This is a genomic window from Kitasatospora sp. NPDC038210, assembly GCF_055600605.1.
Genome location: NZ_JBVJYK010000005.1, coordinates 1 through 55,476, shown reverse-complemented (window position 1 = coordinate 55,476; position 55,476 = coordinate 1). Strand labels below are relative to the sequence as shown.

The following is a 55,476-nucleotide window of genomic DNA, read 5'->3' as shown; positions in this document are numbered from 1 at the left end:
AGGGGGCTGACAGCCGGGGCGGACAACCTGGTGGCATGACACGAATCGCCACCGCCCCGAACGACCGGGGAGCCGCCGTCGGCAACGCCGTCGAGGTCCGCGGCATCGTCAAGCACTACGGCACCACCAAGGCCCTCGACGGGGTCGACCTCACCGTGAAGGAGGGCACCGTCCTCGGCGTGCTCGGCCCCAACGGCGCGGGCAAGACCACCCTGGTGCGGGTCCTCTCCACGCTGATCAAGCCGGACGCCGGCACCGCCGTCGTCGGCGGCTACGACGTCCTGCGCCAGCCCAAGCAGTTGCGCCGCACGATCGGCCTCACCGGCCAGTACGCCTCCGTCGACGAACTCCTGTCCGGGTACGAGAACCTCTACCTGATCGGCCGGCTGCTCGACCTCCCCCGCCGCGAGGCCAAGGCCCGCGCGACCGAGCTGCTGGAGCGCTTCTCGCTCACCGAGGCCGCCAAGCGAACCGCCAAGACCTACTCCGGCGGCATGCGCCGCCGCCTCGACCTCGCCGCCAGCATGATCGGCCGGCCCCGGGTGCTCTACCTGGACGAGCCCACCACCGGCCTGGACCCGCGCACCCGCAACGAGGTCTGGGACGAGGTGCAGCGGATGGTCTCCGAGGGCACCACCGTGCTGCTGACCACCCAGTACATGGAGGAGGCGGAGCAGCTCGCGAACGAGCTGACCGTCATCGACCGCGGCAAGGTCATCGCCAACGGCCTGGTGGCCGATCTCAAGGCCAAGGTCGGCGGCCAGACCCTGCAGGTCCGCCCGGTCCGCCCGGCCGACCTGCCCGAGATGGCCCGCTGCCTGCGCGAGAGCGGCATCACCAGCGCCACATTCTCCGCCGACACCGGCCTGCTCGCGGTGCCGATCACCGACGAGGAGCAGCTGACCGCGGTGATAGGCGTGCTCGGCGGCCGCGGCTTCGCGATCGCCGGCATCGACACCAAGGTGCCCAGCCTCGACGAGGTCTTCCTCGCCATCACCGGCAAGCCCGCCGCCGACGCGGAGCCCGCCCCCAGCCTCGCCAAGGAGCCCGTCGCATGACCACCGCCGCACTCGCCCCCGCCCGGGTGGAGGACTCCCGGATCGGCCTGTCCGGGACACTGCGCCACGTCGGCGCGCTGACCCGGCGCAACCTGATGCGGATCAAGGCCGACCCGGAGTCGATGTTCGACGCCGTGCTGATGCCGATCATCTTCACCGTGCTGTTCGTCTACGTCTTCGGCGGTGCGATGGCCGGCGACCAGGACACCTACAAGCAGTACCTGGTCCCCGGCCTGCTCGGGCAGACCGGCCTCACCCTCGCGATGGCCGTCGGCACCGGCCTCAACAGCGACTTCCAGACCGGTGTGATGGACCGCTTCCGGACCCTGCCGATCGGCCGGGCCTCCGTGCTGCTCTCCAAGATCGCCGCCGAGACCCTCCGCGGGCTGCTCTCCTTCGCGATCCTGATCGGCTTCGCGATGTGCATCGGCTTCGAGGTGAAGACCGGCCCGCTGGAGGTACTGGCCACGGTCGGCCTGGGCCTGGTGTTCGGCATGTCGATCGTCTGGATCTCGATGCTGCTGGGCATGGCGCTGCGCAGCGCCCAGGCCGTCCAGGGCGTGGCCATGCTGGTCCTGATGCCGATGCAGTTCGGCAGCTCGATCTTCGCCCCGACCAACACCATGCCGGGCTGGCTGCAGTCCTTCACCAAGATCAACCCGCTGTCCGCACTGGCCGACGCCTCCCGTGCGCTGCTCAACGGCGAGGGCGCGGTGGCCCACCCGGTGATGATCGTGCTGGTCTGGTCCGCCGCAGTGACCGCGGTCTTCGCCCCGCTGGCGGTCGCCCGCTTCCGCAAGCGGACCTGAGCCCCACGGAGAAGAGCCACCGTCGGCCCCCGTGGGGGAGGGCCGCCGGACGGGACGGCCGGCCGCCCGGGACAGGCACCGGCCGTCGCGAGGGCCCGGCGGGCCGGTGACCAGGGGACGGGCACCGGCCGTCGCGAGGGCCCGATGGGCCGGTGACCAGGGGACGGGCACCGGCCCATCGGGCCTCAGCCCTCGCCGATCAACTCGTCCATCAGCTCGTGGGTCTGGGCCTGGGTCATCCCGGTGCCACGGGTGCGGGCCGCTTCGAAGGCGGCGTCGCCGAGCAGCTCCCGCAGGGCGCCGGCGGAGCGCTCCCGCTCGACCCGGTCCAGGTAGCCGCCCTTCGGGCCGTTCAGTCCGGTGTGCGCGCCCAGCAGCACGGCGGCGGCCTCGGCCCGCTCCAGGTCCCCGTCCCGCTGGGCGAAGCTCACCAGCACCGCGGCCACCGCGGGCACCACCATGACCGCCACGTGCTCGGCGAACCCGCTGGTGGCCGACATGGCGCGCAGCAGCCGCCGGCCCTCCTGCAGCAGGGCGAAGCCCTGGTCCGGGTCCCCGGCCCGGGCGACGATCCAGCCCCGGGCGCTCAGCAGCATCCCGTCCACGATGCCCGGTGCGAAGCCGCCCACCCTGACCACGTCGAGGGTGTCCAGCTCGGCCAGGGCCGCCTCGTGCTCGTCGCGGACGGCGTGGATGCCGCACAGCGTCAGGTGGCCGAACATCAGGGCGCCGGTGGTGGACTGGTTGGTGCCCGGGGCGTCGACGGAGGCCAGCGCCTCGCGGACGATCCGCTCGCCGCGCTCCATGTCGTGCTCCAGCATGGCGGTGCCCAGGTGCACCCGCAGGATCGGGACCTCCTGCGGCGCGCCCAGTTCCTCGGCCAGCTCGATCGCCCGCGCGTACGCGGCGGCGGCGGCCTGCGACTCGCCCTGGCCCGCCAGGCTCTCCCCGTGCGCGGCCAGCGCCTGGGAGACCCCCCAGAGGTCGCCGGCCCGTTCGTACAGCTCCAGAGAGCGCTCGCCGTCGCGCAGGCTCTGCTCGGCGCCGCTCGGCCAGTCGTTCATCATCCGTGCCCGGACCTGCAGGATGAAGGCCAGGTCACCCGGCCCGCCGTACTGCTCGCAGCCGAGGACGGCGTCGTCCAGCAGGTCCTTCATCAGCTCCAGCCGGCCGGCCAGGAAGGCACCGAACACCCGCATCAGCGCCGGGAAGCGGTAGGACTGCGGCAGTTCCGGGCCGTAGGCGTCAAGCAGCTGCCGGGAGACCTCGACCGCCTCCGGGTCGCCGAGCACGTCCAGGTTCCCCTCGAACAGGCCGATCAGCCGGTACATCGCGAGCAGCCGGCGGGACTCCTCCAGCACGCCCTCGGGCATCGGCACGCCGTACGCGAGCACGTCGCGCTCCAGCGGCAGCGGCGGCGGGACGTCGGGACCGAACGGGTCCGGCCCCAGGGCGGCGACCGCGTCGTACCAGCCGCGGGCCTCCATGCTGTACGCGCGCAGCGACCAGTACCAGCTCATGCCGAGGCAGAGGACCAGCGCCTGTTCCTCGTCCCGGAGGTCGATCGCGCGGCGCAGCACGGCCCGGATGTTGTCCTGCTCGCGCTCCAGCACCGCCAGCCAGTGCAGCTGCCGGGGGCCGTGGATCTGCTGCTCGGCCTCGGCGACCAGCGCGCGGAAGTGCGCCAGGTGACGGGCCTCGGCGGCGACGCGCTCGGCGGCGGACTCGGCGAGGCGCTCGGTGGCGTACTCGTGGATGGTCTCCAGCATCCGGTAGCGCGGCAGGCTGGCGCCGTCCAGGTCGGCGACCAGCAGGGACTTGTCGACCAGCGACAGCAGCAGGTCGGCGACCTCCCCGGGGGCCACGTCGAGGCCGTCGGCGCAGACCGCCTCGGCGTCCTCCAGCTGCCAGCCGCCCACGAACACCGAGAGCCGGCGCAGCACCGCCCGCTCCCGCTTGCCCAGCAGGTCCCAGCTCCAGTCGACCACCGCGCGCAGGGTCTGCTGGCGGGGCAGCAGGGTGCGGCTGCCGGCGGTGAGCAGCGCGAACCGGCCGTCCAGCCGGTCGGCTATCTGGCGGGCCGTCATCACCCGCAGCCGGGCGGCGGCCAGTTCGATGGCCAGCGGCAGCCCGTCCAGCCGGCGGCAGATCTCGGCGCAGGCCTCCGGGTCGCCCTGCGGGTCGAAGCCGGGACGGGCGGTGGCGGCGCGCTCGGCGAACAGCCGCAGCGCGACCGGGTCGGGCAGCGGCTCGACCGGCAGCACCGTCTCGCCGGGCACGCCGAGCGGCTCGCGGCTGGTGGCGAGCACGGTCAGCCCCGGGCACTCGGCGAGCAGCACGTCGGCGAGGTCGGCGGCGGCCTGGATCAGGTGCTCGCAGTTGTCCAGGACGAGCAGCATCCGACGGTGGCCGCAGTGCTCGACGAGCCGGCGCAGCGGGTCCTCGGCGCGCTTCTCGATCACTTCGGCGACCATGTTGGTGCTGTGCAGCACGATCTCGCGCAGGCCCAGTGCGGAGACCACGGCGGCGGGCACCGCCTCCGGGCTCTCCAGCGGGGCGAGTTCGGCCACCCAGACGCCGTCCGGCCAGGCGCCCGCGCCCTGTTCGGCCCGGCCGGCCTCGACCGAGAGGCTGGTCTTGCCGGAGCCGCCGGGGCCGGTGAGGGTCACCAGCCGACGTCCCGTCAACATCCCGCGCAGCGCGGTGAGATCGGCCTCACGGCCGACGAAGCTGGTCAGCCGGCCGCGCAGGTTGCCACCGGCGCGCGGGAGCCGGGGCGCCGGGGCATCCTCGGCCGGCGCCGGCAGCGGGACCGGGTCCGGTTCCACCTCCGCCACGGGGGCGAGCAACTCGGCGTAGAGGGACTGCAGTTGGCGGCCCGGGTCGACGCCCAGCTCGTCGGCCAGCGCCCGCCTGGTCCGCTCGTAGTGGCGCAGCGCCTCCGCCGTGCGGCCGCTCGCCTGCAGCGCCCGGATCATCAGCAGCTGCAGCGGTTCGTCCAGCGGCTGCCGCTCGCACAGCTCGGCGAGTTCGGCGACCAGCTCCGCGGCGCGGCCGAGCCCGAGGTCCGCGGTGATCCGGTGGCGGCGGGCCTCCTCACGCTGGACCTCCAGCCGGGCGGCCGGGCCGGTGCGGTCCGGCAGGTCGGCGAGGGCGGGGCCGCGCCACAGCGCCAGGGCGGCGCGCAGCCGCTCGGCGGCGAGCGCGTCGTCGCCGGTGTCCAGGGCGCGGCGGCCCTCGGCGCTCAGCCGCTGGAAGTCGGCGAGGTCGGTGCCGGGGCCGGTCAGCCAGTAGCCGGCCGGGCCGGAGCCGACCTCGTCCCGGCCGATGGTGCGGCGCAGCCGGCCGACCAGGGTCTGCAGCGCGGCGGAGGCGTCCTGCGGCGGGTCGGTGTCCCAGACCTCGTCCACCAGCAGGTCGGCCGGGACGGGACGGCCCTGCCGCAGGGCCAGCGCGGTGAGCAGCGCCCGCAGCCGGGCGCCGCCCAGGGGCACCGGGGTTCCGTCGTCGTGGTGGGCCGTGGTCGTCCCGAGGATGCCGTAGTGCACCGGACCATTCTGGTCGATCGACGCGGGTACGGCCGCACAATTGTGCTGGCAACTCCCCGCACCCGCCCGCCCGCACCCGCCCGCACCCGCCCGCACCCGCCCGCACCCGCCCGCACCCGCCCGCACCCGCCCGCACCCGCGGCGGAACGCGGCCGGGCGTTCGGACGTTCACCCGGAGCGGCTTGTCCGGTCACCGGCCCGCCCGGCATGATCGACCCCGGCCCGCATCCCGACCTCCCCCTGCCCACGGAGCATCCACACCATGACCTTCGCCGCCACGCCGCGCTCCCGCAGCGAGGACCGCCGGATCAGCCCGGTGTTCTGGGTGCTCCTCGCCGTCCTCGCCACCTCCGCCTGGGCGGTGTACGCCGACTACGGGAACAGCTCCTTCGGCGTGTTCCTGTTCGTCGTCGCCGGCTGGATGGTCTCCCTCTGCCTGCACGAGTACGCCCACGCGCGCACCGCGCTGCACGGCGGCGACATCACCGTCGGCGCCAAGGGCTACCTCACGCTCAACCCGCTGAAGTACACCAACGTGCTGCTGAGCTTCGTGCTCCCGATCGTCTTCGTGATCCTCGGCGGCATCGGCCTGCCCGGCGGCTCGGTGTGGATCGAGCGGCACCGGATCCACGGCCGGCTCAAGCACAGCCTGGTCTCGGCGGCCGGGCCGCTGGTCAACGTGCTGTTCGCGGCGGTGCTGCTCGTCCCGGTCGGTGCGGGGTGGCTGCACGGCGACGGCGGGGTGTACGTCTGGGCCTTCGGCGTGGACCCGTACAAGCCGATCGAGTGCGCGATGGCCTTCCTCGGCCTGCTCCAGCTGAGCGCCGCGCTGCTGAACCTGCTCCCGGTGCCCGGCCTCGACGGCTACGGGATCGTCGAGCCGTGGCTGTCGGCCAAGACGCGGCGCGCGGTCGAGCCGTTCGCGCCGTACGGGATGCTGGCGGTGTTCGCGCTGCTGTGGCAGCCCCAGGTCAACCACCTCTTCTTCGAGGCGGTGCACGGGCTGATGGGGCTGTTCGGGGTGGACGGCCGGGTCTCCGACCTCGGCTACGCGATGTTCCGCTTCTGGGACAACTGATCCGAGGGCGGCCGGCCCTGCCCGGTCAGCCCTCTTCGGCCGGCGCCGCCCGGTCGGCCTTCTTCGGTCAGCCCTGCTCGGCTGCCGCGGCGGTGGCCTCGGCGATCTTCGCCCGGCGGCGGTTCAGCCACACCACGTTGCTGGCCACGCCGGCCAGCGGCAGCCAGATCAGGCCCAGCCACAGGCCCTGGGTCAGCGAGAAGACGGCGGCCGCCAGCGCGAGGACGACGACGGTCAGGGCGAGCACGGACGTGCGGGGCATGGTGGAGGGCTCCTAGAACGGGTACGGCCGACCGGGGCGCGGCCGCGTCCCATTGTCGCCGACCTCACCTCCGGAACGGGTCCAGGGGTGAGGTCGACACGGCACCCACCGGTCAGACGTCGGTGATCCGCAGGCCCGCGTGGGCCTTGTAGCGGCGGTTGACCGAGATCAGGTTGGCCACCAGCGCCTCGACCTGGTGGGCGTTGCGCAGCCGGCCCGCGTAGATGCCGCGCATGCCGGGGATCCGGGCGGCCAGGCCGCGCACGACGTCGGTGGCGGCGCGGTCGTCGCCGAGCACCATGACGTCGGTGTCGATCGCCTCCACCGACTCGTCCTGCAGCAGCACCGCCGAGAGGTGGTGGAAGGCGGCGGTGACCCGGGAGTCCGGCAGCAGCGCGGCGGCCTGCTCGGCGGCGCTGCCCTCCTCCGGCTTCAGCGCGTAGGCGCCCTGCTTGTCGAAGCCGAGCGGGTTGACGCAGTCGACGACGATCTTGCCGGACAGGTCCTCGCGCAGTGCGGTCAGCGTGGCGGCGTGGCCGTCCCACGGGACCGCGATGATCACCACGTCGCTCTCCCGGGCGACGGTGGCGTTGTCGGCGCCGCGCACGCCGAGGCCCAGCTCGGCGGCCGAGGCCTCGGCCCGGGCCGCGTCACGGGAGCCGATGATCACCTGCTGGCCCGCCTTGGCCAGCCGCAGGGCCAGGCCCCGCCCCTGGTCGCCGGTGCCGCCGAGGACGCCGACCACCAGCTGCGAGACGTCCGGCAGCTCGTGGGCCGGGTTTGTCGCTGAATCGAGGGAAGTCATGGGCCGATCCTGCCAAACCCCCGGCCACGCGCGACATCCTGGCCCGCATGGACGCGGTGAGAGTTTCGGCACTCCGGGAACGGCTGGCGGGCACGGGCTGGCCGGAGGCGGTCGGCGGCTTCGCCGGGGCGCTGCGGCGCTCGGTGCAGCGGCGCGGGGCGGACGCCCTGCTGCTGGTCGGCACCGAGGCGTACGAGCCCTGGCACCTGGCCGCCCACCTGGCGGACGAGGCCGCGTGGTCGGCCGTCCCCCGGCTGGCGCCCACCCTGCTGCGGCACCGTCCGCCGGCCGGTGCGCCGGCCCACCTGGCGCACGACCTGCGGCGGCTCACCGGGGCCGGGCGCGGCGCCACCGTCCTGGTGGTCGCCCCGGAAGCGGCCGGCGCCCCGCTGCTGGAGCGGGTGCACGACGCCCGGCGGCACGGCGCCACCGTGCTCGCGCTGGACGGCACCGGCCCCACCGCGCCGGGCGACCTCGGCGGGCTGGCGCACGAACGGCTGGCCGTCGGCACCGCCGCCGAGGAACCCTTCGACCTGGCCCAGCACCTGGTCAGCGCCGCCGCCGGCCGGCCGGCGGGCCGCCGCTCCACCCTCGACCGCCTGGCCGACCTCGCCGGCCGGCTGACCTCGGCCCCCGGCCTCAGCCGCTGGTAGCCCGCCCGAACGCCCGGACACCGACGCCGCGGCATCAGGTGCGGTGGACCGTGGAACGGTGGCCGATGCGGGCGGCTCGAAAACCCTTTGCGGGAGGGGTGGGGCCCGGCTCAGGATGATGGTTCGTGAACGTCGACGAACCCCCGCATACCTCCGCGCCCGGGCGGATCCGGTCGGCCCTGCGCTCGCTGACGCCCGACCTGTCGCCGTGGCGCGCGTCGCGCGACTTCCGCTACCTCTGGACGTCCGGCTGCGTCACCAGCTTCGGCAGCTTCCTCACGCTCGTCGCGGTGCCGATGCAGATCAAGGAGCTCACCGGTTCCTCCTTCGCGGTCGGCCTGATCGGCGCCGTCGAACTCGTCCCGCTGATCGTCTTCGGCCTGTGGGGCGGCGCCCTCGCCGACGCCCTGGACCGCCGCAAGCTGGTGCTGCGCGCCGAGGCCACGCTCGGCGTGCTGGCCGGGCTGCTGCTGCTCAACGCCCTGCTGCCGCACCCGCTGCTCTGGCCGATCTACCTGGTCGCCGCGCTGGTCGCGGCCGCCGACGGCGTGCAGCGCCCGGCCCTGGACTCGCTCACCCCGCGGATCGTCCCGCACCAGCACCTGACCGCCGCGTTCGCCCTCAAGTCCCTGTACCACAACGCCGCTTCGGTGGCCGGGCCGGCGCTGGCCGGTGTCGTGGTGTCGCTCGCCGGGGTGCAGACGGCGTACGCGCTGGACGTGCTCACCTTCGGCGCCTCGCTGCTGCTGCTCGTCCGGATCAAGGCGGTGCCGCCCGCCACCGGCGCCGAACGGCCGTCGGTGCAGGCGGTGTTGACCGGCGTCCGGTACGCGTGGAGCCGCAAGGACCTGCTCGGCACCTACGCGATCGACGTGTGCGCCATGCTGTTCGCCTACCCGGTGGCCGTCTTCCCCTTCCTGGCCTCGGAGTTGGGCGCGGACTGGGCGCTCGGCCCGATGTACGCGGCCTCCGCCGCCGGCGCCCTGCTGGTCGGGGCGACCAGCGGCTGGACGTCCCGGGTGCACCGGCACGGGCGGCTGCTGCTGGCCGCCGCCGTCGGCTGGGGCGCGGCGATGGCGCTGGCCGGGCTGTCCGGGAACGTCTGGCTGGTGCTGCTCGGACTGGCGCTGGCCGGCGGCGCCGACGAGATCAGCGGGCTGGCCCGCTCGACCATGTGGAACCAGTCCATCCCGGACGCGGTCCGCGGCCGGATGGCCGGTGTCGAGCTGCTCAGTTACTCGGTCGGGCCGCAGCTCGGCCAGGTCCGGGCAGGCACCGCGGCCGGGCTGATCGGCGTGCGCGCCGCCGTCTGGACCGGCGGTGTCGCCTGCGTCGTCGCCGTCCTCGCGGTCGCCGCCGCGTTGCCGAGGCTGCTCGCCTACGACGACCGCACCGACCCGCACGCCGCCGCCGTCCGCGCCGAACACGAACGGGCCGAGCAGGAACGGGCCGAGCAGGAACGGGCCGAGCAGGAAACGACGCTGCCGGAACGGGCGGCCGGACGGGAGCCGGAGAAGTCCACCGGGACGGCCGCCACGCTGTGACAGACTGCCCGGCATGAGAACCGGGGGCTGGAAGCCGTGGGCGGCCGTGGGGATCGTCGTGGCCGCCGCCGTGGCCGGCACGCTCAACTGGGCGCTGTCCCCGGGCGACCAGGCTGCGGACCGGGCCCCGGCCCCCCGCGCGGTCGGCGGCACGCTCGCCCCGCAGCCGCCGGACGTCGCCGCTCTGGCCGCCTCCCCCGAGGTCGACGCCGCCGACCGGTCCCTGGCCGCCGAGATCGACCGGCGGCTGGCCGTGCTGCTCCCGGCGCTCTCCGGCGCCCAGCCGATCGGCGAGGGCGTGCAGGACGGCTGCGGCGTCGATCCCGCCCGGTCCGACGGCTCCGGGGTGCACTGGCCGGCCCCGAAGTGCCGCCGACAGGTGGTCAGGTATCTGGCGGTGAGCGGCGATCCGCAGCCGGCCCGGTCGCGCTGGGACCAGGCGATGGCCGCCCAGGGCGCCCAGGGCACCGACTCCAACGCCTCGCCCCGGCCCGGCGAGGCGCTCTGGTACGGCTTCCCCCGCACCGACGGGGACCGCGACCTGCTCGGGGTGAGCCTGGCCTTCGACGAGCGGAAGGACCCGAGCGGCGCCCCGACCCCGGGCGCGGGCTTCCCCTGGAAGCTCGCGGCGCCGAACGCCACCACGAAGGCCTGGGCGGACCGGGAGTCCCGGCCCGCGCCGCCCGTGGACCAGGCCGCCGCCCAGGCCCTCGCGGGCGGGCGGCGCCTCGTCGTGCTGAGCGTGGACGAGGAGTACTTCACCGCCCCCGACCCGCACTGACCCCCTCCGCGCTGCGGGGCCCTCCCCGCTGCGGCCCGACGCCGACGCCGTCTACTCGGCCGTCCCGTCCTCGGGCTTGTCGCTCCACCGCGGGTCGTTGCGCCACTCCCGGTTGCGCTCGTCCGCGATCTGCAGTGCGTGGGCGGCCTCCTCAGGGCTGTCGTACGGCCCCAGGCGGTCCTTGGCCGGGCACTCCGGGCCCTCCTCGACCTTTCCGTGCTTGATGCAGTAGAACCACTCGCCGGGCTTCCCGGTCGGCTTGCGGTTGAATCCGAAGGGCATGGCGTACTCCCGTTCAGTCGGATGGGTCGGTACCGATCATTCCCCGGCCCGGGTGGGTCCGCACACCGCCCGTCCCGGCTCGGCCCGGCGACTAGACTCGCGGCCATGGCTCTCGTACCCGGCATCCAGTCCCCCACCCGCAAGGTCCCGGCGCACATCGCGCGTCCCGAGTACGTCGGGCGGCCCGCCCCGACGCCGTACACCGGGCCCGAGGTGCAGACCGCCGAGACGATCGAGAAGATGCGGATCGCGGGCGGGATCGCCGCCCGGGCGATGGAGGAGGCGGCCAAGCTGATCGCCCCCGGTGTCACCACGGACGAGCTGGACGTCGTCGCCCACGAGTACATGTGCGACCACGGCGCCTACCCGTCCGACCTGGGTTACCGGGGCTTCCCCAAGTCGGTCTGCACCTCGATCAACGAGGTGATCTGCCACGGCATCCCGGACTCGACCGTGCTGCAGGACGGCGACATCGTCAACATCGACGCCACCGCGTACATCCACGGGGTGCACGGGGACCTCAACGCCACCTACCTGGTCGGCGACGTGGACGAGGAGTCCCGGCTGCTGGTCGAGCGCACCCGGGAATCCCTCGACCGGGCGATCAAGGCGGTCAAGCCGGGCCGTCAGATCAACGTCATCGGACGGGTCATCGAGTCCTACGCCAAGCGCTTCGACTACGGCGTGGTGCGGGACTTCACCGGACACGGCATCAACACGTCGTTCCACTCCGGCCTGATCATCCCGCACTACGACAGCGACCGGGCCACCGAGGTGATCAAGCCCGGCATGACCTTCACCATCGAACCGATGCTGACCCTGGGCACCTACGACTACGAGATCTGGCCGGACGGCTGGACGGTCGTCACCAAGGACCTCAAGCGCACGGCCCAGTTCGAGCACACCCTGGTGGTCACCGCGGACGGCGCGGAGATCCTCACCCTTCCGTAGCGCTTCCGCAGCGGGTGCCGGCGCCTAGCCGATGAGCCACTGCTCCTCGGCGACGGCGCCCACCTCGGTGCAGGCGTCGGTCAGCACGTCCAGCACGCGCAGCGGGTCCGGCAGCGGCTGCTCGGGCCCGCGCAGCCACTGCACCCGGGAGCCGTCCGGCAGCGCGGCCGGCGGCAGCAGGGTGTACGAGCCGCGGCAGTGCCAGCGCAGGCCGGGGTGCTCGGACATGGTGTCCGGGGTGGAGTCGAGCGCGCTGGGCCACCACTCGTCCTCGTCCTGCGGGGTGCCGCGGGTGGCGGTGAAGAAGAGGTAGCGGTCCTCGCCGACCGCGGCGACCGGGCCCTCGACGCCCAGGGCGGTCAGCCGCTCCAGCGCCAGGCGCCCGGCCTCCGCCGGGACGTCCAGCACGTCGTGCACCCGGCCGGTGGCGGTGATGAAGTTGGCGTTCGGGTCGCGGGCGAGCCAGCGGGACAGCTGCTCGGGGTCGGTGGTGGCCTGGGTCTGCCAGGCGAAGGAGACCGGGTGCTGGGCCGGGGCCGGACAGGCCACCCGGTCGCAGGAACAGCGGTAGCCGGTCGGATGGGCGGCGGGCGCGAGCGGGAAACCGGCGCGCACCGCGCCGAGCAGCTGATCCAGCCCGGAGGCCGGGCCGTCCGCGCCCCCCGCCCTGGCCCGCTGACGATCACGCTTCTGCCACCAGGTCGTCCACCTGCCGCCGGCTTCCATCGGGCCCCTTCCGCGCAACTGCCGTGCCTGGTGCGACACAGCGTTCGACGTACACTCCGACGCAACGCACGATGCCCCCGCATGCTTCCCGGGGTGCTCGGCCCTGCCGTCCGCGCCCTGTCGACCGCGGCCCGGGGTCACCGGACGGCCGACGCCCGGGTCACGGTACGCAGTCGCGGCAGCACGCTGTCCGCGCCGGATCGACCGGAGAGCGCGCGGATCCGCGCCGAGCCCGGCCCGTACGGGGCCCGCTGAACCCGGGTGAACCCCGAGGGCGTACAGGCAAGGATAGGGGTGCTCGGACCCTCCGGATGACCGGGGGCGGTGCCTCTCCGGTCACACTCCCGCGCGCACCCCGGGCACACTCCCGGCACTCCGCCCTCACGAGGCCTCCCGCTCACCCTCCCGCCCGGGCGCCCCCGGTCACCCGACGGGGCCGGCCGGGCATCTCCGCGGAGGTGAGACCCTGGAGGGATGAAGAGCACGGACACCGCGTTCGTAGGCGGCCCCCTGGACGGGAAGGTCCTACCGATCCCTCTGGGGCCGATGCTGGGCGTGCCCAAGAAGTACACCGTCCCGGTCCCCGCGCACGGAGACGTCCCCGCGCGCACACTGGTGTACGTCCGGGCCAAGCAGGTTCGGGGCCTGAGCTGGTTCTGGCGCTACGAGTACGACGAGGCGGCCTCCGCCAAGGCCTCCGGCTGACGGAGCCTCCGGCCGGCGGGCCGCCCGCTCCCCCATCGCCTTCCCCGGGAGGTCGGCATGGCCAGGTCGGTACGGCACCCGCGAAGCAGCTCGCGCGCGGTCGCGCACCACAACCGGCAGGTCGCCGGGGTCACCGGGGTGCTGCTGCTGGCGGTGAGCCTCTACACGGTGACGATCGGGCCCAACGGCTGGCTCTGGTTCGGCTGGGCGGTGCTGCTGCTGGTCTGCGTGGCCCTGTTCGTGGTCCACCCCTGAGCAGCGGCACCGCCCGTCACGCCGGTGCGTCTCCCCCCGCCCCGGTCAGTCATCCTCGGCGAGGATGAGGTACAGCTTCTTGCGGGCCTCGGTCAGCACGGCCAGGCCCTTGGCGCGCTGCGCCTCCGTCCCGGTCGCCATGACCTGCCGGATCGCCTGGTCGACCGCGGCGAGCGCCTGGCCGACCTCCTGGACGGCCTCCCAGTCGACCTCGCGGCCGGCCTCCGCCCACGGCTCCGCCGGTCCGGCCTCGGCCTCGGCCCGGCCCGCCTCGGTGAGCGAGACCAGCCGCTTGCCGCCGACCTCCTCCGCGGTGATCAGGCCCTCCTCCTCCAGCAGCTGGAGGTTGGGGTAGATCGAACCCGGGCTGGGCCGCCAGGCCCCGCCGGTCCGCTCGGTGATCTCGGCGATCATCTCGTAGCCGTGCATCGGCCGCTCCTTGAGCAGCGCCAGCAGCGAGGCCCGCACGTCACCGCGCCGGGCCCGGCCGCCGCGCCGCCCGTGCGGGCCGCCCCGCCGGCCGCCGTGACCACCGAAGCCGTGACCGAACGGGCCGCCCATCGGCCGCCCGGGGCCACCGCCACCGAACGGCGGACCGAACCCGCCGAACGCCTCCCGGCCCTCGAAGGCCTCCCCGGGCATCCCCCGGAAGTCCGGCCCCGGCCCGCGCCGACGACCACCGCCGCGCGGACCCTCTCCACGAAATCGCATTCCTGAGCGCATGGCGCCCACCTCCTGGTTCTCCGAGACAGTCGAGTCACTGTCTCGATAGTTCGACGATATATCGGTGACTGTCGCTCGTCAACGGTTCACCGATATGTCGCCGACAGTCGCCCAGCAGTCGTACCGATGGTTCCCCCGGCGGCCCGCCCGGCCGCGCCCGACACGGCCGCCAGGCCCGGACTCCGCCACCACCCAGCCGCTACGGTGGCGGGCATGGCCGGAGAACGAGATCTTGCGACGCTGCTGCGCGGAATGCGCCCGCTGCTCAACCCGGGGCGGTACGTCTACTGCACGCTCCCCGCGAAGGTGCCCGCCGGCATGCGGCCGGTGGTGACCGTCGCCGAGCCCGAGGGGGTCACCGTGGTGGTCGCCCAGGAGGAGGCGGACGCCCTCGGGCTGCGCTACGACTACGTGGCGGCCTGGATCACCCTGCAGATCCACTCGGCGCTGGAGGCCGTCGGCCTGACCGCGGCCGTCGCCGGGCGGCTCGCCGAGGACGGGATCAGCTGCAACGTGGTGGCCGGTTTCCACCACGACCACCTGTTCGTCGCCGCCGACGACGCCGACCGCGCCGTCAGCGCCCTGGAGGAACTCTCCGAACGCCAGGGCCCGCCCTCGGACTGAGCCCGGGTCCGCCCCGACAGTCCCGCCGGGTGGCCGCCGCCGACCGGGCCTTCGACACTGGGAACAGCCGCCCCGCCGGGAGCGGCCCCACCGGAAGGAGACGGCCGCCATGGCCATCTGCGTCACCTGCGGCAACGACTACTGGCTGGCCTTCGAGATCAAGACGGTCACCGGCGACACCTACACCTTCGACAGCTTCGAGTGCGCGATGGAGAAGCTCGCACCCCGCTGCGAGCAGTGCAACGTCCGCATCGTGGGTCACGGCGTCGAAGTGGCCGGGATGTTCTTCTGCTGCGCCAACTGCGCCCGGGTCAACGGCGGGCTCGGCGAGCAGATCCGCGACGCCGTCGGCGCGCATCCCGCGTAGTCGCGGGGAGGGGGAGCATCCCGTGTCATAACCGGGGGGGCACATCGCGCGTGGCTGCGGCGCGCGCCCGCCCGCCCGGGGGCGGGGAGGGGGCGGAAGAGTCGGCCTGTACGCCGGGTTCTGTCTCCCGGGTTGCTCGCGCGGCCCGGGGAGGCGGCCATCCATCTAGGGCTGCCGTTGCCGACAGCCTCGTGCGGTCCACCCGCGGACTCGGGCGAGCAGCCTTCAATCGTCCGCGCACGGCGCCCGAGGGCACCGATCTTGACCTTGCTCCAGGTGGGGTTTACCTAGCCGGCCGGGTCACCCCGGTCGCTGGTGGTCTCTTACACCACCGTTTCACCCTTACCCACCGCCGGAAGCGGTGGGCGGTCTGTTTTCTGTGGCACTGTCCCGCGGGTCACCCCGGGTGGGCGTTACCCACCACCCTGCTCTGTGGAGCCCGGACGTTCCTCGGCGGGTCTGGGACCCGTCGCGACCGCCCGGCCGGCTCTTCCGCCGTAGTGGTCATCGTAGCCGCTCGGGCGGCGCCTCCCGTACACCGGACCGCACCGCCGGGGGCTCGCTGCCGAGGCGGGCGGCGACCCGGGCGGCCGTCGCGCTCGCCCAGGCGCCGGTGGTGACCAGGCCCAGGACGAGGATCGCGCCACCGAGGCCCACCAGGATCCACCAGCCGACGTGGCTGGCCGGGGCGAAGCCGCTCACGACCGGCCCGACCACCGCCGAGGTGACGACCGTACCGACCACCGCGACGCCCAGCGACTGACCGATCTGACGGCTGGTCGAGGCGACCGCCGCCGCCACACCCGCCTGGGCGCGCGGCATGCCGGAGACGGCGGCGTTGGTGATCGGCGCGTTCACCATGCCGAAGCCGAAGCCGAACAGCGCGTACGCGACCAGCAGCAGCGCCGGCGGGGAGTCGGCGGCGAGCCGGGTGAGCAGCAGGCCGCTCGCCGCGAGGCCGAGCCCGGCCGCGACCAGCGGCAGGCGCGGGCCCCGGCTGCCGACGATCCGTCCGGACAGCGGCGCGCAGACCAGCATCATCCCGGCCATCGGCAGCGTCCACAGCCCGGCCTCGACCGGGTCGTAGTGCCGGACGACCTGGAGGTAGAGGGTGTTGAGGAAGAGGAAGCCGCCGAGGGCGGCGAAGGCGAAGACCGCGGTGACGGTCGCCCCGGTGAACGGCGCACTGGCGAAGAACCGGGGGTCCACCAGCGGCTCGGCCACCCGCCGCTCCCACAGCGGGAACGCCACCAGCGCGGCCACCGCGGCCGCGGCGAGCGCCAGGATCAGCGGGGAGGTCCAGCCGTTGCCCGGGCCCTCGATGATCGCGGCGGTGCCGCAGCCGAGCAGCACGATCATCAGCAACTGCCCCACCGGGTCCAGTCGGCGCGGCCGGGGCGAGCGGGACTCCGGGACGTAGCGGGCCGTCAGCGCGATGGCGAGCAGCGCGACCGGGACGTTGATCAGGAAGATCGACGGCCAGCCCGCGCCGTCCACCAGGAAGCCGCCGAGCAGCGGGCCGAGCGCCATCGAGATGCCGACCACCCCGCCCCAGACGCCGATCGCCCGGGCCCGTTCCCTGGGATCGGTGAAGGTGTTGGTGATGATCGACATCGCCACCGGGTTGAGCATCGAGCCGCCCACCGCCTGCAGCGCCCGGAAGGCCACCAGCCAGCCCAGGCTCGGCGCCAGGCTGCACAGCAGCGAGCCGAGCGCGAAGCACACCAGCCCGGTCTGGAACACCCGGCGGCGGCCGAACCGGTCGGCCACCGAGCCGAACAGCATCAGCAGCGAGGCCAGCACCAGGGTGTAGGCGTCGATGATCCACTGCAGCCCGGAGGCCGGGGCGCGCAGGTCCCGCTGGATCGCGGGCAGCGCGATGTTCACCACGGTGTTGTCCAGGCCGACGATGAACAGGCTCAGGCAGCAGATCGCCAGGACCAGCAGGCGGCGGCGCCGACCGGGCCCGGGATCAGGGGCGGAAGCGGGGGCGACGGCGGGGGGCTGGGCATCGAGCACGGACCGATCCTCCCACCGCGGGCCGGGGTCGGGGCGGCGGGACGGACCGTACGGGTGGTGGGGGGCGGCGTGCGGGTGGCGGGCGGCGCACCAGGGGCGGGCGCGGCGGCGGGGGGCAGGCGGGGGCGGGCGCGGCGGCGGGGGCGGAGCAGGCCGGGGGCGGGCCCCGGTCACACCGCCGCGAAGCGGACGGTCCGGGTGGCCGGGTCGGCCTTCGTCAGCCGGACGTCGATCACCCGCCCGAGCGGCAGCGGACCGGCCGCACCCCCGGTCGCGCCGTCCGCCGCACCGGTGCCCGGCGGCTCGCAGCGCGCCCGGACGGCGGGGTCGCGCAGTTGCACGGTGCCCGAGCCGGGCCGCTTCTCGTCCACGTCGACGACCACGGCGGAGAAGTCCTCACCCTCCCGGCCGGCCAGCAGCTCCGCCTCCACCAGGTCCACGCAGAGGCGTTCGACCTCGGCCGCGCGGCGCTCCCCGCCGGCCATCAGCTCCGGTACGGACGGCAGCGCCTCCCGCGCCCAGTCCGGCACGTCCTCCCCTGCCGCCACCGCCGCGCAGACCTCCAGGGCGAAGCGGTCGCCGAGCCGACGCAGCGGCGCGGTGCAGTGCGCGTAGGGGGCGGCGAGGGCGGCGTGGCCCGGCTCGGCGGGCGCGGGCAGGCCGCGGGACTCGTCGAAGGCGTGGTAGCCGGCGCCGCGCAGCAGGCCCGTACAGGCGTTCAGGAAGGCGGCGTTCAGCGGCACGTCCGGGTCCAGGGAGCGGATCAGCTCCGGGTACGGGAGCGCCTGCGGCCAGTCCACGTCCAGTGCGGCGGCGATCCGGCGCAGCCGCTCGTACGCGGCGGCGGGCGCGGCGGGCAGGGTGCGCAGCAGGCCGACGCCCGCGTCCAGCATCAGCTCGGCCGCGGCCATGCCGGTGAGCAGCGAGATCTGGGCGTTCCAGCCGTCGGCCGGTCCGGGCGCGCGGTAGCCGAGGACGTAACCGTGCAGGGTCTCCTCGACCTCCTGCTCGGGCACCGGCAGGCTGATCCCGCCCCGGGCGTGCTCCTGCTCCTCGCGCAGCCGGCCGACGGTGGCGAGCAGGGCGAGCTGTTCGTCGGCGCCGCCGAGCTCCACGGCGCGTTCGACGGCGGCGTAGTCCAGCCGGCGGTGCGAGCGGACCAGCGCGCGGCGCAGGTCGGCGAGGACGACGGCGCCGTCGGCGTCCAGGTCCAGCTGCCAGAGCAGGGCGGGCCGGGGCTCGCCCGGCAGCAGGCTGGCGGCGTCCTCGGAGATCCGGGTGGGGTGCAACGGGACGCGGTGGTCCGGGAAGTAGAGGGTCTCGACCCGGCGGCGGGCCTCGGCGTCGATCGCGCCGCCCGGACGGACGAAGGCGGCCACGTCCGCGATCGCGTAGTACACCCGGTAGCCGCCGCCGGCGCGGTGGGTGAGGTGCATGGCCTGGTCGAGGTCGCGGGAGCCGGGCGGGTCGACGGTGAACAGCGGCAGCTCGGTGGCGTCGTCCTCGGGCAGGCGGGGGCGCTCGGCCGCCTCCTCCGCCTCGGCGAGCACCGGCTCCGGCCACTCGGTGTGGATCTCCAGGCAGGAGCGGAGTTCGGTCAGCTCGGTGTTGATCCGGGCGGAGTCGGCGGCCTTGACGCGCAGTTTTCGGCGAGGCATGGAGGCAGCGTAGGGCGAATCAGGTGATTCCGGACGAAGGCTCAGCGTCCCAGCAGGGACTTCAGGTCCTTCGCCGCGAGCGCGACCGCGTCGTCGTACCCGCCGGTGGCCAGCCGCAGCATGAACGCCACGGCGTCGTCCGGGTGCGGGTCGGTGTACGGCTCCCCGTTGTAGTCCAGGAACAGCAGCATCGCCTCGAAGGCGGTGCGCTTGTTGCGGTCGACGAGGGGGTGGTTGCGGGCCAGGCTCTGCCCGAGTGCGGCCGCCTTGGACCAGAGGTCCGGGTAGGCGTCGTCGCCGAACACGCTCGCCTGCGGGCGGGCGATCGCCGAGAGCAGCCCGCCGAGGTCGCGGATGTTCTCCGGGCCGCCGGCGAGGTAGGTGACGTCCTCCAGGTCCAGGTACTCGGTGTGGGTCGTCACAGGTCCTTCAGCCTCTCCAGCGTCTCCGCGTTGGCGGCGCGGATCCGGGCCACCATGGCCGCCCGGCGCTCGGCCCTGTCCGGCCGGGCCTGCTCGGTGAGCGCCTCGGGCACCTCGGACTGCCGGACCTCGAAGGCCAGCTCGGCGGTGTCCGCCCCGCCGGGCGCCTCCGTCACCCGCACCCGCCCGGCCATCACCGCCTGCGCCGTCGCCCGCAGCGCGAACTCCAGCGCCTGCCGGGTCTCCTCCGGCAGACCGGCGGGCAGCCGCACGGACAGGGACTCCTCCACGGCGTCACCGTCGTCGGGCACCAGGTCCAGGGGGCGCAGGGTCATCTCGATCACTCTCCTCGCTGCTCACGGTAGCGGCGGGCGGGGGATGTTCCCACCGGATTCTCGCCGCCGGCGCGGAGCGGGTACGGAGCGGGAGCGGTGCGGTGCGAAGCGGGAGCGGTGCGGGAGCAGAGCGGTGCGGTTCGCGGCGGGCCGGGGTGCGGACGGCGGCCGGAGCACCGTGACCTCCCGCCCCACCGCGTGGCGTCAGGAGCCGGAGCGGTCGCAGTAGGGTGGCGGGGTCCGTCGCCACAAACTGTTGAGGAGTCCGCTGTGCTGGTGCTGTTGCCGCCCTCGGAGGGCAAGGCCGGGTCCGGGGACGGCGGGCCGGTGGCGCTGGACCGGCTGTCGCTGCCCGGACTGACGGCAGCACGCGCGACGGTGCTGGACGCGCTGGTCGGCCTCTGCCGAGGTGACGAGGACACCGCCGCCGAGGTGCTGGGCCTGTCCCCCGGCCTGCGCGGCGAGATCGCCAAGAACGCCGGCCTGCCGACCGCCGGTGCCCGCCCGGCGGGCGAGGTGTACACCGGGGTGCTGTTCGACAACCTCGGCCTGGCCACCCTGGACCCCGCCGCGTACGACCGGGCCGAGCGTTCGCTGCTGGTCTTCTCCGGCCTCTGGGGCGCCGTGCGGATCTCCGACCGGATCCCGTCCTACCGCTGCTCGATGGGCGTGAAGCTCCCCGGCCCGGGGGCGCTCGGGACGTACTGGCGGGGCGCGACGGCCGCCGTCCTCCCGGAGGTCGCGGACGGGCTGGTGCTGGACCTGCGCAGTTCCGCGTACGCGGCGGCCTGGAAGCCGGCCGGCGAGGTGGCCGCCCGGACCGCGACCGTCCGGGTACTGCAGGAGCGCGGCGGCAAGCGCACCGTGGTCAGCCACTTCAACAAGGCCACCAAGGGCCGGCTCGTCCGGGACCTCCTGGTCGCCGGGGCCGAGCCGAAGACGCCCGGCGAGCTGATGGACGCGCTGCTGGACCTGGGACACCGGGTGGAGCTCGCGGCCGAGGGCACCGCCCGCAAGCCGTGGCAGCTGGACGTGGTCGTCACCGAGGTGCACTGAGGCCCCGGGGCGCGGGACCGCCCCGGGAGGCGGGACCGTCCCGGGAGGCGGGTCAGCGCAGGTGCGAGGTGTCGTTGAGCAGCCGCAACGAGGCGTTGCCGTCCGAGTAGTACTGGACGGCGCAGATCGAGGCGGCGCTCAGCTCCATCCGGTACATCGAGTCCGGCGGGGCCCCGAGTGCCAGCCGGACCAGCGTCTTGATCGGGCTGACGTGCGAGACCACCAGCACGGTCTTCCCCGCGTACCGGGCGATGATCTTGTCCCGGGCGACGCCGGCCCGGTGGGTGAGGGTGGTGAAGCTCTCGGCGCTGCCGGTCGGCTTGGCCTTGGCGGAGCCCAGCCAGGCCGACAGGTCCTCCGGGTGGCGCTGCTGCACCTCGGCGAAGGTCAGGCCCTCCCAGTCGCCGAAGTCGACCTCGCGCAGGCCGTCCTCGTACCGGACCTCCAGGCCCAGCCGGGAGGCGACGGTCTCGGCGGTCTGCCGGGTGCGGCGCATCGGGGAGGCGACCACCGCCTGGATGCTGCCACGCGCGGCGAGGGCCTCGGCGGCCCGCTCGGCCTGCCAGCGGCCCTTGTCGGAGAGCTCCGGGTCGCTGCCGCCGCTGCCGGAGAAACGCTTCTCCGGGGTGAGCGGGGTCTCGCCGTGGCGCAGCAGGACGAAGGTGGTCGGGGTGCCGAGGTCGGCGGGGGCGGCCCAGCCGGCCTTCGGGGCGGCGGTCTCCAGCGGCGGCTCGTCGGCGGCCGCGGCGACGGCCGGGGCCTTCGGCCTGGGCTCCCACTGGCGCCCGGCCTTGCCCGCGTCCATCGCCTCGTTGGCCAGCCGGTCGGCGTCCTTGTTCCGCTCGCGCGGGATCCAGGTGTACGCGACGCGGCCGCGCGGGAAGACCGTCCGGGCCTCGGCGGCGAGCGGCTGCATGTCGGGGTGCTTGATCTTCCAGCGCCCGGACATCTGCTCGACGACGAGCTTGGAGTCCATCCGGACGTCCACCGAGGCGTCCGGGTCGAGCTCGCGGGCCGCCTTGAGGCCGGCGATCAGACCCCGGTACTCGGCCACGTTGTTGGTGGCGTGGCCGATGAACTCGGCGGCCTCCGCGACGATCTGCCCGGTGTCCCCGTCCCGGACCACCGCGCCGTAGCCGGCCGGCCCCGGGTTGCCCCGGGACCCGCCGTCCGCCTCGACGATGAAGCGCGCCGCCACCGGCTCAGACGCCCGAGTCCGCGGTGCGGACCAGGATCCGCGAGCAGTTCTCGCAGCGGACCACCTTGTCGGCCGGCTCGGCCTTGATGGCGTTCACCTCGGTGATCGAGAACTCGGTGCGGCAGCCCTCGCAGCGGCGCTGGTAGAGCCGGGCCGCGCCGACGCCGCCCTGGGTCTCGCGCAGCTTGGTGTAGACCTTCAGCAGGTCGGCCGGGATGACCGCGGCGACCGTCTCGCGGTCCCGCTTGACCTTGTCGGCCTCGCCGTCGATCTCGGCGAAGGCGGCGTCGCGGCGGCCCTCGGCCTCGTTGAGGACGACGGTGGAGTGCTCCAGGCGGGCGGACAGCTCCTCGACCCGGCTCTTGGCGCTCTCCTGGCGCTCCATGATCTCCAGCACGACGTCCTCCAGGTCGCCCTGGCGCTTGGCGAGCGAGCCGATCTCGTGCTGGAGGTTCTCCAGGTCCCTCGGCGAGGTGATCGCGCCGGAGTCCAGGCGCTGCTGGTTGCGGGCGGCACGGGCGCGGACCTGCTCGACGTCCTGTTCGGCCTTGGTCAGCTCGCGGGCGGTGTCGCCCTTCTGGGCCTCGGCGGCGACGACGAGGTCCTTGAGGGCGGTGTGGTCGGCGGTCGCCTTGTCGATCTCGGCGTGCTCGGGCAGCGTCCGGCGCCGGTGGGCCAGCTGGTCGAGCTTCGAGTCGATGGCCTGGAGGTCGAGCAGGCGGATCTGGTCGGCGGGCGCGGCGTTCAAGCGGGGAGCTCCTGTGAATCGGGTCAGGCGGTGAAGGACATGGGGGCGTGCGCGGTCCACGGGTCGGTGACCCGGTGGGAGACCTTGGTCTCCACGGTCCAGCCGAGCTTGTCGGCGGCGGACTGCAGGGCGCGCTCGGCCAGGCCGAGCCAGGGCCACTCGGTGGCCCAGTGGGCGGCGTCGACCAGCGCGACGGGCGCCGCCTCCGCGGCCTCGGAGGCCGGGTGGTGGCGCAGGTCGGCGGTCACGTAGGCGTCGACGCCGGCCGCCCGCACCTCGGCGAGGAAGCTGTCGCCCGAGCCGCCGCACACCGCGACCCGGCTGATCAGCCGGTTCGGGTCGCCCGCGACGCGGACGCCGGCGGCGGTGGCGGGCAGGCCCTCGGCGACCCGCGCGGCGAACGCGGACAGCGGCAGCGGGGGCTCCAGCAGGCCGATCCGGCCGGAGCCCCGGCGGCCCAGCGGGTCGGTCGGGTCCGGCACCAGCGGACCGGTCACCCGCAGGCCCACCGCCTCGGCGAGCGCGTCCGAGACGCCGGGGTCCGCGTGGTCGGCGTTGGTGTGCGCGACGTGCAGGGCGATGCCGTTGGTGATCAGCGTGTGCACCACCCGGCCCTTGAAGGTGGTGGCGGCGACGCTGGTGGTGCCGCGCAGGTAGAGGGGGTGGTGGGTGACCACGAGGTCGGCGCCCCACTCCACGGCCTCGTCGACGACCGCCTGGACGGGGTCGACGGCGAACAGCACGCGGTTGACCTCGGCCTGAGGGTCTCCGCAGACCAGGCCGACGGCGTCCCAGGACTCCGCCCACTGCGGCGGGTAGACCTCTTCGAGCGCGGTGATGACGTCGGACAGTTTCGGCACCTGTCGAGACTACCGTGCGCGCGGGGGCGATCGGGCCTCGGCCGTTCGGGTGCCGGGGCGGCAACAGGGCGGTCGCGGGGTGCCCCGGCGGCGGACGCGGGTGTCGGTGCGGGTGCCGGTGCAGGTGCCGGTGCAGGTGCCGGCGGGGCTCGGCCGGGCGCGGTGGGGAGGCCGCGCGGCTGTCGGCGTCGGATCGGCGCGGTGTTCGAACGGCTCGCGGAGGGCTTCGGACGCGGGTGCCGTCGGCGCACGGATGCGCGTCAACCTGCGCCGGGGGGCGCCCGGACAGCCCCGCGCGGGCCGTGCGCACCCGCACGCCCGGCGCCCGCTGCACACACCAGGGCTCTCGTACGAATTCGAAACCGCCCCTGGATCACCCTTACGAGTGAAGTGACCGGCTGTGCGTTGAGCCGCCGGTTTTCTCGAAACTAACTTCAGTCCTGCGAACGGGAGTTGCCCCAGTCGCCCCGGCGGGCCGGCGGGGCGGGCACCCCGCCGGCGCGGGCCCCCTGGCCCCGCCGAGGCGTCGTCCTCACCGCCCCTGGAGGGGCAGCAACCGACGAAGGGATGTGGTGGCGAATGAGCGCGGGCACATCGCTGCGTGCTGCTGGGGGCCGGGGACCGGCGCGCCGCGAACCGGATGCGGGCGGTTCGTGGCCCGAGACGACGCGGGCGGCGCTGGCCGGCGCCGGAGGCCGGGGAGGCGACGGCGACTGGGACGTCACCGTCGGCGGCTTCTGGTGCACGGCCAGGCCGTCCGCGTCCTCTCCCCTGCCCGAGCAGGGGTGGAAGCTCCACGTCAGCGCGGCGTCGATGGCCGGCGAGGAGGTGCTCACGGCGGTCGTCCGGATACTCGCCGAGGACCCGTGCAGCTTCAAGTTCGCCGCCGCGCAGGAGCGGCTGAGAGAACTCAACTCCCGCAACAGTGACCGCGGTTCGGCGGGCAAGTTCATCACCGTCTACCCGGCGGGCGACGCGCAGTTCCAGCGGCTGGCGGCCGAGCTCGACCGGGCCACCGCCGGGCTGCCGGGGCCGGTGGTGCTCTCCGACCGACCGTACCGGCCCGGGAGCCGGGTGCACTACCGGTACGGCGCGTTCGCGCTGCCGGCGGAGCTCGGCAACGACGGGGAGTACCGGTCCGTGCTGCGCGGGCCCGGTGGGGAGCGGGCCGAGGACGTGCGCGGCGGGTCGTACCGGGCGCCGGGCTGGGTGCGGGACCCACTGCGCAGCGGGGCGGCGGCGCGGTCCGAAGCGGCGGCGCAGTCCGGAGCGACTCCGCGGCCCGAGCCGGCGCCGCGCTCCGAAGCCGCCGGGGGCGGGAGGCGGAGGAGCGGCGTGCTGCTGGCCGGGCGGTACGCGGTGACCGCCGCCGTGCGGCACGGCGCCAAGGGCGGGGTGTTCCTCGGGCGGGAGGCGTCCAGCGGCGCCGAGGTCGTGGTCAAGCAGGCCCGGGCGCACATCGAGGTCGACCGCGCGGGCACCGACGCCCGCGACGCGCTGCGGCACGAGGCCGCGCTGCTCGACCGCCTGACCGGGCAGGACCTGGCACCGCGCGCCGTCGAACTGATCGAACAGGACGACTCCGTCTTCCTGGTGCAGGAACGAATCGCCGGACAGCCGCTGAGCAGCTGGGTCGCCGCCCGGCTGCGCCGCGACGGCAGCCCCGACGTCGACTGGACCGAGGCCGGACCGGTCGCGCACGCCCTCCTCGACCTGGTCGAGCGGGTGCACGCCCAGGGCCTGGTGCTGCGCGACCTCTCCCCCGGCAACGTCATGGTCCGCCCGGACGGCACCCTGCGCCTGGTCGACCTCGAACTCGCCGCCGAGGCCGGCCGGACCGCCGGATCGGCGGGCACCCCCGGCTACCGCGCCCCCGAGCACGGACCCGGCCGCCTGGCCCCCGCCGGCAGCTGCGTCGCCGACCCGGCCGTCGACCTGTACGCCCTCGGCGGCCTGCTCTTCCTGCTGGCCACCGGCCACGACCCCCTCCTGCCGGAGGACCTCCCGCAGGCCCGCCCGGTCGCCGAACGCCTCGGCCGCTGGCTCGTCCTCGCCGCGCGGACGGGAACCACCGCGCGCCGCCTGGCACCGGCCGTCCTCGGGCTGCGGGCCGACGATCCGGAGCAGCGGTGGGCGATCACCCGGGTGCGGGAGGCGCTGCGCGAGGGCGCGGCGCCGCAGGACTCCGCCGCCGGCCGCGCCGCGCGGCCCGCCCTGGTCACGCCCCTGTGGCACGCGCCCGCCCGACCGGGCACCGGCCCGGCACGCGGCGACACCGCCCGCCGCGACCACCTGCTGGGCGACGGTCCGCGGGGTGACCGCCTCGTGGGTGACCGGCTCCTGGGCGACGGCCTGCGGCACATCGCCGCGACCGCCACCCCGGAGCGACGGGACCGACTCTGGCCGGTGGTGCCCGCCGGCGAGCGGACCGACCCGTGCAACGTCCAGCACGGCGCCGCCGGGGTGCTGGCCGTCCTGGCACGGGCGGTCGCGGCCGACGGGCTGCCGGAGGCCGTCCGCACGGACGCCGCACGGACGGCCCGGACCGCGGCCGACTGGATCGAACGGCGCGTCGCCGCCGAGCCGGTGGTGCTGCCCGGGCTGCACTTCGGGCGCTCCGGGACGGCCTGGGCACTGCTGGACGCCGCCCGGGTGCTGGGCGACGCCGCACTCGCCGACCGCGCCGCCGGGCTCGCCCACCGGATCGCGGTCGAATGGCCCAACCCCGACGTCTGCCACGGTGCGGCCGGCGCCGGATTCACCCGACTGCGCTTCGCCGCAGAGAACTTCGGCGCTGCCGCCGTCGGTGCTCCCGGCGCCCACGCCCCCGGCCCGGACACCGCCGGCTTCCTCGACCGGGCCGCCCGCGGCGCCCACGCACTGCTCGCCGCCGCCCGCCGCGAACCGTACGGGACGGTCTGGCCGGTACCGGCGGACTTCGACTCGGCGCTCGCCGGGATCACCCACCTCGGCTTCGCCCACGGCGTGGCGGGCGTGGGCGCCTTCCTCCTGGCCACCGCCGGGGCCACCGGCGACGACGCCCTGCTCGCCGGCGCCGCCGAGGCCGGGCGCACGCTCGCCGCCACCGTCCGCTGGGGCTCGGGCCCGGACGGCGAGGACGGGCGGAGCGGCGGACGGGCTGCTGCCGACCGCGGGACCGCCTGGTGGCCGCAGAGCGCCGGCGATCCGGCGCACATCCGGCTCGCCCACTGGTGCAGCGGTTCCTCCGGCGCGGGCAGCTTCCTGCTGCGGCTCTGGCGCGCCACCGGCGACACCGAGGCGCTCGACCTGGCCCGCGCCGCCGGCCGCGCCGTACTCGCCGCCCGCTGGCACGGCGGGGCGAGCGCCTGCCACGGGCTGGCCGGCGACGGCGAGTACCTGCTGGACCTCGCCGAGGCCACCGGCGAGGCCGAGTTCCGCACCGGCGCCGAGCAAGTGGCCACCCTCCTGGCCACCCGGGCAGCCCTGCGCGACGGCCTCCTGGTCCTCCCGGACGAGACCGGCACCGGCTGCGCCCCCGCCTACGGAACCGGCACGGCAGGCCCGTTGGCCTTCCTGCTGCGACTGCGCCACGGCGGCCCCCGGCTCTGGCTGGACCCGGCCCCGCCCGGACTCCCACCCGGACTCCCGCCCGGTGGAAGCGGGGTGAGCGGAGCATGAACGTGGCCACCCGGACCGTGACCCAGGCCCTGCGCCGGCTGAGCTTCGCCTTCGCCGCCGACGGCAGCCACGCCGCCTGCCTGGCCGCGTCCGCCGACAGCGGTTGGTACGTGGAGAGTTGGCCGCTGCCACAGGACGGCACACCGGCCGCGCCGCTACCGCTGCCACTGTCCGGCAACCGCTCGGAGAGTCTGCGCTCCCAGCTGGTCGCCCTGCCGGACGGCTCGGTACTGGTCTGCCGACACGACGGCGACCGACACGACCTGCTCCGCCTCCACCACGGCGAACCCGCCACCGTGGAACAGCCGCTGGCCTCCCTCCGGATGGCCGGGCTGCGCCTGCTGCCACTCCCCGTGCCACCCGACGGCCTCGGCCCCCGGACCCCGGTGGCGGTCGCCCTCGGCACCGACACCCGCCCGGCGACCACCGCCTGGCTGGTGCGGGCGGACGGCAGCGCGCCCGAACCGGTCGCCGAGATCCCGGGCTTGCACGGCGGCGGCACCTGGCTGGACCGCACCGGCGCGCTGCTCGCCCTGGACCGGGTGAACGCGGGCCTGGTCCGCAGCGTGGTCCTCGACCTGCGCAGCGGCACCACCACCCCGCTGCTGGAGATCGGCGAGCGCAGCAACGACCGCCTGGTGCTGTTCGACCCGGACAGCCGGTTCGCGATGGTGCGCAGCGACGCCCCCGGCAGCGACCGGCTCGGCTGGGGCGTCCTCGGCGGCGGCGAGCCGCTGCGGTTCCCCGAGTGCCTGCACGTCGCCGGCATGTTCCTGCGGCCGGTCGCCCTTCACCGGGCGGCGGACGGCCCCCGGGTCGCCGTGCAGATCGACCACGGCGCCGGGTCCGCGCTCGCCCTGTGGCGGCCGGCCACGGGGCGGCTGGACCCGGTGCCGGTGCCGCCCGGGCGGCTCGGCGCGGTCGGGCACTGGGACGCGGCGGGGCTGCGGCTGCCGTACTCCTCGCCCGACCACCCGACGGCCCTGGCCACCCTGGACGTCGACGCGCTGCTGGCGCACGGCCCGGTGCCGAACGGCACCGGCCCGATGCCGCTGCCGCTGCAACTCGCGCCGCTGGCCTCGGGATTGCCCGGTCCGTGGCGGGACACCGTACTGCCCTGGCAGCCCGGCGAGGTGCGCACCGACCGGACCCCGCCGCCCGGCTGGCGACTGGACGGCAGCACCCCGCCCGGCGAGGGCGGCCGCTGGCAGCCCGCGCAGAGCCTCGAACTGGCGGGCCCGGCCGGCCCGTTGGAGGCCGTGGTGTACGGCGGCGACGCCTGGCTGAGCAGCCCGCACCTGGTGCTGGCGCTGCACGGCGGCCCGGCCGACGCCTGGCGGCTGGAGTTCGACCCGGCGCTGCAGCGGATGGCCGCCGAGGGCCTGGCGGTGGTCGCCCCCAACCAGCGCGGCTCCACGGGTTACGGCGTGGCGCACGCGCTGGCCATCCGGGGCGCCTGGGGCGGACCCGACCTGGACGACGTGCTATACCTGCTGGACGGCATCGCCGGCCAGCGGGCGGCACTCGGCCTGGAGCCGCCCGCCCTGTTCGGGGTCAGCTACGGCGCGTTCCTGGCGCTGCTGGCGGCCGCGCACGCACCGGCGGACCAGGTCGCCCGCTGCGCGGTGGTCGCCCCGTTCCTGTCCGGCGCCCGACTGCTGGCCGAAGCCGCGCCCCCCGTACGGGCGTTGACCACCCGGCTGGGCGGCGGCGAACCGATCGCCGACGCCCGCGGCCCGCGCGACGTACTGCAGCTCGCGCATCGGGTGAGCGCACCGCTCCTGGTGGTGCACGGCAACCGGGACGAGGTCGTCCCGGTCAGCCAATCCCGTTCGCTGCGGCACGAGTTGCTGCGGATCGGCCGGATCGAGGGCGAGGACTTCCGGTACGTCGAGGCGGCCGGCTCCGGGCACGAGGTGCTCGCCGAGGAGGGCGCCGCCGTGCTCCACGAGCTGCTGGCCGCGTTCCTGCGGACCGGCCGGCCGGGCTGAGCCGCCCCGCACCCCCGCACCCCACAGACTCCCGGGCCCGCCGAGGCCCGGGGCACACCCCCGGCACGGTGGATGGAGGCCGTCCGGGGGCGATACCCGACGCCCGCGTGCAGATCGCGGCGGGCGTGACCTCAAGGGGAGGAAACGAACATGGAGAACACGGTGGACTTCGAGACCGACCTCGCGGCTCTGCAGGACCTGCCGGAGACCGAGTCCGTCGAGCTGACCGGCCACGGCAACGGCTGCCAGTACACCTGTCTCATCCTGACCTGCCTGCTGTTCACGGTCAGCTGACCCGGCGGCTCGGCCGACCGCCGATCGGGCGGTAGTCACCCGGTGCCGCTCCTGCCTGTCCGGACAGGCGGGGGCGGCACCCGCCCTCTTCCGGCCGACCTCGCGCCTGCCTCCGGCGGGCTTGCCGCCGTTCCGACGCCCCGTTTCCGCCACGCCGTCTCCGACTCTCCGACTCTCCGACGGGAGCCCCCGGTTGCCCCGCCGCCCCACCGGCTGGACCCTCGCCCTCGGCCTCGCCCTGCCGACCGGGGCCGCCACCACGCTCGCGCTCCCCGCCATACTCGCCGGCGCCGTCGACGCCGCCCTCGGCCGCCGCTCCGGACCCGGCGCCCTCCTGCTGCTCGCCCTCGTCCTGGGCACGGCCGCCGCCGCCGACGCGACCGCCGCGGCGGCCGGACCGGCCTGCTCCGCCGAGGCCGCCGCCGCCCTGCGCGGTCGCCTCGTCCGCCACCTGTTCGCCCTCGGGCCCGGCGGCCGGCTGCACGGCGGACCACCGCCCGGCGACCTCGCCGCCCGCCTGCTGGGCTCGGCCGGCGCCGCGGGCGGACGACTGCCCGCCGTCCTCGGCGCCGCCACCGCGCTGTTCACCTCGGTCGGCGCGATCGTCGGACTCGGGGCGCTGTCACCGTGGCTGGCGCTCGCCTTCTTCGCGGGCGTGGTGCCCGGGGTGGTGCTGATCCGGCTCTTCCTGCGGCAGGCCGGGCCGGCGTTCGCCCGCTACCAGGAAGTCCAGGCCGTCCTCACCGCCCGACTGGGCGACGCCCTCGGCGGGCTGCGCAGCATCCACGCCGCCGGAGCCCAACAACGCGAGGCCACCCGGGTGTTGGCGCCGCTTCCGGAGCTCTCGGCGGCCGGGCACGCGCTCTGGGCGGCCCAGCGACGCACCGCCTGGCAGGCGACCCTGCTGATCGCCCTGGTCGAGGTCTCGGTGCTCACCACCGCCGGCGCCCTGCTCGCCGACGGCACCCTCGCCCCCGGCGCGCTCGCAGCGGCGGCCGGCTGGGCGGCACTCGGCGCGGGACTGTTCGAGCAGGTCGAGGCGCTGGTCGGGGTCGCCCACGCGCGCGCCGGGCAGGCCCGGGTCGACGAGCTGCTGGCGCTCACGCCCGCCCCCTGCGGTGCGGGCGCGCTCCCGGCGGGTGGCCCCGGGCAGGTCGAACTGCGGGGCGTGGTGGTGCGCGACGGCGACCGGGTGCTGCTCGGGCCGCTCGACCTCACCGTCCCCGGCGGCCGCACGATTGCCCTGGTCGGGCGCTCCGGCTCCGGCAAGTCGCTGCTGGCCGCGCTCCCCGGGCGACTGCGCGACCCCGACGAGGGCACCGTCCTGATCGACGGTGTCCCCGTCGGCACCCTCGCGCCGACCGAACTGCGGCACGCGGTCGGCTACGCCTTCGCCCGGCCCGCGCTGGTCGGCCGCACCGTGCGCGACGCGCTGGCCGGCGCCGGCCCGACCGAGGCGGGGGCCGCCCGAGCGGACGGCTTCCTGCGGCGGCTGCCGTCCGGCTGGGACACCCCGCTCGACGAACTCCGGCTCTCCGGAGGCGAGTTGCAGCGCCTCGGGCTCGCCCGGCTGCTGGCCCGGCCCGCCCGGGTGGTGGTGCTGGACGACGCGACCTCGGGCCTCGACCTCGCCACCGAGTACGAGGTCACCGAAGCCCTCGACCGCGCCACCCACGGCCGCACCCGGCTGGTGGTCGCCCACCGGGCCGCCGTCGCCGCCCGTGCCGACCTCGTCGCCTGGCTCGACGCCGGCCGCCTCCGCGCCCTGGCCCCGCACACCACCCTGCTCACCCACCCCGACTACCGCGCCACCCTCGCCGACACCGCCCTGCGGGCCGCTGCCGCCGGGTGACGGCCCGCGTGGGAAGTCGGCGGGTCCGACTTCCCACGTCGGTTCGCCGTTCCCGCTCCGCGTTCGCGCCAGCCGGGCCGTCCCTCTCACAGAAAGCCGGTTCAGCCGACCAGCCATGCAGCCCACCTCGCTCCCCTCCACAGGAAGTCGGCGACATCGACTTTCCACGCCGCGGGGCCCCGCCACCGCGCCGCACCGGCACCGCCGCGCGCACCGCCGTCCGTCCGGACGCACGGACAGCCCGGCGCCGAAGGCGCCCGCCCGCGCCCGCGCCGGAAGTCGGCGGGGCCGACGTTCCACGCCCGACGCCCCGCCCGGTTGGGGGCTGCTGTTCCGGCAACTGGCGGCCACTCGCGGGCCGCTGGTGCGGATGCTCGCGTGGTCCGGGGTGGAGGCCCTGCCGCCGCTGGTGTCCGGACTGTTCGTCTCGGCCGCCGTCGACGAGGGGTTCCTGGCCGGACGCCCCGGCGTCGGGCTCGCCTGGTCGGGAGGGTTCGGCGCCGCCATGGCCGTCCGGGCGTTCGCGACGCGGGCCGGCTTCCCGCACCTCGCCGCCGTGGTGGAGCCGCTGCGGGACGCCCTGGTCGAGCGGGTGGTCCGCCGGGCGCTCACGCGCCCGACCGCGGATCCGGCCGACATCGCACGGCTCACCGAACAGGTCGAATCCGCACGGCAGTTGACCGCCACCCTGCTCCGCACCCTGCGCGGCGTCGGGGTCACCCTGGTCGCCGCACTGATCGGACTGACGCTGCTCGCGCCCGCCGTACTGCCGCTGGTCCTGCTGCCGCTGGCCGTCTCCGGACTGCTCTTCGTCCGGCTGCTGCGCCCGATGGTGGCGCGGAGGCGGGCGGTGGTGCTGGCCGAGGAACGACTCGCCGCCGAGGCCGGACGCGCGCTGCACGGGCTGCGCGACGTCCAGGCCACCGGCACCGGCGACGAGGTCGCCCGGGCACTGCTCGGAGCGGCCGACGCGAGCGCCGCCGCCTCCCGGGCACTCGGCCGGGCATCGGCACTGCGCGCGCTCGTCGTGGCGGTCGGCGGGCGGCTGCCGGTCCTCGCCGTCCTCGTGGCGGCTCCCTGGCTGCTCGCGCACCGGGCCCTCACCCCGGGCGAACTGCTCGGCGTCGCCACCTACGTGGTCCAGCAACTCGACCCGGCCGTCCGGACCCTCGCCGGTACGGTCGGCGGCTGGCTGCTCGACCTGGCCGTGGTCCTCGACCGCCTGGCCACGACGACGACCGCCGACCGGCCCCACGACGACGACCGAGCCACCGCCGCCACCGCACACCCCCTCGCGCCCGACCCCCGGGATGACAGCGACGACCGGTACACCGACGACCGGTACACCGGCGTCCGGTGCACCGCCACCACCTCCGACCGGGCCCCGGGCGGCGCGGCGCCCACAGCGCACCGCCGTACGGCAGCCACGGACGCAGCCGGGCCTAGCCGGTCGCCCGCGGCCCCGACACCCGAACCACCACCGGGCAGGCCCGAGCCCGAGCACGACGCCCACGCCCCCGTCGGGCCCGCCCCGGGCGCAGCACCCGCCACCGCCCCGGGGCGTCCCCACCGGCCCGGTCCCGCGGGCAGTGCCCCCGACGTCCGGCTGGCCGGCGTCCGGTTCGGGCACGGCGAGGGTGCGGTGCCGGTGCTGGACGGGATCGACGTCGCCGTCCGGGCCGGCGAGCACGTGGCGGTGGTCGGTCCCAGCGGGGCGGGCAAGTCGACGCTGGCGGCGCTGCTGGCCGGGGTGGTGGTGCCGACGGCCGGGTGGGTCGCGGTCGGCGGGGTGCGGCCGGAGCCGGGCGGGCCGGTGGCGCTGGTCCCGCAGGAGGCGTACGTGTTCCCGGGCTCGGTGCGGGAGAACCTGGCCTGGCTCGCTCCGGACGTCACCGACGACCGGCTGGCCGCGGCCGTGGCGCTGCTGGGCGCGGAGGGGCTGGTGGCGCGCCTCGGCGGGCCGGGCGCCGCGCTACTCGATCCGAGTGAACTCTCCGCAGGTGAACGCCAGTTGCTGGCGCTGGTGCGGGCGTACCTGTCGCCCGCCCCGGTCGTCGTGCTGGACGAGGCGACCTGCCACCTGGACCCGGTCGCGGAGGAGCGGGTCGAGCGGGCCTTCGCCGCCCGCCCGGGGACGCTGGTGGTCGTCGCACACCGCATCAGTTCCGCGGTGCGGGCGGACCGGGTGCTGCTGCTGGACGGCGGGCGCGGCCTGCTGGCACGGCACGGCGATCTGCAGGTGCTGTCCCGGCTCTACCGCGAGCTGGTCGGTCACTGGCTCGGTTCGGCGCCCCGGACCAGCCCGGGGCTCGCGTCATGATCTCGATAGGATCTCGTCCGTTCCGGCCGTTATGGTGGCCGGGGCACGGGCCGCGATCACCGGCTACGGGCGCGTACCGAGCGCCCGATCGGGGCCCCGACCGTGCGCCAGCGGCGCCGGCCGGGCGCCGATGACCTGCACCCTCCGCACGGAAAAGACGATTTCTCATGTCCGACACCCTCACCGACACCACCGGACCCGCGGCCAACGGGACCGACGCCGACGAGAAGACGGCCGAGGACACCGCCGCGCACGGCCGCCACCGCGGCCGTTCCGCCGCCGACGACACCCCGGAGTCCGACCCGCACGGCCGCCACCGCGCGGCGGCGGCACAGGGCTGATCCACCCGCACCACGCGAAAGGGCCCGCCGAGGGAGCAACGCTCCCCTCGGCGGGCCCTCGTCCGTGCGGGCGCCGAGGCGCCGGACCCTCAGCGCACCAGGACGCATCAGGACATCGGAACGTGGGGACGTCAGTCCATCGTCACGACGGTCCGCAGGGCCTCGCCGCTGCGCATCTGCGCGATCGCGTCGTTGACGTCCGCCAGGCCGACCCGGTGGGTGATCATGCCGTCGAGGTCGATCCGCCCGGACCGCCAGAGGTCCACGACCAGCGCGATGGTGCGCCCGACGGTCGCGCCGCCGTACAGCGAGGGCAGCAGGCGCTTCTCGTTGAAGAACAGCTCGCCCATGGTGAACTGCGCCAGGTCGTCCTGGGCGCCCGCGCCGATGACGACCACCGCGCCGCCGCGCCGGGCGGCGTCGTAGCCGGCCCGGACGGTGGCCGCGCGGCCGACCGCCTCGAAGACGTAGTCGAAGCCGCCGCCGGGCAGCTTCTTCGCCACCGCCTTCAGGTCCTCGGGGGCGATCGCCTCGGTCGCGCCGAAGGCGAGGGCGCGCTCACGGCGGGAGGCGACCGGGTCGACGACGGTGATCCGGCCGGCGCCGCAGACCCGGGCGCCCTGCACGGTGGCGACGCCGACTCCGCCCGCCCCGATGACCGCGACGGACGCCCCGGGCTCGACCTCGGCGGTGTTCACCGCCGCGCCTATGCCCGTGGTCACCCCGCAGCCGATCAGCGCGGCGGCCTCGTACGGGAGGTCGGCGGGAACCTTGATGAGGGCGTTGGCGGAGACCACGACCTCGTCGGCGAAGGCGCCCGTGCCGTAGAAGCCGGAGGCGATGACGCCGCCCTCCTCGATGCGGAAGCCCGGGGCGCCGAGCCGGCGCAGGCTGGCGACGCAGAGGTGGCCGCGGTCCCGCACGCAGTGGTCGCAGCTGCCGCAGGGGGCCATCCAGCAGAGCACCACGCGGTCGCCGACGCGCAGGCCGGTCACGCCCTCGCCGACCTCGACGACGTCGCCCGCGCCCTCGTGCCCGGGGACGAACGGCGCGGGCTGCGGCAGGACCCCGCTCATCGCGGAGAGGTCGGAGTGGCAGAGGCTGGCGGCGCGCATCCGGACCCGGACACTGCCTCTTCTGAAGCCGACCGCGGTCACGTCCTCGCGGACGTCGAGGGTGTCCTGGCCGGTCTTGTGCAGGACGGCTGCGCGCATGGTGCTGCTCCCTGTATGCATCGGATGACACGGAGTGGATCCTCGGACGGGGCGATTGTGGCATGACCTCCGCAACATCAGGAGGACGGGTTCCACAACAACGGTGCGGCAGAACTGTGGAAATTCGCTGCCCGTCCACCACGGGACCACGTCGTGATCACCGACGTGCCGAATCCCACCCGAATACCGTCCGACCGAACCGGCCACGGGGCGCCGTGCCCCCGGTGCGACGCCGAGCCGACTTCCGACCCGCGCTTCACCGCCTGGTGCCCGGGCTGTGACTGGAACCTCGTCCCCGGTGAGGACGCCGCCCCGGAACCCACCCGGCGCGAGCGGGCCGCCGCCGCCCGCTCCGACCGGCTGTTCGAGGACCAGCTCGGAGGCAGGCCGTCCCCCACCGCGCGGCGCGACTGGCTGCCGGCCTCCCTCGCGGCCGGGCTGATCCACCTCGTCACCCTCGCCCTGTGCTGCCTGGGGGTCTGGCTGGTCATCGCCGGCACCATCCTGCAGCGCTGCGCGGGTGCGGTCGTCCTGGTGATCGCCCTCGCCCTGCGGCCGCGGCTGGGCCGGGTGCCGCGCGGCGAGGACGTCCTCGACCGCGGGCGGGCACCCGCGCTCTACGGGCTGGCGGACCGGGTGGCCGCCGAGCTCGCCCCGCACCGCGCGCGGATCGCGGCCGGGCTGCTCGCGGGCTGAGCCCGTCCGGGGGCCGGGCCGTCGCCCGCGGCCCGGGCCCGGACCGGACGGCCCGCCGACGCCACCGGCGCTACCGTCGAGTAAGGTCCCAGCACGCCCGTCCCCTGATCCGACCCGAGGAGCACCGCATGTCCGACCTGCTGCAGAGCGCCCGCCCGGCGCCCGAGGTGCTGGCGGCGTTCGAGGCGGCCACCGGGTTCATGCCGGTGGACGAGGGACTCGCGCTGTACGCGGCGGCGGTGGCCGCGGCCCGCGACACCGCCCTGCCCGTGCTGGAGATCGGCACCTACTGCGGACGCTCGGCGATCCTGCTGGCGGCCGCGGCCCGCGAGACCGGGACGCTCGCGCTGACCGTGGACCACCACCGCGGCTCGGAGGAGCAGCAGCCCGGCTGGGAGTACCACGACGCGACCCTGGTCGACCCGGAGGTCGGCCTGATGGATACCCTGCCCCGGTTCCGCCGCACCCTGCACGCCGCCGGGCTGGAGGAGCACGTGGTGGCGCTGGTCGGCCGCTCGCCGCGGATCGCCGCGCTCTGGGGGCGCCCGCTGGGCCTGGTGTTCATCGACGGCGGGCACACCGACGAGCACGCGACCGGCGACTACGAGGGCTGGGTGCCGCACCTGGCCCCGGAGGGCCTGCTGGTGGTGCACGACGTCTTCCCGGACCCCGCGGACGGCGGCCAGGCCCCGTACCGGGTGTACCTGCGGGCGCTCGCCGAGGGCTTCGAGGAGGTCTCGGTGACCGGTTCGCTGCGCGTCCTGCGCCGCTCCGCCCGCTGACCCCGCGGGCCCTTCCCCGCTGACCCCGCAGGTCCTTCCCCGCTGACCCCGCGGGCCCTTCCCCGCGGCCCCGCCGGGGCCCCGCCGCCGCAGATCCCCCGAGCCGCCCCACGGCCCCGCGCCGATGCTCTAACGTCGTGCCGGGGCTGTCGGGCGGGGGTTCGAACGGTACGGTGGCCGCGCAGCACCAGGCAGAGCATCGGCGGACGGTGGGGGCCAGCAGCGACATGACGGACCAGCAGAACACCGCTCCGGCGGTCTGGGACCCGACCGCGCGCGGCGGTGCCGGCGGCTGGGTGCGCGGCCCGCAGCTCCCGGCCGGTGCCGAACCCGCTCCCGGAGCCCCGCAGGCCCCCGTCGACCCTCGCCTCGACCGGGTCGTCCCGCCCGCCGGGCCCGGCTCGGACGAGGACCACGGCCCGCCGCTGGGTGCCCGCCCGTACCTGGCGACCGCGCCCGGCTTCGACCCGCCGACCGCCCCGATCCCCCGCGCCGCCGCCCCGCAGCCGCCCGCCGCTCCCCCGGCTGCCTCGCCCTTCCCCGCCCACGCGACGGCGCAGCACCAGCCGCCGCCGGGCTACGGCTACCCCGGGCCCCCGGCCGCCCCGCCGCAGCCCCCGTACGGCGCCCAGCCCGGCCACCCGGCCGGCCCTCCGCCCGACTATCCGACCGCCTACTCGTACGAGGACGAGCAGGGGGAGCGCCCGACCAACCGCAAGGCCCCGCTGCTGATCGGCTTCGCGCTGCTCCTGGTGCTGGCGATCGGCGGCGGCCTGCTGTTCGCCGCCAGGGGCGACGACAAGACCGGCCAGGCGGCGCCGGCCCCGGCCTCCGCCCCCGCGACCGGTGGCGGCACTCCGCAGCCCGTCCCCGCGCCCGCCGGCACGGACGCCGCGCCGAGCGGCGGCGCGAGCGCCCCGGCCCCGCCCACCGCCGCGCCGTCCCCGACCGCGACCGGCGCCGGGCCCAACGCCCAGTCCCAGGCGCAGGCGCTGGACGGCGTGCTCAGTGAGGGCGAGAACGCGAAGGCCCCGATCGGCAGCGCCGTCGCCAAGGTGAGCAGCTGCCCGTCGAAGGCCGACATCGCGAGCGCCGCCCAGACCTTCGACAACGGCGCCGCGCAGCGCACCGCGCTGCTGGCCAAGCTCGCCAACCTGAGCCTCACGGACGTGCCGGGCGGGGCGGACGCACTGAACTCGCTGAAGTCGGCGTGGCAGCTGTCCGCCGAGATAGACAAGGCGTACGCGGCCTGGGCGCGCACCGTCGCCGCCCAGGGCTGCTCCGGGCGGGCCCCGACCACCCAGGACAAGAAGCACGCGGACGAGCTCAACCCGCAGGCCACGCAGGCGAAGGCGGACTTCATGAACAAGTGGAACCCGATCGCGAAGAGCTACGGCCTGACCCCGCTCACCCAGGACAGGATCTGACCCACCCGTGACCGGCACAGCCCCCCGACCGCCCCGCCGTTCCACCCTGCTGCGCGTCACCACGGTGGTGGCCGCGGCCGTTCCGCTCTGCACGGCGGGGTGGTTCGGCTGGCAGGCCCTCGACCACTCCGGCCCGGCGGGCGCCACGTCCGCCGCCTCCGCTCCCGCCGCCGCGCCGGACACGGCGCAGGCCGCAGGCGCGCCGTCGGACGCCGCCGACGCCACGGCGCCGCTCACCCCGCCCGTCGCACCGGCGCCGACCTCCGCTGCCCCGGCGGCCGAGGCGCCCACCGCGGCCCCGAGCCAGGTGCCGACCCCGGCCGCACCGGCGCAGAGCGCCGCCGCTGCGGCCGGCAGCCTCGCCGGGAGGACGGTCCTCCTCGACCCCGGTCACAACCCCGGCAACGGCGCGCACTCCGCCGAGATCAACCGTCAGGTGGACATCGGCAACGCCCGCAAGGAGTGCGACACCACCGGGACCGAGACCAACGCCGGTTACACCGAGGCCGAGTACACCCTGGACGTCTCCCGCCGGGCCCGCGCCCTCCTGGCCGCCCGGGGCGCCACGGTGGTGCTGGTGCAGGACGGCGACCGCCCCTGGGGCCCGTGCATCGACGAGCGCGCCCGGGCCGGCACCGACGCGCATGCCGACGTCGCGGTCTCGGTGCACGGGGACGGCGGCCCGGCGAGCGGCAGCGGGTTCCACGTGATCATGCCCGCGAAGGTGGTGGCCGGGAAGGCGGACAACTCCGCGATCGTCGAACCCTCGCACCGGCTCGGCCTGCTGCTGCGCGACCACTTCCACACCGCGACCGGCGAGCCGTACGCGGACTACATCGCGAACCAGGGCCTGGACACCCGGTCCGACCTGGGCGGGCTCAACCTGTCCGGTGTCCCCAAGGTGTTCATCGAGTGCGGTAACATGCGCAACTCGACGGACGCGAAGCGGATGACGGACCCTCAGTGGCGCCAGCAGGCGGCCCAGGGGATCGCCGACGCGCTCACCGCGTTCCTGACGACTCAATAGAAGATCCGAAGGCCCAGTGGCGGGAGTTGAGCCGCGCAGCGCGGTGGACGGGGTTCCGTCCGGCCCGCGCGGTTTGCAACGACTTCGCCCCATTCCCGGTCCCGCCGTGCGCCGACAGGACGGTTGGGCCTAGGCTTCTGGTCCGTTCGGGAGTTTCGGCCGGTCAGCCCGACCGCACGAAGCACCGTCCACGACACGTCAACGAGGGGAACGTTAGTGAATCTGCGCGCTCTCACCAGGGGAGACGCCGCCGTCGCGGGCGCGGCCGTCCTGCTCTTCATCGCCTCCTTCCTGCCCTACTGGACCCTGGACTGCAGCGGCCGGTACTGCCCGCCCGACGCCTCGCAGAACGCGTGGAGCACCCAGCTGTTCCCCATCCTGCCCTCGATCTACCTGCTGGGCATCGCCGCCGCGGCGCTGATCCTGGCGCAGCGGTTCCAGGGTCAGAACGCGGCCAACCGTCAGGTGCTCGGTCTGCGCCTGGACCAGTGGGGCATCGCCTTCTCCGTCGCCGCACTGTGGACCTCGATCTGGGCGCTGGGCGGCGGTGTGTCGGGCAACGGCGTCAGCCACGGCTTCGGCGCCTGGCTCGGCTTCATCTCGCTGATCGTGCTCGCCGGTGCGGCCGCGGCCGGCCCGCTGGTGCCCGCGCTGAAGGCCCCGCTGACCTCCGACCGCCCGGCCGTCCCCTACCAGGGCGGCTACCCGGTCCCCGGTCAGCCCGGCCACCCGGGTGCGCCCGGTCAGCCCGGCCAGCAGTACGGCTACCCGGCCCAGGGCCACGACCCGGCGTTCGGCACCCAGGGCGGCTACGGCTTCCCGGCCGCCGGCCAGCCGCAGCCCGGCCAGCCGCAGGACGCCGGCGTCCCGGCCCCGCAGCCGTCCCCGGTCGCGCAGCAGGCCGCCCCGGCTGCTGCGGACTTCCAGCCGTACTGGTTCGCCGTCCCGGCCCCGCGCCAGCTGGCCCCGAAGGACAACCCGGCCGGCGCCCCGATCGGCGAGGTCGTGCCCGGCACCTGGTACCTGGCCGTCGAGCAGCGCGGCACCGCGCTGGTCGCGCAGCTGGCGGACGGCACCCAGGGCGTGCTGACCGACACCACGGGCATCCAGCGCGGCTGACGTCCCGGACACACGGCGAAGGGGCGGGACCGGTTCTCCGGTCCCGCCCCTTCCTCGTACCCGCGCTTCGCCGTACCCGTACCCGGGCCGCACCCGTTCCGGACGGGCGGGCGCTCAGCAGCAGTCCTGGACCACCAGCCCGGCGGGCAGCTGGTCCCCGCCGAAGACCGCGACCGTGGCCGGGTCCCCGCCGAGCGCGGCCACCGCGAGCAGCAGCGCCCCGGCCGTCCAGGTGGTGCGCTCCTCGGGCCAGATCGCGTCGTCCTCGAACACGTACCCGGTCCAGTACGAGCCGTCCTCGTGCCGCAGGTGCTTCTGGATCCAGCGCAGGATGTCCACCGCGCGGTCGGACTGCCCGATCGCCCAGAGCGCCAGGGCCAGCTCGGCGCTCTCGCCGCCGGTCACCCACGGGCGGTCGCTGACGCAGCGCACGCCGAGGCCGGGGACGACGAAGCGCTCCCAGTCCCGCTCGATCCGGGCCACCGCTGCGTCGCCGCGCAGGCCGGTGCCGAGCACCGGGTAGTACCAGTCCATCGAGTAGCGGTCCTTGTCCAGGAACCGCTCGGGGTGGTGGGCGATGGCGTGCCGCAGCCGGCCGGCCGCGAGCTCCCAGTCGGGCTGCGGCTCCTCCAGGTAGTCGGCGACGGCCAGGCCGCAGCGCAGCGCGTGCAGGATGCTGGACGAGCCGGTGAGCAGCGCCTCCTCGGTGGCGGCGCCGTCCTCGGCGACCCGCCAGGCGATCGGGCCGCCGGGCAGCCGCAGCGAGACGATGAAGTCCAGGGCGCGCCGGACGACGGGCCAGATCCACTCCAGGAAGGCGTCGTCGCCGGTGCTGAGGTGGTGGTGCCAGACCCCGACCGCCACGTAGGCGCAGAAGTTGCTCTCCTTGGCCCGGTCGGTGACGACGCCGTCGGTGTAGGCGGCGTACCAGGAGCCGTCCGGGTTCTGGTTGGCCGCGAGCCAGCGGTAGGCGGCCTCGGCGGCGGCGTGCTCGCCGGCCGTGTCGAGGGCCATCGCGGCCTCGGTGTGGTCCCAGGGGTCCAGGTGGTGGCCGGCGAACCAGGGTATGGCGCCGTCGGGGCGCTGCTCGGCGAGGATGCTGCGCACGGTGTCGGCGGCCTGCTCGGCGTCGAGCACGCCGTCGAGGAGCAGCACCTCGGGGACGGCGGCGGTCACGCCGCGCCGCCCGGGGCGCGGTTCGGCTTGGAGGCGTACGCGACGAAGCTCTTGCCGATGACCGGGTTGAGCGCCCGCTCGGCGGCCTTGGTGAGGGTGCTGATCACCGGGGTGCCGACGATGTCCCAGACCAGCAGCTGGTGGTAGGCCTTGACCGGCAGCGCCTTGTCGTTGTTCACGCCGACCGCGCACTTGATCCACCAGTACGGCGAGTGCAGCGCGTGCGCGTGGTGGGTGCCGTACGGTTCCAGGCCGGCGTCCTTGAGCTTGCCGAGCAGCTCGTCGCCCCGGTAGATCCGGATGTGGCCGCCTTCGACCTCGTGGTACTCGTCGGACAGCGCCCAGCAGATCTTCTCGGGCAGCCAGCGCGGCACGGTGACGGCGAGCAGGCCGCCCGGCTTGAGGACGCGGAACATCTCGTTGAGCACGCCCTTGTCGTCGGGGATGTGCTCCATCACCTCGGAGATGATGATCTTGTCGAAGTACTCGTCCTCGAACGGCAGGGCCAGCGCGTTGCCCTCCATCGCGACCGCCGACGCGCCCTCGGGGGCCTCGCCGGCCTGCTCCATCGCCGCGAACCACTTCTTGACCTCGGCGATCTCCTCGGTGTTCTGGTCGAGGGCGATCACGTTGGCGCCGCGGCGGTAGCACTCGAACGCGTGCCGGCCCCCGCCGCAGCCCAGGTCGAGCACCCGGTCGCCGGGGGCGAGCGGGAAGCGCGAGAAATCGACGGTCAGCACTGCAGGACTCCCATTCCTATTGCTACCAAGCGTCCTTGACGCTTCGTCACGCTTCGTCGGGCGGCGCGCGCCCCGGGGCGGCGCTCCGCGTCGGCACACCCGGCCGGGCTGCCGACCCGACCCTGGCGGCTAGGCCACGTACCGCCAGCCCGGCCCTGAACGGGCCCGGGCTCCGACGCCGGTGGCGATCGCCGCGCGGTAGGCCTCGGCGGTCAGCTCGGCGGCCCGCTCCCAGGTGAACCGGGCCAGCACCCGCTCCCGGCCCGCCGCGCCGAGCGCGGCGCGCAGCTGCGGGTCGTCCAGCAGCCGGCCGAGCGCCGCGGCCAGCGCGTCCGCCTCGCCCGGCGGCACGGCCAGGCAGGTCTCCCCGTCCGGTCCGGCGACCTCGGGGATCGCCCCGCCGGTGGTGGCGACCAGCGGGGTGCCGGTGGCCATCGCCTCGGCGGCCGGCAGCGAGAAGCCCTCGTACAGCGACGGGACGCAGGCCACCTCGGCCGAGCGGTACAGGTCGACCAGCTCCTGGTCGGTCAGGCCGCTGCGGAACTCGATGTGCCCGGCCAGCCCGAAGCGGCGCACCGCCTCGGCCACCGGCCCGTCCTCCTTCTGCGGCTTGCCGACCACCACCAGGTGGGCGTCCCGCTCGGTGCGGACCTTGGCCAGCGCCTCGACCAGGAAGACCAGGCCCTTCAACGGGACGTCGGCGCTGGAGGTGGTGACGATCCGTCCGGGCACCCGCTCGACCGCGTCCGAGGGCGACCAGAGCCGGGTGTCGGCGCCGATCGGCACCACCGAGATCGCGCCGGGCGCGGCGCCCAGGTGCTCGGCGATCTCGCGCTGCGAGGTGCCGGAGACGGTGATCACGTGGTCCAGCCGGGCCGCGACCCGGCGCTGCATCCGGGTGAAGGCGTACCAGCGGCGCAGCGAGAGGCGCTTGAGCCGGGTGGTGGCCGCGTCCAGCTCCAACTGCCGGTCCACGGTGATCGGGTGGTGGATCGTGGTGACCAGCGGGAAGCCGTGCCGGGCCAGGCCCAGCAGGCCGTAGCCGAGGGTCTGGTTGTCGTGCACCACGTCGTAGCGGCCCTTGTGGGCGGCCAGGTGGCGGCGGGCGCGCAGCGAGAAGGTGAGCGGCTCGGGGAAGCCGCCGGTGCGCATGGTGGCGAACTCCAAAGCGTCCACCGGGCCGCGGAACTCGCCGCGGGACGGGGTGCGGAAGGGGTCGTCGGCCCGGTAGAGGTCCAGGCTGGGCAGCTCGACCAGGCGCACCGAACCGGGGCCCTCGACCTCGTCCAGCACCGGGTAGGGCTGGGCGCCGATCACGTCCACGTGGTGGCCGAGCCTGGCCAGCTCACGGGAGAGGTGCCGTACGTACACGCCCTGACCGCCGCAGAAGGGGTCCCCGCGGTACGACAGCAGGGCAATCCGCAGCGGCTGCGCGGTCATCCTGGGCCCTCATCTCTAGCTGCTATCTGTGCTGCCGGTCGCTAAAGTAGATCAGGTTTCAGTGGATGTGGAACTCGTCATCGACCACGTGAACAATGAGAGACCTCGAAGATACCGGCCCGTAGCTTTTCCTCAGGTGTCAGGGCTGGTGATTCCCGCCACGCCGACCCTGCCGACCAAGTGGGCACACCGCCACTCTCGCCTGCCCGGGAGCACCTTTGCCGCCGTCGACCGAGCCCCTGACCCCGACCCCCGTCACGCCCCGGCCCGGCGAGCCGCCGCTGACCACGCGGCAGGCCGAGCGCCGGCGGCGGATCCTGCGGGCCGCCACCGCGCTGGCCGCCCGGGGCGGGTACGAGGCGGTGCAGATGCGGGAGGTCGCGGAGAGCGCCCAGGTCGCGCTCGGCACGCTGTACCGGTACTTCCCGTCCAAGGTGCACCTGCTGGTCGCGGTGATGCTGGAACAGCTGCAGGGCCTGCACGAACACATCCGGCGCCACCCGCCGACCGACGCGGAACCGGCCCTGCGGGTCGCCGACACCCTCACCCGGGCCTTCCACGCGCTGCAGCGCGAGCCGCTGCTGGCCGAGGCGATGGTCCGGGCGCTGTCCTTCGCGGACCGCTCGGTCGGCGCCGAGGTGGACCAGGTCAGCGTGGCCACCGGGCAGCTCATCCTGGACGCGATCGGCCAGTCCGGCCCGCCCAGCGAGAGCCAGCGCGCGGCGGTGCGGGTGATCGAGCACACCTGGCACTCGGCGCTCGTCGCCTGGCTCTCCGGGCGCGCCTCGATCGCCGAGGTCCGGGCCGACCTGCACACGGCGGCGCGGCTGCTCACCCTGCCGTGACCGCGGCGGAGCACCGCCGGCCGTCGCCCCGGCGGCACCGGGGAGCCCTCCCACTGGAACCTGTTCCTGCTGCGGCGCGGTGGTCCGCCCGCTCCGGCGGTTAGAGTCGACGGGCACCACAACTCCATCCCGCTCCTCCCCCGGGGGAAGCCGGTGGGAATCCGGCACTGACCCCGCAACCGTGAGCCCGGCCCTCCTGGTCGCCGGACGAGTCGGAGCACCCGGGGCGGGGCGAGCGGCCAGTCCGGACGCACGCGCCGGCACCGTCGAGGACTACGGAACGGCCCGCCCGGGCCACCACCGCTCACCGAAAGGCACCACCGCACCATGCTGACCGCCGCCCGCCTGGGCGCCGCCGCCCTGTCCGCCGCTCTGCTCGCCGGCGTCGCCGCCGGACCGGCCCTGGCCGACACCCCCTCGCCGACCCCTGCCGCCGCCCCCGACGGCCTGTACGGGAAGAGCGACCCGACGTACGACGGCGTGTGGCGGCAGTCACTGGCGCTCACCGCGCTCTCCGCGGCCAAGGTCACCCCCGCCGACTCGGCGGTCGGCTGGCTCACCGGCCAGCAGTGCGAGGACGGCGGCTGGCCCTCCTACCGGGCGGCCGGCACGGCCTGCGACCCCAAGACCGAGGACAGCAACGCCACCGCCCTCGCCGTCCAGGCCCTGGTCGCCCTCGGCGGGCACCAGCCGGCCGTCGACAAGGGCGTCGCCTGGCTCAAGGCCAACCAGAACGCCGACGGCAGCTGGGCCTACAACCCGGGCAGCCCGGGCGACGCCAACTCCACCGGGCTCGCCGTCAACGCGCTGTTCGCCGCCCGGACCGACCCGGCGAGCGTCGCCAAGGCCGGGCCCGGCGGCGCCGGGAAGAACGCCTTCGACGGCCTCGCCCGCTTCCAGCTCGGCTGCTCCGCCCCCGCCGACCAGCGCGGGGCCTTCGCCTACCAGCCGGACCCCGCCACCGGCGCCCTCGCCCCCAATGCCCTGGCCAGCGGCCAGGCCGCGCTCGCCGCCGCGGGCGGACACCTGCCGGTCGCCAACTCGGTCCGCGCCGACGCCGAGCCGAAGCCCCTCGCCTGCTCCGACGGCTCCGCACCCGCCACCGTCCCGCACGCCGAAGCGGGCGAGGCCGTCGGCGCCTACCTCGCCGCCCAGCTCACGAGCGGCGGCAACCACCTCACCCTCACCACCCCGGGCGCCGCCCCGAGCCCCGACTACACCGCCACCGCCTGGGCCACCCTCTCCCTCATCCAGAGCGGCCACCCCGACCAGGCCACCGACGCCGCCGACTGGCTCGACGCGCAGGAGGCCACCTGGACCAAGAACGGCACCGACGCCGCCGCCACCGCCACCCTCCTCCTGGTCGCCCAGGCCGACCACCGCCCCACCGCCGACCTCACCGGCAAGCTGACCGCGCTCGGCCCCGCCCCCAAGGCCACCGCCCCCGCCACGGAGGAGGCCACCCCGGCGAAGAAGAAGAACGACGGCATCGGCCAGTACTGGCTCATCGGCATCGGCCTCCTCGTCGGCATCGGCGGCGGCCTCCTGCTCAGCCTCCAGCGCAAGCGCAACCCGAACCTCTGATGCCCCCGACCCGCCACCCCCGGCCCGCCCGGCTCGGAGCGGCCGCCACCGGCGGCGCCACCCCGCGTCGCACGCGGGCGCGCGGGCGCCTCGCCGTGCTGCTCCTGCCGCTGCTCGGAACGCTCCTGGTGCTCGCCGGCGCGGCGCCCGCCGAGGCGGCCGGGTACCGGTACTGGTCGTTCTGGCGCGGCGCCGACGGCGGGTGGGCCTACCAGCAGCAGGGCCCGGCGATCGCGGTGCCGCCCGACGGGGCCGTGGACGGGTGGCGGTTCGCGGTGAGTCCGGACGGCGGGCAGGACGCCGCCAGGCCGCGGACGGCCGGGAGCTTCGCGGACATCTGTGCGCAGACCCCCGCGCAGGACGGCCGCAAGCGGGTGGCCGTCGTCCTGGACTTCGGGACCGCCGACGACGCCGGACCGGCCGCCGGGGCGGTGCCCGAACCGCGGACGGCGTGCGCCGTCGTCGCCCCGCGCGCCACCTCGGCCGAGGTGCTGGCCGCCGTCGCGCCACCACTGCGGTACGACACCAACGGGCTGCTGTGCGCCATCGCCGGGTACCCGACGGCGGGCTGCGCCGACCAGCTCGGCGCCGCGGGCGCGGCCGCACCGGCCGCCGGCGGCACCTCCCCCGCCCACGGCGGCGGCCCGGACATCGGGCTGATCGCCGGTGGCGCACTGGTCGCCGTCCTCGCCGGCGGCGCCGTCCTGCAGGCCCGCCGCCGCCGCAACCCGTGAACCCCGCCCAGGCCGCACCCGATCCAGGGAACGTCTCCGTGAGCAGCACCGCCCGCAGTACCCGGCCGCCCACCGGCCCCCGCCAACTGCACCCCGGCGCCTGGTGGTCGTGGGCACTCGGGCTGGGCGCGGCGGCCACCCGCACCACCAACCCGGCGATCCTGCTGCTGCTCTGCGCCGTCGCCGGGTACGTGGTGGCGGCCCGGCGCGGCGACGCGCCCTGGTCGCGGTCGTACGGGGCGTTCCTGCGGCTGGGCCTGCTGGTGCTCGGCATCCGGCTGGTGTTCGCCGTCTTCCTGGGCTCGCCGATCCCCGGCACCCATGTGCTGTTCACGCTGCCCGAAGTGCCGCTGCCCGTCTGGGCGCAGGGCGTGCGGATCGGCGGCCGGGTGACCACCGAGGGCCTGCTCGCCGCGCTGTACGACGGGCTGCGCCTGGCCACCCTGCTGGTCTGCGTGGGCGCCGCCAACTCCCTGGCCAGCCCGGCCCGGCTGCTGCGCACCCTGCCCGGCGCGCTGTACGAGGCGGGCGTGGCGGTGGTGGTGGCGATGACCTTCGCGCCGAACCTGGTCGCGGACGTCCGCCGGCTGCGCGCCGCACGACGGCTGCGCGGCCGTACGGACAAGGGCGTCGCCGCCGTGCTGAGCGTCGGACTGCCGGTGCTGGAGGGTGCGTTGGAGCGGTCCGTCGCCCTGGCCGCCGCGATGGACACCCGGGGCTTCGGCCGTACCGCCGACGTCCCGCACCGGCTCGCCCGGGCGACGGCGGCGCTCACCCTGACCGGGCTGCTCGGCGTCTGCCTGGCCGCGTACGGACTGCTGACCGCCGGCGGCGCCGGCTGGGCACTGCCCGTGCTGGTGCTCGGCACGGGCGCCGCCTTCGCCGGACTGCTGCTCGGCAGCAGACGGTCCGTCAGGACCCGCTACCGGCCCGACCCCTGGGTGCTGCCCGAGTGGCTGACCGCCGGCTCCGGCGCCGCCGTCGCGGCCCTCACCGCCTACCTGGCCACCCGGGACCCGGCAGCCTTCGCCCCCACCGTCGTCCCGCCGACCGTCCCCGCGCTACCGCTGGCCGCCGTCCTGACCGTGCTGCTCGGCCTGGTACCGGCGTTCGCCGCCCCGACCCCGCCCCGGAGGGCATCGTGATCACCTTCGAGCAGGTCTCCGTCCGGTACGAGGAGTCCGCCGCCCCCGTCCTGGAAGGCGTCGACCTGACCGTCCCCGAGGGCGAACTCTGCCTGCTGGTGGGCCCGTCGGGCTCCGGCAAGTCGACCCTGCTGGGGACGGTCAGCGGCCTGGTCCCGCACTTCACCGGCGGCGTGCTGCACGGCCGGGTCACCGTCGGCGGCCGGGACACCCGCGAGCACCGGCCGCGCGAACTCGCCGACCTGGTCGGCACGGTGGGGCAGGACCCGGCGGCGCACTTCGTCGCCGACACCGTGGAGGACGAACTCGCCTACGGCATGGAGTCGCTGGGCCTGCCCGCCGACGTGATGCGCCGCCGGGTCGAGGAGACCCTCGACCTGCTCGGCCTCGCCGACCTGCGCGACCGCGCGCTCGCCTCCCTCTCCGGCGGCCAGCAGCAGCGCGTCGCGATCGGCTCGGTGCTCACCGTGCACCCCCGGGTGCTGGTCCTGGACGAGCCGACCTCGGCGCTCGACCCCGGCGCGGCCGAGGAGGTGCTGGCCGTCCTGCAGCGGCTGGTGCACGACCTCGGCACCACCGTGCTGATGGCCGAGCACCGGCTGGAGCGGGTCGTCCAGTACGCCGACCAGGTGCTGCTGCTGACCCCGGGCGCGCCCCCGGTGCTGGGCGAACCGGCCGAGGTGATGGCGCACTCGCCGGTGCACCCGCCCGTCGTCGGCCTCGGCCGGCTCGCGGGCTGGCGGCCGCTGCCGCTGTCGGTGCGCGACGCGCGGCGCAAGGCGGCGGCGCTGCGCTCCGAGCTGGACGGCCGCGCACCCGCCGGCGAACCGGGCCCCGCCGCTGAGCCCGTCGCCGTCGGCCTGCCCGCCCCCGCCGGTGAGCCCGTCGCCGGACCCGTCGCCGTCGCCGACCGCCTCGCCGTCCGGCGCGGCCCCGTCCAGGCGCTGCGCGGGGTCGACCTGGCCCTGCGGCCCGGCGAGATCACCGCCCTGATGGGCCGCAACGGCGCCGGCAAGTCCACCCTGCTGGGCAGCCTGGTCGGCCTGCACGCCCCCGCCTCCGGCAAGGTCGAGGTCGGCGGCCGCGCCCCGCACCGCGCCCGCCCCGCCGAGCTGATCCGCAAGGTCGGCCTCGTCCCGCAGGACCCGCGCGACCTGCTGTACGGCGAGTCGGTCGCCGCCGAGGGCGCGGCGGCGGACACCGACGCCGGCGCCGCCGCGGGCACCTGCCGCGCCCTGGTGGAGCGCCTCCTGCCCGGCATCGCCGACACCGCCCACCCGCGCGACCTCTCCGAAGGCCAGCGGCTCACCCTCGCACTCGCCGTCGTGCTCACCGCCCGGCCCCCGCTGCTGCTGCTCGACGAGCCGACCCGCGGCCTGGACTACGCCGCCAAGGCCCGGCTGGTGGAGATCCTGCGCGACCTCGCCGCCGAGGGGCACGCCGTGCTGCTGGCCACGCACGACGTCGAGCTGGCCGCCGAACTCGCGCACCGCACGGTGATCCTGGCCGAGGGCGAGATCGTCGCGGACGGGCCGACGGCGGAGGTCGTGGTCTCCTCCCCCGCCTTCGCCCCGCAGGTCGCCAAGGTGCTCGCGCCGGGGCCGTGGCTCACCGTGCGGCAGGTCGCGGAGGCGCTCGGCGCATGAACCGTCCCGTCCCCCTCGGCCGCCGGTCGGTCGCGGTCCTCGCCCTGACCTCGCTGGTCGGCGTCGCCGCCTTCGGCTGGCCGCTGCTCGCCTCCACCAAGTCCGCGCTGGTCGGCCACTCCACCGACGCGCCCTGGCTGTTCGCCCTCCTCCTCCCGCTCCTGCTCGCCGTCGTCGTCGCGCAGATCTCCGAAGGCCGGTCGGCGGGCGGCGGCGCCCCCGGGCTGGACGCCAAGTCCGTGGCACTGCTGGGCGTCCTGGCCGCGACGGGCGCGGCGCTGCGCCCGCTCGGCGCGGGCACGGCGGGCCTGGAACCGATGTTCTTCCTGATGGTGCTGTCCGGGCGGGTGCTCGGGCCCGGATTCGGCTTCGTCCTCGGCTCGTTGTCGATGTTCGCCTCCGCCCTGCTCACCGGCGGGGTCGGCCCCTGGCTGCCGTTCCAGATGCTGGCGATGGGCTGGGTCTGCCTCGGTGCGGGGCTGCTGCCGGGGGCCTCCCGGATGCGCGGGCGGCGCGAACTCCTGCTGCTCGCGGGGTACGGCGCGGTGTCGGCCGTGGCGTACGGCACCGTCATGAACCTGCAGGGCTGGCCGTACATCGGCGGGCTGGCGGGCTCCATCTCCTTCGTCCCGGGCGACCCGGTGGGTGCCAACCTGGTCCGCTTCGCGGCCTACTGCCTGACCACGTCGCTGGGTTGGGACCTCCCGCGGGCCGCGCTGACCGTCGTCCTGTGCCTCACCCTCGGCACGCCCGTGCTGCGCGCCCTGCGCCGCGCCACCCGCCGGGCCGCCTTCGACGCGCCCGTCACCTTCCGGCCGCCGGAAGGGTGAACCGCCTTTCCCCGCGCGCGCCGTACACCTCCGCCGCACCGGTTCGTCCACGATCATCGCCACCGTGATCCGAACCCTCACCCGCATGGCGACCGTGGCCGCACTCTCCCTCACCCTCGCCACGGCCCTCGCCTCCCCCGCCGCCGCCGTCACCTTCATCGGCCGCGACGTCCCCACCACCGCCAGCATCGCGCCCGGCCGCACGGGCGCCGTCCCGTGGACGTACCAGAACACCGGCGGCGCCGGCCTGCTCCCGCCCTCCGGCATGACCGCCGTCTTCACCGCCCCGGGCAACACCACCTTCCCCGCACAGTCCACCGTCCCGACCGAGTACAGCAGCGACGGCACGTCCTGGGGCCCCAACAACGTCGGCCTGCGGGGATGCACCCTCGGCAACGGCAACCGGACCCTCACCTGCGAGGGCTACGGCCGCAACGGCGGCAACAGCGGCTGGCCGGCCAACGGCTACTTCCGCTTCTCCCCGCAGGTCACCGTCGACCCGTACGCCCCGGCCGGCACCACCCTCCCGCGCGGCAACGGCTCGTTCCGCTACACCAACCCGGGGAGCAGCACCGAGTACACCATCACCGACGGCACCCTCAACGTCGCCACCCCGCCCCGGACGTCGACCGCCAAGTGCCTGGACGTCGGCGGCACCCGCTTCAACGCCGACAACGTCCGGGTCTGGGACTGCCTGGAGAACACCAACCAGCGCTTCGTCCTGGACGACGGGAGGGTGAAGGTCGCCGACACCGTCGGCACGGCGCAGGAGATGTGCCTCGACGCCGACTACACCGGCACCAACGGCGATGTCGTCCGCATCTGGGCCTGCGAGAACTCCCAGGCCGCGCGCGCCAACCAGACCTGGCTGCTGCGCCGCGGCGCGCTCGTCCTGCAGCGGACCGCCGGCAGCGGCGAGGAGATGTGCGTGGACGTCGGGTCGTACCGCACCAACGGCGACAACGTGTTCCTCTACGACTGCGGCGCCACCAACCCCAACCAGCGGTTCGTGGTGGACCGCGGCTTCATCGAGGTCCGCGACACGCTCTGAGGCCGTCCGTTTGTAGGGTGAACGTCCGTACGCCGCGGAAGAACGGAGTTCCCCCTGTGTCCGACGAGGACGAGCACGAGGACGAGTCGCCCTGGATCGTCGCGGCCTGCCCGGTCACGCCCGAACTGGCCGCCCGGATCGCCGGGATGGCCGAGCTCGACTGGGAGGACCCGGAGATCACCGAGAAGGCCATGGCGGCCGCCGGCTGGCGCTCCACCGGCGACTACCTCGGCGACCTCAACGAGAAGGCGTACACGCCCGCCGGGCACCTGGTGTACGGGGACGACCGCCTCGCCGTGCCGTTCGCGTACGAGTACTGGATCCACCCCGACGGGGCGTGGACGGAGGACTTCTGGGCGGAGCAGCCCGGCTGGCGGAGCGTCGTCGACCCGCCGGCCGGGGCCTTCGACGCCCGACTGGACGTCGTGGCAGGCCACTTCACGGAACTGCTCGGTCCGCCCGACCACGACGTGACGCACGAGAAGCACCGCTGGCGGTACCGGATCTGGCGCCGGGGAGGCAACCTCCTGGTCGTCGCGCCGGGGCTCGACGGCTTCTCGTACTCGCAGTTCGAGCACGCCTACGTCCAGATCCGCCCGCTACCCGCAGACGCGCCGCTGCCACCCACCGACGAGCTGCCCGACTTCCTCACCTGGTGAGCACCGGCCGCACCGCTGCCCGGCGAACCCGACCGGCCGCCCGCACATCCCGTCCCGCCCGGGGCACTCGTGCCGGCGCGGCCAGTCGGCTGCCACGCGTGGCAGCCGGAACGGTCGGCACCGCCGCGATCCGTGCCGCCCAACTCAGCGAGTGCTTGCGGATGACGTGGCCGTTGTCGAGGATCGTGTACCCGGGGGCATGCCGAGGGATGCGATGAATCTGCATTCGGGAGGCCTTTGCTCCAGGTGCCATTCCCCGGGGTGTTCCAGCACCGCCGGGGCTCTCTCATTGCGCAATGTTCACCCTAGTAGCGCGTCCGTCGGCGCGCCCCGGGCCTGCAAGCCCGGGGCGCGCTCCCGGAGTACCTCGTCAGCCGACCACGCGGTCCGGCCGGTCCAACCACACCCGACCCGCTCGCGCCCGGCCATTCCCTCCCGGGGCGGGGGCAACTGCGCGAAGGCCGTCATCGACCGGTCACAGGACGTTGCGAGGGTCAGAGCAGGCCCTTGGCCTCGTCGCCGGCGGGGTAAGGGTCCATGACCGCGACGTCGAGGGGCCCGGCGAGCGCGTCGGTGATGGCTGCGGCGATGGCGACCAGGGTGTCGCCCGCGCTGTGGGCGTCCAGGGCGGCCTGGTCGGCCCACTTCTCGACCACGGTGACGCGGTCGGGGCCGGCGTGGACGGCGTAGAGCTCGCAGCCGTCCTCGGCGTGGACGGCGGGGGCGTGCTTCTCGAACGCGGCGAGGACTTCGTCGCGCCGGCCGGGCTTGGTCCTGATCGTGGCAATGACAACGGGCATGTGAATCTCCAATGGTGTCGAATGATCATGTTATTGGTAGTGATCCACGGGGAGTCCGCTCGGACCGCGGGCAGCACCCGATCGCCAGTCAGGGAGGCGCAGTTGAGCGAGATCGTCCTCATGTCCGACCCGAAGGTGGCCGCCGTCGCGGTCCAGGAGTGCGGCGAACGACTCCTGGACGTGCGGGGCGCCGGCGGCCTGCTCGTCGACGAGCGCAAGCAGGACGGCACCGGCGCGTTCACGCACCTGCGGGCCGCCGTCCTCGACCGGCTGCTCGACGCCCAGTCGCGGTTGCCGGACGGACTGCGGCTGCTGTTCGTGGAGGGCTACCGGCCGCCGGAGCTCCAGAGCCGCTACTTCGACGAGTACGCCAACGAGTTGCGGGCCGCGAACCCCGGCTGGCCGGACGACCGGGTCAGGTCGGCGACCAGCCGCTACGTGTCACCGCCGGAGATAGCACCGCACAGCGCGGGCGCCGCCGTCGACCTCACCCTCGTCGACCCCGACGGCCACGAACTCGACCTCGGCACCAGGGTCAACGCCAGCCCGGAGGAGAGCGCCGGGGCCTGCTACACCGACGCCGACGGCCTCGACCCGCAGGCCCGGGCCAACCGACGCCTGCTCAGCGCGGTCCTGACCGGCGCCGGGCTGGTCAACTACCCCACCGAGTGGTGGCACTGGTCGTACGGGGACCGCTACTGGGCGCTGGCCACGGGTGCGCCGTCCGCCCTGTACGGGTCCCGAAGCCTGTAGGACCCGTAGGACCCGCAGGACCCGCAGGGCCCAGGCCCTCCGGTCCTCCGGTCCTCCGCCTCGAAGCGTAGGACCAGCGGGCCCTGCGCCCGAGGCCCGACCGACCGTCACCGGCCTACCGTGCTCGGCATGGAGATTCCCGAGCACCACAAGCAGGCCGTCATCCCGCACGTCGTCGTCGACGGTGCCGCCGCCGCCATCGACTTCTACGGTGCCGCGTTCGGCGCCTCCGAGCTGTTCCGGCTCGACGGCGAGGGCGGCCGGATCGTGCACGCCGAGATCCAGGTGCACGGCGCGACGCTCATGCTCGGGGACGCCGAGGCGCCGTTCGCGCCGCCCGGCACCGCTGTGCCGTCCGTCATCCTGCACGTGTACGTCCCCGACGTGGACGCGCTGACGGAGCAGGCGGTGGCCGCGGGCGCCGACCTCCTCTCGCCGCCGGCCGACATGCCGTACGGCGCCCGGCAGTCGATGCTCCGCGACCCGTTCGGGCACGTGTGGATCCTCCTCACGCCGTCGGCCTGAGCCGGCGGGGCGAGGGGTCAGCCACCCGTCCCCGTGCGGGCGCCGTACTTGCCGCCGCGAGAGGCGAGTTCCTTGACCACGACCCCGGTGCGGCCGCTGACGTGCGCCCGCCGGAGGGTGTCGTCGCGACGGGTGAACTGGCCGACGGCGTTGTCGCGGCCGAGGGTGACGGCCCGGGCGACGTAGCGCGGGGTGTACGGCACGGGGGCGCGTCCGGCGATCAGGCGCGCCACGTTGTCGACGGCGTGGGCGGCCTGCGGGCCGGCGAGGGCGCAGGAGAAGCGGGCGCCGGGGACGGCGGCGCAGTCGCCGACGGCGAAGATCCGTTCGTCGTCGACACTGCGCAGCGACGCCTCCACGACCGCGCGCCCGTCCCCGTCGACGGTGAGACCACTGCGGGTCGCGAGGTCGGGGACGCCGGACACGACCGCCCACAGGGTGAGGTCGGAGAGCAGCGACAGGCCCGACCGCAGGTGCACGACACCGTCGCCGGCCTCCGTCGCGCTGTCGTCCACGATCTCGATCCGCAGCCGCTCCAGCCCGGCCCGGACCTTCTCGTGCGCCCGGTCGGTGAAGGTGTCGCCGACCGCCGGCCCGACGATCCGCACCTTCAGGTCCGGCCTCGCCCAGGCCACCTCGGCGGCCGTCTCGATCCCCGTGGCACCACCGCCGACCACCGTCACCGTGCGCCCGGCCGCCAGCGCGGCGAGCGCGACACGGGCCCGCTCCGCGCCCTCCCAGGTGCCCACCGGGACGGTGCCCGGCAGCGGCCGCACCGTGCTGCCGACGGCGAGGAACGCCCAGTCGAAGTCGAGGCGCGTGCCGCCGTCGAGGACGACGCAGCCGTCGCCGATCCGGTCGACGGCGCCGACCTTCAGCACGGCCCCGTTGCGCAGCATCGACGCGATGGGCGTCGCGGCGACGGCCGTCCCGGCGACCTGCTGGTGCAGCCGTACGCGTTCCACGAAGTCGGGGCGGGGGTTGACCATCGTGACCTCGGCGGCCTTCACCTTCCTGGCGACCCGGTTGGCCGCGAGCATCCCCGCGTACCCGCCGCCCACCACGACGACCTTCATCTCGGGAATCGTCCTCATCTCGGCCTCCTGCCGTGTGCTCGTCGGCATGGAGATGCCGACGAGCCGGGAGCCGTGACACCGGCCCGGCGTGGCGCAGGTCACACGGCGTGCCGTGTCACGGATCGGCGGGGTCCGGCGTCCTGTGGGAGGCGCAGCCGAACCAGAGGCATCAGCGGCACCGAGTCACCAGAGGGAGATTCCCAATAATGTTGTCAAGCCGGGGCGGTGACGCCCTGTGACTGGCTCAGTGCGCGGGGGCAGCGTTCTCGGGCGCGACGGCCT

General features: G+C 75.4%; 52 protein-coding genes, 1 other RNA gene and 1 riboswitch. Of the genes, 33 read left to right on the top strand and 20 right to left on the bottom strand.

Going from position 1 to position 55,476, the window contains the following annotated elements; genetic code table 11:
* Window positions 1-35 precede the first annotated feature (35 nt).
* Both ACZ7KX_RS11940 and ACZ7KX_RS11935 read left to right on the top strand, forming a co-directional pair.
* The gene (locus ACZ7KX_RS11940; RefSeq protein WP_350523294.1) at window positions 36-1,058 is read left to right on the top strand and encodes an ATP-binding cassette domain-containing protein; all 1,023 of its coding nucleotides are present in this window, start codon (window positions 36-38) and stop codon (window positions 1,056-1,058) included.
* On the top strand, window positions 1,055-1,867 hold the full coding sequence (locus ACZ7KX_RS11935) for an ABC transporter permease (protein ID WP_350523293.1): 813 nt from the start codon (window positions 1,055-1,057) through the stop codon (window positions 1,865-1,867). Before ACZ7KX_RS11940 ends, ACZ7KX_RS11935 begins: the two co-directional genes overlap by 4 nt.
* A 185-nt stretch (window positions 1,868-2,052) precedes the next feature.
* Here the strand turns inward: ACZ7KX_RS11935 and ACZ7KX_RS11930 are convergent, their stop codons facing one another.
* Complete coding sequence (locus ACZ7KX_RS11930) at window positions 2,053-5,415, bottom strand: AfsR/SARP family transcriptional regulator (protein WP_470326347.1); 3,363 nt, start codon at window positions 5,413-5,415, stop codon at window positions 2,053-2,055.
* A gap of 262 nt (window positions 5,416-5,677) precedes the next feature.
* Here ACZ7KX_RS11930 and ACZ7KX_RS11925 point away from each other — a divergent pair, with 262 nt between their 5' ends.
* On the top strand, window positions 5,678-6,493 hold the full coding sequence (locus tag ACZ7KX_RS11925) for a site-2 protease family protein (RefSeq protein WP_470326346.1): 816 nt from the start codon (window positions 5,678-5,680) through the stop codon (window positions 6,491-6,493).
* A 67-nt stretch (window positions 6,494-6,560) separates the two neighbouring features.
* Here ACZ7KX_RS11925 and ACZ7KX_RS11920 read toward each other — a convergent pair whose 3' ends face one another.
* Together ACZ7KX_RS11920 and npdG are read right to left on the bottom strand one after the other, a co-directional pair.
* Window positions 6,561-6,755 carry a hypothetical protein gene (locus tag ACZ7KX_RS11920; protein ID WP_350523290.1) on the bottom strand — a complete coding sequence of 65 codons (195 nt, stop codon included), beginning with the start codon at window positions 6,753-6,755 and terminating at the stop codon, window positions 6,561-6,563.
* A gap of 112 nt (window positions 6,756-6,867) precedes the next feature.
* Window positions 6,868-7,560, bottom strand: a complete 693-nt coding sequence (gene npdG / locus ACZ7KX_RS11915) for an NADPH-dependent F420 reductase (protein WP_396550857.1) — start codon at window positions 7,558-7,560, stop codon at window positions 6,868-6,870.
* Window positions 7,561-7,607: 47 nt separating this feature from the next.
* Here npdG and ACZ7KX_RS11910 point away from each other — a divergent pair, with 47 nt between their 5' ends.
* From ACZ7KX_RS11910 to ACZ7KX_RS11900, 3 genes are all read left to right on the top strand, one after another.
* Window positions 7,608-8,213 (top strand): hypothetical protein, encoded by a 606-nt coding sequence (locus tag ACZ7KX_RS11910; protein WP_470326345.1) that lies wholly within the window; start codon window positions 7,608-7,610, stop codon window positions 8,211-8,213.
* Window positions 8,214-8,338: 125 nt separating this feature from the next.
* A complete protein-coding gene (locus ACZ7KX_RS11905; protein ID WP_470326344.1) occupies window positions 8,339-9,757 on the top strand; it encodes an MFS transporter in 1,419 nt (472 codons plus the stop codon).
* Between the two features lie 13 nt (window positions 9,758-9,770).
* Window positions 9,771-10,538, top strand: coding sequence for a hypothetical protein (locus ACZ7KX_RS11900; protein WP_470326343.1), 768 nt, complete (start codon window positions 9,771-9,773; stop codon window positions 10,536-10,538).
* 51 nt (window positions 10,539-10,589) lie between these two features.
* Here the strand turns inward: ACZ7KX_RS11900 and ACZ7KX_RS11895 are convergent, their stop codons facing one another.
* The gene (locus ACZ7KX_RS11895) at window positions 10,590-10,820 is read right to left on the bottom strand and encodes a hypothetical protein (RefSeq protein ID WP_350523283.1); all 231 of its coding nucleotides are present in this window, start codon (window positions 10,818-10,820) and stop codon (window positions 10,590-10,592) included.
* 105 nt (window positions 10,821-10,925) lie between these two features.
* On the opposite strand from ACZ7KX_RS11895, the gene map reads away from it, so the two are divergent.
* Entirely contained in the window at window positions 10,926-11,771 is an 846-nt protein-coding gene (gene map, locus ACZ7KX_RS11890) for a type I methionyl aminopeptidase (RefSeq protein ID WP_470326342.1), read from the top strand.
* Window positions 11,772-11,795: 24 nt separating this feature from the next.
* Here map and ACZ7KX_RS11885 read toward each other — a convergent pair whose 3' ends face one another.
* Window positions 11,796-12,497 carry a bifunctional DNA primase/polymerase gene (locus tag ACZ7KX_RS11885; protein ID WP_470326341.1) on the bottom strand — a complete coding sequence of 234 codons (702 nt, stop codon included), beginning with the start codon at window positions 12,495-12,497 and terminating at the stop codon, window positions 11,796-11,798.
* A 474-nt stretch (window positions 12,498-12,971) separates the two neighbouring features.
* Between ACZ7KX_RS11885 and ACZ7KX_RS11880 the strand changes: the two genes are divergently transcribed.
* Window positions 12,972-13,202 (top strand): hypothetical protein, encoded by a 231-nt coding sequence (locus ACZ7KX_RS11880; RefSeq protein WP_350523280.1) that lies wholly within the window; start codon window positions 12,972-12,974, stop codon window positions 13,200-13,202.
* 57 nt (window positions 13,203-13,259) lie between these two features.
* The gene (locus tag ACZ7KX_RS11875; RefSeq protein WP_470326340.1) at window positions 13,260-13,457 is read left to right on the top strand and encodes a hypothetical protein; all 198 of its coding nucleotides are present in this window, start codon (window positions 13,260-13,262) and stop codon (window positions 13,455-13,457) included.
* 45 nt (window positions 13,458-13,502) lie between these two features.
* On the opposite strand, the gene ACZ7KX_RS11870 is transcribed toward ACZ7KX_RS11875, so the two are convergent.
* Entirely contained in the window at window positions 13,503-14,180 is a 678-nt protein-coding gene (locus tag ACZ7KX_RS11870; protein WP_470326339.1) for a PadR family transcriptional regulator, read from the bottom strand.
* A gap of 213 nt (window positions 14,181-14,393) precedes the next feature.
* Between ACZ7KX_RS11870 and ACZ7KX_RS11865 the strand changes: the two genes are divergently transcribed.
* Together ACZ7KX_RS11865 and ACZ7KX_RS11860 are read left to right on the top strand one after the other, a co-directional pair.
* A complete protein-coding gene (locus tag ACZ7KX_RS11865; protein ID WP_470326338.1) occupies window positions 14,394-14,804 on the top strand; it encodes an ACT domain-containing protein in 411 nt (136 codons plus the stop codon).
* Between the two features lie 109 nt (window positions 14,805-14,913).
* Window positions 14,914-15,171, top strand: coding sequence for a hypothetical protein (locus tag ACZ7KX_RS11860; RefSeq protein WP_030056921.1), 258 nt, complete (start codon window positions 14,914-14,916; stop codon window positions 15,169-15,171).
* Between the two features lie 93 nt (window positions 15,172-15,264).
* On the opposite strand, the gene rnpB is transcribed toward ACZ7KX_RS11860, so the two are convergent.
* The 5 genes from rnpB to ACZ7KX_RS11835 all read right to left on the bottom strand — a co-directional run bounded on the left by rnpB (window position 15,265) and on the right by ACZ7KX_RS11835 (window position 19,605).
* Window positions 15,265-15,662, bottom strand: an RNA gene (gene rnpB / locus ACZ7KX_RS11855) — RNase P RNA component class A.
* Window positions 15,663-15,675: 13 nt separating this feature from the next.
* On the bottom strand, window positions 15,676-17,190 hold the full coding sequence (locus ACZ7KX_RS11850; RefSeq protein ID WP_470326337.1) for an MFS transporter: 1,515 nt from the start codon (window positions 17,188-17,190) through the stop codon (window positions 15,676-15,678).
* Between the two features lie 170 nt (window positions 17,191-17,360).
* Window positions 17,361-18,848 (bottom strand): RNB domain-containing ribonuclease, encoded by a 1,488-nt coding sequence (locus ACZ7KX_RS11845; protein WP_470326336.1) that lies wholly within the window; start codon window positions 18,846-18,848, stop codon window positions 17,361-17,363.
* A gap of 41 nt (window positions 18,849-18,889) precedes the next feature.
* Window positions 18,890-19,270 (bottom strand): type II toxin-antitoxin system death-on-curing family toxin, encoded by a 381-nt coding sequence (locus ACZ7KX_RS11840; RefSeq protein WP_470326335.1) that lies wholly within the window; start codon window positions 19,268-19,270, stop codon window positions 18,890-18,892.
* Entirely contained in the window at window positions 19,267-19,605 is a 339-nt protein-coding gene (locus tag ACZ7KX_RS11835; RefSeq protein WP_350523275.1) for a hypothetical protein, read from the bottom strand. The genes ACZ7KX_RS11840 and ACZ7KX_RS11835 overlap by 4 nt, the downstream gene beginning before the upstream one ends.
* A gap of 270 nt (window positions 19,606-19,875) precedes the next feature.
* Between ACZ7KX_RS11835 and yaaA the strand changes: the two genes are divergently transcribed.
* A complete protein-coding gene (yaaA, locus tag ACZ7KX_RS11830) occupies window positions 19,876-20,661 on the top strand; it encodes a peroxide stress protein YaaA (RefSeq protein WP_470326334.1) in 786 nt (261 codons plus the stop codon).
* A gap of 52 nt (window positions 20,662-20,713) precedes the next feature.
* Here the strand turns inward: yaaA and ACZ7KX_RS11825 are convergent, their stop codons facing one another.
* Genes ACZ7KX_RS11825 through ACZ7KX_RS11815 form a run of 3 tightly spaced genes read right to left on the bottom strand, consistent with a single transcriptional unit; the run spans window position 20,714 to window position 23,467 of the window.
* Window positions 20,714-21,859, bottom strand: coding sequence for a bifunctional RNase H/acid phosphatase (locus ACZ7KX_RS11825; protein WP_470326333.1), 1,146 nt, complete (start codon window positions 21,857-21,859; stop codon window positions 20,714-20,716).
* A 4-nt stretch (window positions 21,860-21,863) separates the two neighbouring features.
* Window positions 21,864-22,607, bottom strand: coding sequence for a zinc ribbon domain-containing protein (locus ACZ7KX_RS11820; RefSeq protein ID WP_350523272.1), 744 nt, complete (start codon window positions 22,605-22,607; stop codon window positions 21,864-21,866).
* A 23-nt stretch (window positions 22,608-22,630) separates the two neighbouring features.
* On the bottom strand, window positions 22,631-23,467 hold the full coding sequence (locus ACZ7KX_RS11815; RefSeq protein ID WP_470326332.1) for a Nif3-like dinuclear metal center hexameric protein: 837 nt from the start codon (window positions 23,465-23,467) through the stop codon (window positions 22,631-22,633).
* Window positions 23,468-24,046: 579 nt separating this feature from the next.
* On the opposite strand from ACZ7KX_RS11815, the gene lanL reads away from it, so the two are divergent.
* The 6 genes from lanL to ACZ7KX_RS11785 all read left to right on the top strand — a co-directional run bounded on the left by lanL (window position 24,047) and on the right by ACZ7KX_RS11785 (window position 33,925).
* Entirely contained in the window at window positions 24,047-27,127 is a 3,081-nt protein-coding gene (gene lanL, locus ACZ7KX_RS11810; RefSeq protein ID WP_470326331.1) for a class IV lanthionine synthetase LanL, read from the top strand.
* Window positions 27,124-29,118 carry an alpha/beta hydrolase family protein gene (locus tag ACZ7KX_RS11805; RefSeq protein ID WP_470326330.1) on the top strand — a complete coding sequence of 665 codons (1,995 nt, stop codon included), beginning with the start codon at window positions 27,124-27,126 and terminating at the stop codon, window positions 29,116-29,118. Before lanL ends, ACZ7KX_RS11805 begins: the two co-directional genes overlap by 4 nt.
* 150 nt (window positions 29,119-29,268) lie before the next feature.
* Window positions 29,269-29,412 carry a VenA family class IV lanthipeptide gene (locus ACZ7KX_RS11800; RefSeq protein ID WP_158835523.1) on the top strand — a complete coding sequence of 48 codons (144 nt, stop codon included), beginning with the start codon at window positions 29,269-29,271 and terminating at the stop codon, window positions 29,410-29,412.
* Between the two features lie 193 nt (window positions 29,413-29,605).
* Window positions 29,606-31,264 carry an ATP-binding cassette domain-containing protein gene (locus ACZ7KX_RS11795; RefSeq protein ID WP_470326329.1) on the top strand — a complete coding sequence of 553 codons (1,659 nt, stop codon included), beginning with the start codon at window positions 29,606-29,608 and terminating at the stop codon, window positions 31,262-31,264.
* Between the two features lie 370 nt (window positions 31,265-31,634).
* Window positions 31,635-33,584: an ATP-binding cassette domain-containing protein gene (locus ACZ7KX_RS11790; RefSeq protein WP_470326328.1), complete on the top strand. Its 1,950-nt coding sequence runs from the start codon at window positions 31,635-31,637 to the stop codon at window positions 33,582-33,584.
* Between the two features lie 167 nt (window positions 33,585-33,751).
* Window positions 33,752-33,925 (top strand): hypothetical protein, encoded by a 174-nt coding sequence (locus tag ACZ7KX_RS11785; protein ID WP_350523266.1) that lies wholly within the window; start codon window positions 33,752-33,754, stop codon window positions 33,923-33,925.
* 131 nt (window positions 33,926-34,056) lie between these two features.
* On the opposite strand, the gene ACZ7KX_RS11780 is transcribed toward ACZ7KX_RS11785, so the two are convergent.
* The gene (locus ACZ7KX_RS11780; protein ID WP_470326327.1) at window positions 34,057-35,139 is read right to left on the bottom strand and encodes an alcohol dehydrogenase catalytic domain-containing protein; all 1,083 of its coding nucleotides are present in this window, start codon (window positions 35,137-35,139) and stop codon (window positions 34,057-34,059) included.
* A gap of 153 nt (window positions 35,140-35,292) precedes the next feature.
* Between ACZ7KX_RS11780 and ACZ7KX_RS11775 the strand changes: the two genes are divergently transcribed.
* The 5 genes from ACZ7KX_RS11775 (at window position 35,293) to ACZ7KX_RS11755 (ending at window position 40,190) form a co-directional block, all read left to right on the top strand.
* Window positions 35,293-35,835 carry a hypothetical protein gene (locus ACZ7KX_RS11775; protein WP_470326326.1) on the top strand — a complete coding sequence of 181 codons (543 nt, stop codon included), beginning with the start codon at window positions 35,293-35,295 and terminating at the stop codon, window positions 35,833-35,835.
* A 128-nt stretch (window positions 35,836-35,963) separates the two neighbouring features.
* The gene (locus ACZ7KX_RS11770) at window positions 35,964-36,617 is read left to right on the top strand and encodes a class I SAM-dependent methyltransferase (RefSeq protein ID WP_470326325.1); all 654 of its coding nucleotides are present in this window, start codon (window positions 35,964-35,966) and stop codon (window positions 36,615-36,617) included.
* A gap of 227 nt (window positions 36,618-36,844) precedes the next feature.
* On the top strand, window positions 36,845-38,044 hold the full coding sequence (locus tag ACZ7KX_RS11765; RefSeq protein ID WP_470326324.1) for a hypothetical protein: 1,200 nt from the start codon (window positions 36,845-36,847) through the stop codon (window positions 38,042-38,044).
* A gap of 7 nt (window positions 38,045-38,051) precedes the next feature.
* Window positions 38,052-39,071 carry an N-acetylmuramoyl-L-alanine amidase gene (locus tag ACZ7KX_RS11760; RefSeq protein WP_470326323.1) on the top strand — a complete coding sequence of 340 codons (1,020 nt, stop codon included), beginning with the start codon at window positions 38,052-38,054 and terminating at the stop codon, window positions 39,069-39,071.
* A 216-nt stretch (window positions 39,072-39,287) separates the two neighbouring features.
* Window positions 39,288-40,190 carry a hypothetical protein gene (locus tag ACZ7KX_RS11755; RefSeq protein WP_396550898.1) on the top strand — a complete coding sequence of 301 codons (903 nt, stop codon included), beginning with the start codon at window positions 39,288-39,290 and terminating at the stop codon, window positions 40,188-40,190.
* Window positions 40,191-40,304: 114 nt separating this feature from the next.
* Here ACZ7KX_RS11755 and ACZ7KX_RS11750 read toward each other — a convergent pair whose 3' ends face one another.
* The 3 genes from ACZ7KX_RS11750 to ACZ7KX_RS11740 form a co-directional block, all read right to left on the bottom strand.
* The gene (locus ACZ7KX_RS11750) at window positions 40,305-41,366 is read right to left on the bottom strand and encodes a prenyltransferase (RefSeq protein ID WP_350523260.1); all 1,062 of its coding nucleotides are present in this window, start codon (window positions 41,364-41,366) and stop codon (window positions 40,305-40,307) included.
* Window positions 41,363-42,106, bottom strand: coding sequence for a class I SAM-dependent methyltransferase (locus ACZ7KX_RS11745; RefSeq protein WP_396550900.1), 744 nt, complete (start codon window positions 42,104-42,106; stop codon window positions 41,363-41,365). Before ACZ7KX_RS11745 ends, ACZ7KX_RS11750 begins: the two co-directional genes overlap by 4 nt.
* A gap of 129 nt (window positions 42,107-42,235) precedes the next feature.
* Window positions 42,236-43,546, bottom strand: a complete 1,311-nt coding sequence (locus tag ACZ7KX_RS11740; RefSeq protein ID WP_470326322.1) for a glycosyltransferase family 4 protein — start codon at window positions 43,544-43,546, stop codon at window positions 42,236-42,238.
* A gap of 218 nt (window positions 43,547-43,764) precedes the next feature.
* On the opposite strand from ACZ7KX_RS11740, the gene ACZ7KX_RS11735 reads away from it, so the two are divergent.
* The 8 genes from ACZ7KX_RS11735 to ACZ7KX_RS11700 all read left to right on the top strand — a co-directional run bounded on the left by ACZ7KX_RS11735 (window position 43,765) and on the right by ACZ7KX_RS11700 (window position 52,040).
* Window positions 43,765-44,391: a TetR family transcriptional regulator gene (locus ACZ7KX_RS11735; protein ID WP_396550903.1), complete on the top strand. Its 627-nt coding sequence runs from the start codon at window positions 43,765-43,767 to the stop codon at window positions 44,389-44,391.
* A 143-nt stretch (window positions 44,392-44,534) separates the two neighbouring features.
* A riboswitch (cobalamin riboswitch) is annotated at window positions 44,535-44,614 on the top strand.
* A gap of 104 nt (window positions 44,615-44,718) precedes the next feature.
* Window positions 44,719-45,975 carry a prenyltransferase/squalene oxidase repeat-containing protein gene (locus ACZ7KX_RS11730; protein WP_470326321.1) on the top strand — a complete coding sequence of 419 codons (1,257 nt, stop codon included), beginning with the start codon at window positions 44,719-44,721 and terminating at the stop codon, window positions 45,973-45,975.
* Entirely contained in the window at window positions 45,975-46,709 is a 735-nt protein-coding gene (locus ACZ7KX_RS11725) for an SCO2322 family protein (RefSeq protein ID WP_470326320.1), read from the top strand. The genes ACZ7KX_RS11730 and ACZ7KX_RS11725 overlap by 1 nt, the downstream gene beginning before the upstream one ends.
* A 38-nt stretch (window positions 46,710-46,747) precedes the next feature.
* Window positions 46,748-47,854 carry a CbiQ family ECF transporter T component gene (locus tag ACZ7KX_RS11720; RefSeq protein ID WP_470326319.1) on the top strand — a complete coding sequence of 369 codons (1,107 nt, stop codon included), beginning with the start codon at window positions 46,748-46,750 and terminating at the stop codon, window positions 47,852-47,854.
* A complete protein-coding gene (locus ACZ7KX_RS11715) occupies window positions 47,851-49,500 on the top strand; it encodes an ABC transporter ATP-binding protein (protein WP_470326318.1) in 1,650 nt (549 codons plus the stop codon). The genes ACZ7KX_RS11720 and ACZ7KX_RS11715 overlap by 4 nt, the downstream gene beginning before the upstream one ends.
* On the top strand, window positions 49,497-50,330 hold the full coding sequence (locus ACZ7KX_RS11710; protein ID WP_470326317.1) for an ECF transporter S component: 834 nt from the start codon (window positions 49,497-49,499) through the stop codon (window positions 50,328-50,330). Before ACZ7KX_RS11715 ends, ACZ7KX_RS11710 begins: the two co-directional genes overlap by 4 nt.
* A 64-nt stretch (window positions 50,331-50,394) precedes the next feature.
* Entirely contained in the window at window positions 50,395-51,381 is a 987-nt protein-coding gene (locus ACZ7KX_RS11705) for an RICIN domain-containing protein (RefSeq protein WP_470326316.1), read from the top strand.
* A 56-nt stretch (window positions 51,382-51,437) separates the two neighbouring features.
* Complete coding sequence (locus ACZ7KX_RS11700; RefSeq protein WP_470326315.1) at window positions 51,438-52,040, top strand: hypothetical protein; 603 nt, start codon at window positions 51,438-51,440, stop codon at window positions 52,038-52,040.
* Window positions 52,041-52,534: 494 nt separating this feature from the next.
* On the opposite strand, the gene ACZ7KX_RS11695 is transcribed toward ACZ7KX_RS11700, so the two are convergent.
* Complete coding sequence (locus tag ACZ7KX_RS11695) at window positions 52,535-52,840, bottom strand: putative quinol monooxygenase (RefSeq protein ID WP_470326314.1); 306 nt, start codon at window positions 52,838-52,840, stop codon at window positions 52,535-52,537.
* 102 nt (window positions 52,841-52,942) lie between these two features.
* Here ACZ7KX_RS11695 and ACZ7KX_RS11690 point away from each other — a divergent pair, with 102 nt between their 5' ends.
* Both ACZ7KX_RS11690 and ACZ7KX_RS11685 read left to right on the top strand, forming a co-directional pair.
* Window positions 52,943-53,593 carry a M15 family metallopeptidase gene (locus tag ACZ7KX_RS11690; RefSeq protein WP_470326313.1) on the top strand — a complete coding sequence of 217 codons (651 nt, stop codon included), beginning with the start codon at window positions 52,943-52,945 and terminating at the stop codon, window positions 53,591-53,593.
* A 129-nt stretch (window positions 53,594-53,722) separates the two neighbouring features.
* Window positions 53,723-54,118 carry a VOC family protein gene (locus ACZ7KX_RS11685; protein WP_470326312.1) on the top strand — a complete coding sequence of 132 codons (396 nt, stop codon included), beginning with the start codon at window positions 53,723-53,725 and terminating at the stop codon, window positions 54,116-54,118.
* 17 nt (window positions 54,119-54,135) lie between these two features.
* On the opposite strand, the gene ACZ7KX_RS11680 is transcribed toward ACZ7KX_RS11685, so the two are convergent.
* Window positions 54,136-55,212, bottom strand: coding sequence for an NAD(P)/FAD-dependent oxidoreductase (locus tag ACZ7KX_RS11680; RefSeq protein ID WP_470326311.1), 1,077 nt, complete (start codon window positions 55,210-55,212; stop codon window positions 54,136-54,138).
* Window positions 55,213-55,476: the final 264 nt, after the last annotated feature.

Coding starts and splice junctions, on each gene's coding strand:
- ACZ7KX_RS11940 (WP_350523294.1), top strand. CDS start 36: ATGACACGAATCGCCACCGCCCCGAACGACCGGGGAGCCGCCGTCGGC.
- ACZ7KX_RS11935 (WP_350523293.1), top strand. CDS start 1,055: ATGACCACCGCCGCACTCGCCCCCGCCCGGGTGGAGGACTCCCGGATC.
- ACZ7KX_RS11925 (WP_470326346.1), top strand. CDS start 5,678: ATGACCTTCGCCGCCACGCCGCGCTCCCGCAGCGAGGACCGCCGGATC.
- ACZ7KX_RS11920 (WP_350523290.1), bottom strand. CDS start 6,755: ATGCCCCGCACGTCCGTGCTCGCCCTGACCGTCGTCGTCCTCGCGCTG.
- npdG (WP_396550857.1), bottom strand. CDS start 7,560: ATGACTTCCCTCGATTCAGCGACAAACCCGGCCCACGAGCTGCCGGAC.
- ACZ7KX_RS11910 (WP_470326345.1), top strand. CDS start 7,608: ATGGACGCGGTGAGAGTTTCGGCACTCCGGGAACGGCTGGCGGGCACG.
- ACZ7KX_RS11900 (WP_470326343.1), top strand. CDS start 9,771: ATGAGAACCGGGGGCTGGAAGCCGTGGGCGGCCGTGGGGATCGTCGTG.
- ACZ7KX_RS11895 (WP_350523283.1), bottom strand. CDS start 10,820: ATGCCCTTCGGATTCAACCGCAAGCCGACCGGGAAGCCCGGCGAGTGG.
- map (WP_470326342.1), top strand. CDS start 10,926: ATGGCTCTCGTACCCGGCATCCAGTCCCCCACCCGCAAGGTCCCGGCG.
- ACZ7KX_RS11885 (WP_470326341.1), bottom strand. CDS start 12,497: ATGGAAGCCGGCGGCAGGTGGACGACCTGGTGGCAGAAGCGTGATCGT.
- ACZ7KX_RS11880 (WP_350523280.1), top strand. CDS start 12,972: ATGAAGAGCACGGACACCGCGTTCGTAGGCGGCCCCCTGGACGGGAAG.
- ACZ7KX_RS11875 (WP_470326340.1), top strand. CDS start 13,260: ATGGCCAGGTCGGTACGGCACCCGCGAAGCAGCTCGCGCGCGGTCGCG.
- ACZ7KX_RS11870 (WP_470326339.1), bottom strand. CDS start 14,180: ATGCGCTCAGGAATGCGATTTCGTGGAGAGGGTCCGCGCGGCGGTGGT.
- ACZ7KX_RS11865 (WP_470326338.1), top strand. CDS start 14,394: ATGGCCGGAGAACGAGATCTTGCGACGCTGCTGCGCGGAATGCGCCCG.
- ACZ7KX_RS11860 (WP_030056921.1), top strand. CDS start 14,914: ATGGCCATCTGCGTCACCTGCGGCAACGACTACTGGCTGGCCTTCGAG.
- ACZ7KX_RS11845 (WP_470326336.1), bottom strand. CDS start 18,848: ATGCCTCGCCGAAAACTGCGCGTCAAGGCCGCCGACTCCGCCCGGATC.
- ACZ7KX_RS11835 (WP_350523275.1), bottom strand. CDS start 19,605: ATGACCCTGCGCCCCCTGGACCTGGTGCCCGACGACGGTGACGCCGTG.
- lanL (WP_470326331.1), top strand. CDS start 24,047: ATGAGCGCGGGCACATCGCTGCGTGCTGCTGGGGGCCGGGGACCGGCG.
- ACZ7KX_RS11805 (WP_470326330.1), top strand. CDS start 27,124: ATGAACGTGGCCACCCGGACCGTGACCCAGGCCCTGCGCCGGCTGAGC.
- ACZ7KX_RS11800 (WP_158835523.1), top strand. CDS start 29,269: ATGGAGAACACGGTGGACTTCGAGACCGACCTCGCGGCTCTGCAGGAC.
- ACZ7KX_RS11790 (WP_470326328.1), top strand. CDS start 31,635: ATGCTCGCGTGGTCCGGGGTGGAGGCCCTGCCGCCGCTGGTGTCCGGA.
- ACZ7KX_RS11785 (WP_350523266.1), top strand. CDS start 33,752: ATGTCCGACACCCTCACCGACACCACCGGACCCGCGGCCAACGGGACC.
- ACZ7KX_RS11780 (WP_470326327.1), bottom strand. CDS start 35,139: ATGCGCGCAGCCGTCCTGCACAAGACCGGCCAGGACACCCTCGACGTC.
- ACZ7KX_RS11770 (WP_470326325.1), top strand. CDS start 35,964: ATGTCCGACCTGCTGCAGAGCGCCCGCCCGGCGCCCGAGGTGCTGGCG.
- ACZ7KX_RS11765 (WP_470326324.1), top strand. CDS start 36,845: ATGACGGACCAGCAGAACACCGCTCCGGCGGTCTGGGACCCGACCGCG.
- ACZ7KX_RS11740 (WP_470326322.1), bottom strand. CDS start 43,546: ATGACCGCGCAGCCGCTGCGGATTGCCCTGCTGTCGTACCGCGGGGAC.
- ACZ7KX_RS11730 (WP_470326321.1), top strand. CDS start 44,719: ATGCTGACCGCCGCCCGCCTGGGCGCCGCCGCCCTGTCCGCCGCTCTG.
- ACZ7KX_RS11725 (WP_470326320.1), top strand. CDS start 45,975: ATGCCCCCGACCCGCCACCCCCGGCCCGCCCGGCTCGGAGCGGCCGCC.
- ACZ7KX_RS11710 (WP_470326317.1), top strand. CDS start 49,497: ATGAACCGTCCCGTCCCCCTCGGCCGCCGGTCGGTCGCGGTCCTCGCC.
- ACZ7KX_RS11695 (WP_470326314.1), bottom strand. CDS start 52,840: ATGCCCGTTGTCATTGCCACGATCAGGACCAAGCCCGGCCGGCGCGAC.
- ACZ7KX_RS11685 (WP_470326312.1), top strand. CDS start 53,723: ATGGAGATTCCCGAGCACCACAAGCAGGCCGTCATCCCGCACGTCGTC.
- ACZ7KX_RS11680 (WP_470326311.1), bottom strand. CDS start 55,212: ATGAGGACGATTCCCGAGATGAAGGTCGTCGTGGTGGGCGGCGGGTAC.